Annotated in this window: 31 protein-coding genes (2 of these 31 cut by a window edge); 3 read left to right on the top strand and 28 right to left on the bottom strand. The window is 33.7% G+C overall.

What is annotated here, in order from left to right:
• The 11 genes from BMY96_RS12245 to BMY96_RS12200 form a co-directional block, all read right to left on the bottom strand.
• Window positions 1-1549 carry the 5' portion of an endo-acting ulvan lysase-like protein gene (locus BMY96_RS12245; RefSeq protein WP_092852579.1) on the bottom strand. Its footprint begins 935 nt before the window's first position, so only the first 1549 of its 2484 coding nucleotides appear in the window; its start codon is at window positions 1547-1549; the stop codon falls past the left edge of the window.
• A 258-nt stretch (window positions 1550-1807) separates the two neighbouring features.
• A complete protein-coding gene (locus tag BMY96_RS16165; RefSeq protein ID WP_262481147.1) occupies window positions 1808-1939 on the bottom strand; it encodes a hypothetical protein in 132 nt (43 codons plus the stop codon).
• Between the two features lie 209 nt (window positions 1940-2148).
• Window positions 2149-3555: a sulfatase gene (locus tag BMY96_RS12240; RefSeq protein WP_139205254.1), complete on the bottom strand. Its 1407-nt coding sequence runs from the start codon at window positions 3553-3555 to the stop codon at window positions 2149-2151.
• 14 nt (window positions 3556-3569) lie between these two features.
• On the bottom strand, window positions 3570-5066 hold the full coding sequence (locus tag BMY96_RS12235) for a sulfatase family protein (protein WP_092852574.1): 1497 nt from the start codon (window positions 5064-5066) through the stop codon (window positions 3570-3572).
• An 11-nt stretch (window positions 5067-5077) separates the two neighbouring features.
• Window positions 5078-6727, bottom strand: a complete 1650-nt coding sequence (locus BMY96_RS12230; protein ID WP_092852749.1) for a sulfatase — start codon at window positions 6725-6727, stop codon at window positions 5078-5080.
• Window positions 6728-6770: 43 nt separating this feature from the next.
• Window positions 6771-8294, bottom strand: coding sequence for a sulfatase (locus tag BMY96_RS12225; protein WP_092852572.1), 1524 nt, complete (start codon window positions 8292-8294; stop codon window positions 6771-6773).
• A 12-nt stretch (window positions 8295-8306) separates the two neighbouring features.
• Window positions 8307-9644: a sulfatase-like hydrolase/transferase gene (locus BMY96_RS12220; protein ID WP_092852570.1), complete on the bottom strand. Its 1338-nt coding sequence runs from the start codon at window positions 9642-9644 to the stop codon at window positions 8307-8309.
• A 23-nt stretch (window positions 9645-9667) separates the two neighbouring features.
• Window positions 9668-12514, bottom strand: coding sequence for a glycoside hydrolase family 2 protein (locus tag BMY96_RS12215; protein WP_092852568.1), 2847 nt, complete (start codon window positions 12512-12514; stop codon window positions 9668-9670).
• A gap of 134 nt (window positions 12515-12648) precedes the next feature.
• Entirely contained in the window at window positions 12649-14070 is a 1422-nt protein-coding gene (locus BMY96_RS12210; RefSeq protein ID WP_092852566.1) for a BNR-4 repeat-containing protein, read from the bottom strand.
• Between the two features lies 1 nt (window position 14071).
• Window positions 14072-17572, bottom strand: coding sequence for a glycosyl hydrolase (locus BMY96_RS12205; protein ID WP_092852564.1), 3501 nt, complete (start codon window positions 17570-17572; stop codon window positions 14072-14074).
• A 112-nt stretch (window positions 17573-17684) separates the two neighbouring features.
• Window positions 17685-20729, bottom strand: a complete 3045-nt coding sequence (locus tag BMY96_RS12200; protein ID WP_092852562.1) for a glycoside hydrolase family 2 TIM barrel-domain containing protein — start codon at window positions 20727-20729, stop codon at window positions 17685-17687.
• Window positions 20730-21054: 325 nt separating this feature from the next.
• Between BMY96_RS12200 and BMY96_RS12195 the strand changes: the two genes are divergently transcribed.
• Window positions 21055-24033: a glycoside hydrolase family 2 protein gene (locus tag BMY96_RS12195; protein WP_092852560.1), complete on the top strand. Its 2979-nt coding sequence runs from the start codon at window positions 21055-21057 to the stop codon at window positions 24031-24033.
• Window positions 24034-24168: 135 nt separating this feature from the next.
• On the opposite strand, the gene BMY96_RS12190 is transcribed toward BMY96_RS12195, so the two are convergent.
• The 14 genes from BMY96_RS12190 to BMY96_RS12120 all read right to left on the bottom strand — a co-directional run bounded on the left by BMY96_RS12190 (window position 24169) and on the right by BMY96_RS12120 (window position 52551).
• Window positions 24169-26298 carry a polysaccharide lyase 8 family protein gene (locus BMY96_RS12190; RefSeq protein ID WP_092852558.1) on the bottom strand — a complete coding sequence of 710 codons (2130 nt, stop codon included), beginning with the start codon at window positions 26296-26298 and terminating at the stop codon, window positions 24169-24171.
• Complete coding sequence (locus BMY96_RS12185; RefSeq protein WP_092852556.1) at window positions 26299-27978, bottom strand: sulfatase family protein; 1680 nt, start codon at window positions 27976-27978, stop codon at window positions 26299-26301.
• A 35-nt stretch (window positions 27979-28013) separates the two neighbouring features.
• Entirely contained in the window at window positions 28014-29507 is a 1494-nt protein-coding gene (locus BMY96_RS12180; protein WP_092852554.1) for a sulfatase family protein, read from the bottom strand.
• Window positions 29508-29517: 10 nt separating this feature from the next.
• The gene (locus BMY96_RS16090) at window positions 29518-31524 is read right to left on the bottom strand and encodes a hypothetical protein (protein WP_217639599.1); all 2007 of its coding nucleotides are present in this window, start codon (window positions 31522-31524) and stop codon (window positions 29518-29520) included.
• A 6-nt stretch (window positions 31525-31530) separates the two neighbouring features.
• Window positions 31531-34293, bottom strand: a complete 2763-nt coding sequence (locus tag BMY96_RS12165; RefSeq protein WP_092852745.1) for an alpha-L-rhamnosidase — start codon at window positions 34291-34293, stop codon at window positions 31531-31533.
• Between the two features lie 15 nt (window positions 34294-34308).
• The gene (locus BMY96_RS12160) at window positions 34309-37107 is read right to left on the bottom strand and encodes a family 78 glycoside hydrolase catalytic domain (protein ID WP_092852552.1); all 2799 of its coding nucleotides are present in this window, start codon (window positions 37105-37107) and stop codon (window positions 34309-34311) included.
• Window positions 37108-37320: 213 nt separating this feature from the next.
• Window positions 37321-39777 carry a BNR-4 repeat-containing protein gene (locus BMY96_RS16025; protein ID WP_175473567.1) on the bottom strand — a complete coding sequence of 819 codons (2457 nt, stop codon included), beginning with the start codon at window positions 39775-39777 and terminating at the stop codon, window positions 37321-37323.
• 50 nt (window positions 39778-39827) lie between these two features.
• Window positions 39828-40142, bottom strand: a complete 315-nt coding sequence (rhaM, locus tag BMY96_RS12150) for an L-rhamnose mutarotase (RefSeq protein ID WP_092852550.1) — start codon at window positions 40140-40142, stop codon at window positions 39828-39830.
• Window positions 40143-40204: 62 nt separating this feature from the next.
• Window positions 40205-41653: a sulfatase gene (locus tag BMY96_RS12145; RefSeq protein ID WP_092852743.1), complete on the bottom strand. Its 1449-nt coding sequence runs from the start codon at window positions 41651-41653 to the stop codon at window positions 40205-40207.
• A 680-nt stretch (window positions 41654-42333) separates the two neighbouring features.
• On the bottom strand, window positions 42334-44109 hold the full coding sequence (locus BMY96_RS12140; RefSeq protein WP_092852548.1) for a sulfatase family protein: 1776 nt from the start codon (window positions 44107-44109) through the stop codon (window positions 42334-42336).
• Window positions 44110-44157: 48 nt separating this feature from the next.
• Window positions 44158-46332, bottom strand: a complete 2175-nt coding sequence (locus BMY96_RS12135) for a beta-xylosidase (RefSeq protein WP_092852546.1) — start codon at window positions 46330-46332, stop codon at window positions 44158-44160.
• A gap of 23 nt (window positions 46333-46355) precedes the next feature.
• Window positions 46356-47750 carry a cellulase family glycosylhydrolase gene (locus tag BMY96_RS12130; protein WP_245750640.1) on the bottom strand — a complete coding sequence of 465 codons (1395 nt, stop codon included), beginning with the start codon at window positions 47748-47750 and terminating at the stop codon, window positions 46356-46358.
• Window positions 47751-47904: 154 nt separating this feature from the next.
• Window positions 47905-49497, bottom strand: coding sequence for a RagB/SusD family nutrient uptake outer membrane protein (locus tag BMY96_RS12125; protein ID WP_092852542.1), 1593 nt, complete (start codon window positions 49495-49497; stop codon window positions 47905-47907).
• A 12-nt stretch (window positions 49498-49509) separates the two neighbouring features.
• Window positions 49510-52551 (bottom strand): SusC/RagA family TonB-linked outer membrane protein, encoded by a 3042-nt coding sequence (locus tag BMY96_RS12120; protein WP_245750638.1) that lies wholly within the window; start codon window positions 52549-52551, stop codon window positions 49510-49512.
• 241 nt (window positions 52552-52792) lie between these two features.
• On the opposite strand from BMY96_RS12120, the gene BMY96_RS16085 reads away from it, so the two are divergent.
• Window positions 52793-53035: a transposase gene (locus BMY96_RS16085; RefSeq protein ID WP_217639598.1), complete on the top strand. Its 243-nt coding sequence runs from the start codon at window positions 52793-52795 to the stop codon at window positions 53033-53035.
• Between the two features lie 311 nt (window positions 53036-53346).
• Window positions 53347-53652 carry a hypothetical protein gene (locus BMY96_RS16080; RefSeq protein ID WP_217639597.1) on the top strand — a complete coding sequence of 102 codons (306 nt, stop codon included), beginning with the start codon at window positions 53347-53349 and terminating at the stop codon, window positions 53650-53652.
• Between the two features lie 475 nt (window positions 53653-54127).
• Here BMY96_RS16080 and BMY96_RS12110 read toward each other — a convergent pair whose 3' ends face one another.
• The 3 genes from BMY96_RS12110 to BMY96_RS12105 form a co-directional block, all read right to left on the bottom strand.
• The gene (locus tag BMY96_RS12110; protein WP_092852539.1) at window positions 54128-55804 is read right to left on the bottom strand and encodes a GH39 family glycosyl hydrolase; all 1677 of its coding nucleotides are present in this window, start codon (window positions 55802-55804) and stop codon (window positions 54128-54130) included.
• A 142-nt stretch (window positions 55805-55946) separates the two neighbouring features.
• Window positions 55947-56069 (bottom strand): hypothetical protein, encoded by a 123-nt coding sequence (locus BMY96_RS16160; RefSeq protein ID WP_262481146.1) that lies wholly within the window; start codon window positions 56067-56069, stop codon window positions 55947-55949.
• Window positions 56070-57070: 1001 nt separating this feature from the next.
• Window positions 57071-57671, bottom strand: partial view of a sulfatase gene (locus BMY96_RS12105; protein WP_092852537.1) — the end only. Its footprint extends 992 nt past the window's final position; the window shows 601 of its 1593 coding nt (coding positions 993-1593); its start codon lies beyond the right edge, outside the window; the stop codon is at window positions 57071-57073.

Genomic DNA, 57671 nt, shown 5'->3' with positions numbered 1-57671 from the left:
TCCAGCCACCTTCACCTTGCGAGCTGCCATTTACTATTACTGTGTTATGCGCCGCAAATATTCTTGAATAGTTTTCATGAATATCTTTGGCATATTTGCCTCTACCATTATCGACACCCAATACTTGACCTTCTCCATACAACTCAATATTCATACCTTCTGCATGCCCATGTACCATGTGGGCTCCACCAACAAAACACATGAGTCCGTCTTCCTGCTTATTTGTACTACTTGGGTTTCTTTGCATTACTATACCTGCATGATATACGCGATCTGTTCTAGGTAACTGGAAGTCATTAGGGTTTCCTTCAATTTCAGAACTGAGCCAAAAAACAGACTCCATATCACTTCTTTTGTAACTACCGTTTTCTAAAACACGATTTAAAATAGGCCCCATTTTATCTATAATTTCTGTAGAACCATCCATTTTAGCTAAAGCATAGGCATGATCGATAGCCTCGTAAGGTGCTTTACCATTTCGGTGGCCATCTCCCCACCTTACCAGCTCGTTATTAGGATACACAAAATAGTCTAATCTGGGTAAAGCATGTAAGATATTAGGATATTCTTGAGATAGTTTTAAAGATGGATTATACCTATTTACCACTAGCATAAGTTTTGTTAAAATGGCTGTAGAATGGTTTAGGTACTGCGATGTTTCTGGCCAAATATCGCCTTTTTCTTTATAGTTGTTAGCCATTACATTAAGCGCATCTTGGCTTTTGGTATTTTCAGTTAGAAAATAAGATAGTAATTTTTCTCGCTCCATTTTGTCGTCCATGGCAAGCGCGTTATACACCAAACTTGGTGCTTCTAACACAGAATGATTGGAACCTGTATGCCCATAGTTAATAGTTATATCTGCGTAAGTTCTAAATACATTTTGAGCTTCATTAAAAGGAAAGTTAACTTTATTACCCTTTATAATATCTAAACATTTACCACCGGTTTGAATATATGGATATACAAAATCGTAAATTAAAGGTAACTTATAGCCTATAACACGTACTTCTCTAAAACCATCATAAGGAAATAACCAACCACCTCTACTATGCCAATTAGATAGTTCTGCCTTTTGCACAGATTTTATAAAACTATATAAAATACTACTAGCTACAAAGGCGTATTTTTCGTCTTGTGTAACATAGTAAATCATGCTACAATCTAAGGCTACTTGCAGGTTTTCAATTAAAAGTTCGGCAGGCTTCCATTCTTCATCTGTAGCATTATCTAAATTTTTATGAACGCCATTTTCTATATGGTCTGTTTTATAAAATGGTGGGAACTGATTATTTTGAACTTCAGCCCAATTAAATGGTAATTGTTTAACGTAACTCACTGGATTTTTATAAAACAAATCGACTTCGTAATCTGTTTTTTTTAATAACTTATTATAAATATCTTGAGCCCAAGCCTGGGTTTTTATTTTTTGAAGTATTTGTGGGCGTTCACTTGACTTTACTAATATAAAAGGACGTTTGGCGTCTTGAGCATATACTTTAAACCCTACTAATACGAAAAGAAATATTATACTATTTTTAACTTTCATTTTTCTTTTTAAGCTATTATTGCTTTGTAATTTTAATACAGTACTTAATACAAAACGAGACTAGTTACTACCGACTAAACCATTATGTGTTATATAGGTTTTGCTATATTTCAAAATTGCTTATCATTACCTTGGCATTAGTAAAATGTGCAGTTTCAAAGGGATCTCGCTTTAAATCTAGCAGCTATTTATCAATACTAAATACATTATAACCCATGTATGTTAAACCATTTTTATCAACGACCACCTTTTCCTATTTCAACTTTCTACTCCTAGTGTTTCTCGACATGGTATATGTTTACCTTCAAAAAGTGGTTTTAAGCTTTTTCCACGCGAATCGTCAACGCCGTTTATATTAGCATAATCGCATACTGCAGGAAGCAAATCCATAACGTTTAAAACTACACTTGTTGTATTGATTTCACCTTCGGAAATATGTCCTTTTACATAGCCATAAATGGAATATTTACAGACTCTTCATACAATGTTGATTTGTACAATCTATGACTTGTGCTCATTTTACTATAGTCGCTTGAACAAATTACAAGCGTATTTTCTTCTTGCTCAATTTTTTATGGTATCTAATAATACTTAAACGTCTATTTGTAACTTGTTGCTAGTTCAATCTTCTTTTTAAGGTCACTTTGCATGTTTTTCAATACACTTTTATTCTCAAGATCCGCTACAATATTCTTATTTTCTTGAGGGTCTTGCTTAATATCAAATAACATTTCTTCTCCGTTTTCATATAAAGAATACGTAAATTTTTCAGTTACTATAGCATCGGCCTTTTTAAAACGCGCATAAACGCTTTCCCTAAACGACTGTTCAGGGTTATCGAGTACAGATGCAAAACTCTCGCCCATAATATAATCGGGTGCATCTAAATTAGCTAAATCACAAAGCGTAGGGTATATATCAACGCTCTCTATTAAAGCTTTAGTCTGCTGCCCTTTGGCTTTCCCTGGAACTTTTACAATTAAAGGTACTTGTAATGCATTGTGTAAGGTATTATGTTTACCCCAAAACTCGTGCTCTCCCAAATGCCAGCCATGGTCTCCCCACAATACAACAACGGTGTTTTCTGCCAAACCAAGGTTTTCAAGTTCGCTAAGCACCTCGCCCACCAACTGATCTACATAACTTACGCATGCATAATATCCATGACGCATCATTTTATGAAACTCTTCCGTACCAGGCTCGTATTCTCCAAAATTATAGGTTTTAAACTCTCCACTTCCACGCAAAGAACTAGGCGCATTTTCAGGTAAATAACGGTTATTTGCTATTGCTATAGAATCTCTATCATACAAATCCCAGTACTTTTTAGGGGCATAGAAGGGCATGTGAGGACGGAAAAATCCACAAGCCATAAAGAACGATTCTCCCGTTTCTTTAAAACGTCGTAAATCTTTAATAGTTTTTTGTGCTATTTTATAATCAGGATACACGCGCTCACTAACTTCAGGCGCTTCGTACACACGACCATTTCCCGATTTCATAATTACTTTTTTAGTCTCAGGATCGTAACTTACAGCGTGTCCACCTTCTGGCATCCATGGGTTTTCACTCCAACTGGACTCCTGAGCATCTTTGTTGTAGTGAAAAATCTTTCCGTTAGAAATACTAGTATAACCAGCATCTTTAAAAACACTTGGCAGTGTTTTGGCATTTGGCACATCTTCCTGTGCTTTTGCTCTAAAATCTACAAAGCGTGTTTTTGTAGGCAAAATACTTGTTAATAAACTAGCTCTGGAAGCACCACAAACAGGTACATTACAATAGGCCCGATTAAAAACAAGAGCTTCTTTTGCAAATTGATCTATGTTTGGCGATTTTACCTGTGGTGCACCATAGACGCCTAATTCGGTTCTTAAATCATCAATAGCAATAAACAAAACGTTCATTGGTTTTTGTGCTTGCGTTTCCGCTGTTTTATTTTTTTCATTTTTACATGACGTAAAAAGAAAAGTTAAACCTAATACAAATGTGACGTACTTATTCATTATAATATTTGTTTTTACCAATGTTCAATAATTGTTACATCGTTTACTGTAAGTGTGTTTTTAATTGAATCTGGGATTTTTCGTCTGGGCGTATCTTGATCTAGTTTAAACCCTTTGTTTCCTTTTGGGGTAATGATAGGCATATTCCCGATAGTTTCATCTAAAATATCTTCTTGAGATTTCATCCAACTGAATAAATCTTGTTTTAGTTTTGCTTTAACCGATTGCAATTCTGGGTTTTGAGCTAAATTGTTTTGCTCAAATGGGTCATTTTGCAAATCGTACAATTCTTCTAAAGGCTCATTTTTATGTGCGTTTGCTCCTCTTTTAATAAAGTAGTCTACATTAGCTTTTCCCGTTAAATTTTGATTAACAACCTCTATTGAATTAAAATTTCTGATGTATTTATAGCGCATATCGCGAATCATTCGAGAGGGAAACACTTCAGAATTTAAAATATTCTGATTGGTTCTAACACCATATACATACTTGTTTATTTCCACATCTTGACCTTGTAATAGCGGTAAAAAGCTATTGCCATCCATACTGCTTGGAGATTTCCCTTCTGCAATGGCCATAAAAGTTGGTAATACATCGGTATAATGAATGAGTTGATTGGAAATAGATCCTGGCTTAATTACTTTTGGCCAGCGTGCTACAAATGGTACTTTTAAACCTATATCTTTAACCGTAAATTTTCCTGAAACCCCATGATCTGCGCTGTAAATAAATAAAGTATTATCATCTAGATACGTATCAACTAAATCTAAAACCTTTTCTATTTGTGTGTTATCTTCTTCGATGCTTCTGTAGTAACCTGCCTTAGCTTTTACATAAGCTTTATCGTTTTTTTTGTGTTCATTGAAAGGATAAAACTTAATATCATCGGTATTTGGGTTTTCAACATCAAAATACTTCCCATGCGGGTATTTTGAGGTTATAAACATACAAAATGGCTTTTTGGATGTTTTAAAATATGCCTCAATACTATCTAACGGGATATAATCTCTAGGCACATCCTTTTTAGGAACGGGTTCCCATTCTCTATCCCATTGGTAAACACCTTCTGGTTTTACATGGCTTTTACCAGCTAAAACAACTTGGTATCCCAAATTTTTCATTTGAGTAGTTACACTTTTTATATCTGGTCTTGTGGCTGTATGATTTGCAAAACAACCATTCTTTAAAGGGTATTTACCTGTAAAAAGTTGAGAGCGACTTGGAGCACAAATGGCTTGAGCCGTAAAAGCATTATTAAACAACATGCCTTCTTTTGCTAAACGGTTTACTGCCGCCGTATTTACCTTTTCGTTTCCGTAACACCCATAATCGTATACATCTTGATCGTCGGCTAGATAGAAAATTAAATTGGGTTTTGAATTGGTTTGTGTACTACCCTTAACTATCGTTAAATCCTTTTGTTGTCTACTTATATCCTTATTACCTAAACACGATATTAAAGCTAAAACCGAAAACCCCAATACAGATAGTACCAGTTTTTTTTTATTCATTTCTTTTGTTATTAATTTTTGTATTTATTGATGCCATCTTTTAAAGGATACGGTACTATTTCTTGATGTTTTGTCCAAGTTCCGGTTGGGGCATTGTTTTTTATGAGCCATTCTCGCAACTTATTATTCATTATTAAAGCTACATCAAGTATCTCTTGATTTGGACTTCCACTTAAAAGATTAGTAGTTTCGCTTATGTCATTATTAATATTATAAAGCTCATAAGATTCGTCTTCGTAACGATAAAATAATTTATAATGTTGATTGTTAGAATGCCTGTAATGAATAACTGATTGAGGCATATTACGCACATCCATATAGCCTGGAAAATGCCAAAACAGCTCATTTTTATCATCAAGAGCGTCGGTTTCTTCTTTTAAAACAGGCATTACCGATTTACCATTTACCTCATGTATTTTAGGGTTTGGTAATTTAGCTCCTGCGATTTCTGCAAGTGTAGGGTAAAAATCGATTGCATGAACTTCTTGAGTTTTATTTACTGTATTTGGATGTATTACTCCTGGATATCTAAAGATTAAAGGGACACGAATACCACCCTCATAAAAGGTTCCTTTTCTTAAACGTAATGGTCTATTATCTGTAGGCCCCATGAAACCACCATTATCCGAGTAAAAAATGACCAAGGTATTTTTGGCAATTCCGTCTTTTGTATCACCATCACCATTTGGATCTTCTAGCGCATTTAGTATACGTCCTACTGTTTGATCTAAAAGTTCTACAAAAGCAGCGTAATCCGCTCGATTATGCCTTGGATCCTGAGGTATTTTAGATGTGTATTTAGCCTCTAAATCTGGACGCGGAAGTATGCTAACGTGGACAGCATGAAAAGGAATATATGCAAAAAACGGAGCGTCTTTTATTGATCTATCCTTTATGTAATCTATAACCGCATCTCCCAATGCATCGGTTAGGTGTTTGGGAGTGCCTTCCAATTGCCAAGGATCATTTCCGTTCTTTAGAGGTTCTAATACATTGTGTATATATGCTGAATCGTAGGGTTGTGCATAAGGTTTTAGCAGGTCGTGATTAAAAACCCAACCTTTATTATCATCGTTCTGTGCGAAAAACTCATGTTTTACTTTCACACCATTTACAGTAGCATTTGTTTCTTTTCGAAGTGCTAAGTTATAATCAACACCTAAATATGTAGATGCATGTTCCTCGGTTTTAATTGCATGAAGCTTTCCAAACCATGCGGTGTGATACCCAACGCTTTTTAAGGTTTTAAACATCGAGATACAATCTTCTTTCAAATAATTATTTTGAGTATGAGGCTTAATAGCTGTTATAACTCCTTTTGATGCTCTTTTTAGACTACCTACATTATACACACCATTTTGATTACCTGTAGCATATTGCCCAGTAATAAGCGACGCACGTGTAGGTTGACAATTTTGTTGGGCGTAGGCATAAGCAAATGACTTCCCTTGATCTGCCAATTTATCTATATTAGGAGTTTCATAATACTTGGAGCCATTGCCCAAACTTGTATTAGGTGAACTTAAATCTGTCCAACCTAAATCATCTGCCATAATAAAAATGATATTAGGTTTTTGGCTTGATTCTTTTTTTACTTGAGAGCAAGCCACCAAAGGCGAAGCTAACAAGCTGAATATTGCTATTTTTATAACTAAGTTCATACTAAGTTCCATTTTATTATTTTCCTGTTTTTTTTAAATAATCTTACTTATCTGCTCCAATAACTTTAACAGGTTTAACGCTTTCTCCGTTTACACGCTTCTTTTGATCCACAAAATAGGGTTGAAACGTGTAATTTGACTCGGCGTCCCACTTCGCATTTGTTTTAGGTAACAAAGCTTTTAATTCTTCAATCTTATTTTTAAACGTTGGGTTATAAGCTTTATTATGCCATTCATTAGGGTCGCTATTATGGTCATAAAACTCTTCATTTCCATCTTCGTAGCGAATATATCTATAGCCATCTGCTTTTATTGCATGGTTATTCATACCAAAGGTTGTTATAGCTCTTGCCGCTTCCAATCCTTCATCATTTTGCATCATGGCCACTAAACTATTCCCTTCATTTCTAGCATAAGCTGGCAATCCACTTAATTCTAGTAGTGTGGGATAAATAGATAACATCTCGACCGGAGCTTCAATTTTCTTGCCTTTTGGTACATTAGGTCCCGCAAACATTAAAGGTGCTTTGGTTGCCGTTTCCCATAAGGCATGTTTTGCAAAGGTGCCTTTTTCGCCTAAACGGTACCCATGGTCTGACCATAATACAATAATAGTATTATCTGCATATTTACTATCCTCGAAAGCATCCAGTACCCGGCCTAATTCATAGTCTACATAACTCATACAGGCTAAATAGGCTTGTACTATCTTTTTCCATTCGCCACTTTCCTTTGCCCATTCTGTAGATGGCATCATAGGCAAATCATTTATTTGCAAGCCTACAGGTGGTATATCGTTTAAATCGTCTGCTAAATATGGTGGTGTTTCAATGCTTTCCAAAGGATGTAAATCAAACCATTTTTGCGGTACATACAAAGGCACATGCACACGTAAAAAACCAAGTCCGAGAAAGAATGGTTTATCGTATTCTCTTTGCAACCGTTCTATAGTCCAATTTACAGATTGATGGTCTGGCATTAAAGTATCATGTTCTGGAAATGCACCCCAGTCTGTACTGGTTCTGCCGTGCGTTCCTTTAATGCCTTTTCCAAAACCATCCCAAACAAAACGCTTTTCAGGATAGGGACCAAAACCTTTAACACGACCTCCAGATTCAATAAATACACTATCTGGTGCATGAATATGGAACAGTTTCCCGATACCCATGGTATGATAGCCGTTATCCCGAAAATATTCTGGTAAAAATGTAATGTCTTTGGTTGCTGGATTGCCTGGTCTTCGGATTTTGTTATCTGGAGTCATGCCATAAATTCCAGTTGTAGAAGGACGCAATCCCGACATGATGGATGCTCTAGATGGTCCACACAAAGGTGCTTGAACATGGGCGTTTGTAAACGTAACTCCCATGGCTGCTAACCTATCAAAATTAGGCGTTTTCGCATTGGAAAATCCATCAATAGGAGATATCCAATTGTTTAAATCATCAACCGCAATGAATAAAACATTTGGCTTCGACACTTCATCTTTAACGACTTTCTTTTTTTCATTACTACATGAAAAGATGAATGTGAAAACTAGTACTAATAACAAAAATGTTTTTTTCATAATACGTACTTTTTATTCAGCTCTAAAACTAGCAATTTGTTGTTTTAATTTTTCAACTATTTCAGGATTGTCTTTTGCTATATTATTTTTTTCAAAAGGGTCTTTATTAATATTAAACAATTGAATATTTTCTTCAGCCTTTCTAACAGCATCTGGAACTATTACTTTATACGGCGGTGCAATAGCAATATTGTAAAACATGCTTGACTCTATTGTATCAAAATCGTGCGCATATATTTCTCCGAAAATAACTTCGCGATTGTTTAATTCCGTTTCATTTAAAACACTTATACCAGGTAAGTTTTTAGGCTTATTAATATCTAATATATCTAAAACGGTTGGCACCATATCAATACTACTTACCACGGTTGTAGTATCTTTTTTAGGTTTTATTTGTCCTGCCCATTTATACATAATTGGTGTGCGCATACCCAAATCGTAAGGGGAGCGTTTTGATATTTTATCGTAACTAGAATCGTTTAAGTTTTGTAACCAACCATTATCGCACACATAAACAAATACTGTATTATCAGTTAACCCTCTTTCTTCAATGGCATCAAAAAGTTCACCGCAGGTTTCATCAAACCATTCACACATGGCCCAATATTTAGCCACATGTTCCGTTGGCGCTTTTGGAAGATACTTATCTAGTAAACGTTGTGGCGGATTGTGCGGGGCATGTGGTAAAAATGGTGCATACCACAAAAAGAATGGTTTCTTCTGTTTTACAGCAACATCTATATAACTGTTTAACGTATCCATGCCTTTTCGTCCAATTTCTAATCCGTAATCACCATGACGACCGCCTCGGTTTGGATTGCCATGTGTCATCCCATAATCAAAACCACCATTTGTATGGTTTCCTATCCACCATTTGCCGGTTTGAAATGACAAATACCCTTTAGCTTTTAACATATCTGGCAACGTATTTAAGCCTTTAAAATTTTCGATAACAGGCTCATAATTTTTAGCGCGCCATTCCTTTTTGTTTTCTCTTGTGTTACCAGGAAGCACTCTGTCATTCCCTAAAACGCCATGATTTTTTGGATATACTCCTGTAATTATAGTTGCTAAAGAAGGCGAGCATAAGGATGTTGGCACATAGCCTCTAGTAAAGGTTAAACTCTCTGAAGCAAATTTATCTAAACGTGGTGTTTCAATTTGTTCATGCCCCATAAACCCATAGTCTGTCCAAGCTTGATCGTCGGAAAGTATGAAAACGATATTTGGTGGTGTTTGTACATCATCTGACACTTCATTTTTAATCGTCTCACTTTTAGTCTTATTACCGCAAGACAAAAGAGAACCTATCATAAAAAAAATAAGAAATAGTGGGTTAATTGTTTTCATTTTATGCGAATTAAATAATTATTTTATTCAATTGAAATTTTAAAGTTTTCACTATTTTTTTCAACATTATTCCAATTAATGAATAATGATACCGAGCCTTCTTGTGGTTCTTTGATAAACGTTGGTTGCGCGTCTGGTCCAAACTCGGTAGGTTTTTTCCATTTGGAACCAATTGCTGAAATGGTATTAAAAAAATAAAACCCTGCTTTATCAGGATATTTCCATGATGCAAATTTTGCGTTTTCACCATTTACAGGGTTCAGTACTCCTAAAATAACATCGCTATTATTTTGAAACCCTATTGAAACGTTATCTTCTAGATAAAACACAGCCCATTTCCAAGGTGCAAAATAGCCTTCGAACTCAGGTTGATTATAAACTTCTCCTGGTATGTTAATTAATTTATCCACTCCATACACATCATACAAACCGCCTTCCATTCGATTTTTCCAAATTCTTGCAGGCCCCTCACCTAGCCACCTTTTACTTTTTACTGCATCTGCGTTTACGCTCATACCTATTCCTGCATATTCGTAAATGCCCTCTTGTGGGGAAAATTTATAGTCTAGTTTTATTTCTCCCGATGGTTTTATAGTCCACTTTATAGCATCAAAACCATAACAATTGTGGCTTTCTACAACAAAATTTTCACTTTCTTTTTTTACTAAAGCCTTAACTTCAAGTTGATTTTTTTCTTCTACTTTCAACGAATCAGCCTGTTTTACATCAATAAAAGGAAAGTTTGTAATACTCGTTTGCTTTCCTTTTACTGCTACTTTTTTTAACACGGCGCTATGCGCATCAAATAGTATAGTAGTTGTACCCAAATAAAAAAGGAACGGATTATTTTCATCCTGTTTTACTTTATTTCTTTTTGACGTTTGAAAGAAAATCGATTCTTTTTCTAGCATTAACCGCTTTTCATAAACCAATAGCCCTTTATTGTCTCTTACTTCAATAACCAATGCGTCGAATTTAGGTTTGTTTTGTGGTAAATCTATCCTTATCTGTCCTGTATGATTAGGAAATATATTGGGTGTATTAACTTTACCTGAGACGATGGTTCTATATCCTGATGCCGATGTATTTGGTGTTTCAAAAGCTATGAGTTTCCATCGAAATTCACATTCCTTTAAATTGACAAAATCGAACTTATTTTTAATGGTTAATTCGCCATTAAAATTTGACGTAATTTTATCTTCTTCTATGCTAACTGGCGACCATATTTCTCTAACCGCATAAAAACTTCCGTCTTTTTCTGAATTTGGACCAACAATACCATCTGGTGCATTATTTCCTTGATGAAACGGTTTATTGTTCATATCTGTTCGCCTTAAACCTTCATCAAAAAGTGCCCAAATCATCAATCCACCACCAACTTTTGATGCTTCGATGGCGTCCCAAAAAGTTTTTAGGTTGGCACCGCCGCCGCCATCATATAGCGCATGCAAGGCTTCATTGGGTAAAACAATATGGTTTTCTTCAAATAAACGTTGCTTTAATAAATTGTAACCTGGATAAAAATTAGTTTTTACAATGTCAAAATCTGGAGCATACCCCTTATAAATATCACCAGTTTTGGTTTCGTTTTTTAAAGGACGCCGTTTTTGGATATCCCATTTAAAAAAATCTTCATCAAACTTAGGATTATGTGCTAAGTGATTTCCATTACTCCATAGTATAACCGATGGATGATTTACATCTCTTACCACTAATTCTTTTACGATTTTGCTCCCAATTTCATCTGGAAGTGCATGTCTCCAGCCTGGTAACTCATCCATTGCCATTAAGCCCAAAGAATCACATAAATCTAGAAACTCTGCATCTGGTGGGTAGTGACAAATACGCACCGTATTAAAGTTCATGTCTTGCATGAGTTTTATATTATCAAGCATATCTTGTTTGGCTAATGTGCGCCCCGTTTCTGGTCTAAAACTATGCATGTTTGCTCCTTTTAATAAAACTCGCTTGCCATTTAAGTAAAAACCATCGTGATCTCGAACTTCAAAGGTTCTAAAACCAAATTTTTGTCTATACGTATGTAATATTTTCTTTTTTTGTTTTAAAGTAACCTCAACACTATATAAGTTTGGGTACTCATGAGACCATAATGCAATATCTTTTAAAGTGGCTTCTAAATGACCTTTATTTTTTAAAACTTTTCCAGAAAATGATTTCCCTACTTTTTGATTATTGCTATCGTAAATTTGTGCTGTTAATGATACATTTTCTTTAGAAGCATCTGTAAACACATCCATTATAAAGTCACCATTCATTTGAGCATCAATAGCAACACGCTTTATATAATTTGTGGGTAACTCTTCAATATAAACAGGTCTAAAAATGCCTCCAAACAACCAATAATCGGCAATACGTTCGGCTTTTACAACTTGTGGATGCGTCGCTGGTTTCAATACCTCAACTTCTAAAATATTGTTTCCCGTTTTTAAAAAATTTGTAATTTCATATTTAAACTCTGTAAAACCACCAATGTGAGTCTCTCCAACTTGTTTACCATTTAAGGTAACAGTAGTTTCTGTCATAGCGCCTTGAAACACTATAAAATAACGTTTATCTGATTTTAAATTGAATTTAAAATTATGACGATAAAACCCAATTTCAGGTTTTGTTTTATAATCCTTATGATCTTTACCATAGGTGTAATAGCCAAATCCTTTGGTTTCCCAGTTTGATGGTACAGGAATGGTAGTCCAATAGCCACTATTGCGTCCTTGAGACATTTTAAATTCCCAGTCAACAGCAGTATCGGCATAGGTACCGGATAAGTAGGTTTTTGTTTGTGCAATTAAACTACTAAAAAAGAAAAAATTTATTAGAATAAAATAACAGGTATACTTACTAGTTTTCATTTTAAATCTTGTTTTTAGTGCTTCAAATTATAAGCGTTAATTCTCATAAGTGCACAATAGACTAGATAGTTTTAATATGGCATTGGCACCCCATAGTTACTAGATTCTAAAATGCATCTACCTACTCCTTGTTTCTAATCCTTTAGAATTTTAGCTTCATCTATATCACGCTTAATAGGTCCATTATCCCCCAACAAATACATTGTTCTATAATCTGATCCAGATATTTTTTCGCCTACAATAATTCTAGCATCTGGGTGTGGATTATCAATAAGAGAAGATATTACGAATGAGGCATTTTTTCTACTCAGAAAAACAGTTCCCTTTTTAAAGGATGCTCCGCCATTAAAGCTATCCCATCTACTAATTTCTCCAACACCTTCATTGGTTACACTTTCTAGATATATACTGACTTCATTAGAGGACTTAACTTCTAAATCACCATTACCTCTGGGAAGGTCTTTATTTTCGCTTTTTAGCCACATTTTCCCATCCCATCTAAAATGTTGTATACGTTTTGGTCCACTTCTATTTTCTCCTATATCTGGACCTACCAATACGCAGACTTGTGGGTTTCCGTTTGGATCTACATCTGCTATCCCTTGAAATGTCCAATCTTCAGCTATTTCCCTAACCAAGGTATGTTCGTCTGCCATTTCTTTGGTTAAAGGTATTTCTAACCGTTCGTTTTTAACATTTTTCCACACTCCTGTTTTGGTACTAAACACCATATAATACAAGTTATGTCGCTCTGGTATGTGACCTCGAGCATCTTGAGCATTTTTACTATCTCTACAGATATGGTAATCGAACGCCACAATAATGTCATCTCCATTACCCTTACTCACCCAAGGATACCAAGAATCTTCGGCTTCAATACTTTGCAAGCGTTTATGTTTTAAAAATGAAACAGGTGCGTCGAAAGTAATTCCATTGTCTATAGATTTTTGATACACCCAGTCGCTCCTATGTGCACCATGTCTATAAAATAAATAGATATTACCATTATCCATTTTTACAAACTGACTATAGGTTCCGAATACCGAAATATTATCTAGTGTTTGCCATGAAGAAATATCTAGCGGCTTCTTAGAAACCACATGTAAGTTTTTACCATAATGATGATTTCCTAGCGGATTTTTACCATCTGCTGGAGCTCCTCCATGCCCACCATAAGCAATGTGAATATACCCTGCATCATCAATAAGAATTGCAGGCTTACCATGGTTATCTATTTTCTTCTTCCGGTTTGGGTCTTTACCCATTTCACTTATTCCTGCTTTAAATGGCCCTTGCCATTCTTTAGTTTTATGGCTATATGAAGCAACATAAGGGTCTTCTAGCGTTCCTTGATACGCAACATAAGTAATGCCTTTGTGATACACACCAGATGGATGTTGTACAATGGCAACGGCATTACCAAAACCGTTGTCGGCAAAATAATCTACCATATGATTTTCCTCTATAGATGCTTTGGCTTCTTTAGTTTTTGATGCACATCCTAAAAAGCAAAAAGAAATGAATAGTATTTTGAAACAAAGTTTATTTAGTATCATCTTAAAGTTTTACTTTTTTATAAAATTGAATCTTTACAGGCCCTAAAAGACCAGACATTTTTAATTTATCAACTTTACTCCAATGTTTCCACGAAGAGAATGTTTGCCTTTTGGAATCTCGAGATTCTGGATTTGATAACCAAACAGGAAGCGCTTTGGTTTTATTACCTCTACGCTCGTAATCTAAAGGCTCTTTTTCATCGCCAATTAAACGATTCACCCATAAATTCGTGATTTTTAGTGTTATTGTATTACGGCCTTTTTTCACATAATCACCAATAGCAACTCTAAAAGGCGCTTTCCATAGTGTGCTTACTTTTTTATCATTTATAAAAACTTCGGCTACAATAGCTACACTTCCCAAATCGAGTTCAAAAGCATATTCTTTAGACAACTGTTTTTTAGATAAAGTAAATTCTTTTTCATAAATGGCAGTTCCTGAAAAATGTTGAATGTCTTCTTCTTTTGCTTCTGACCAAGATGTTAAGGTCTTGTATTTCTTTTTGATTGAAGCACCATTTTTTAAAGGAAATGTTACTTCCCAATTTTCAGATAGTTCTATTGGCTGTGGAACTGTTACTTTTATTTGATTTGATTTCCCTGATGCTTTTGTATACGATAAACTTCCGGAAAAAGGAGTTTTCCAAATGGTATAGCCTTTAACTTTATAAATTTCTGATGAAGGTACAGACCTATTTAAATTTAAAAATTCGCCTTCTGGAATTATACTTGTTCTTAAATTCCCATCGGTTTCAAACGTGATTTTTAGAAAATTAATAGCGTTTTTTAATACTTTACCATTTACGAAATCATCTGAAATTTTGATATTCAAGTTTCCAGAAGCCACTTGTTTTTCGATGCTTTCGGTAACATCAAAAGCTTCAAAGTTTTTAGGCACACCTTTAGTTTCTGCTTTAAATTTACCAAAAACCGCAGAAATTATTTTAAGAGGTTGATTGCCTGCATCAATAGTAACAAACTCTCTTTCTTCGGCGTGAATATGTTCTACTTTATCATCAATTTGATATGCCATTCGAAACTCTTTTACATAACCCATTGCAGGATCGCAATCGCAAAAAGCTCTTGACATCTGAAAATTTAGTTTTCCATCATGTACTTGGGCTGCTACCTTATCAGTAATATCTACCAAGCCTTCTTGTAGAAAATTACCGTATTCTGCTTTTATTATTTTTAGGTTAGATAATGATGTTGGTGTTGGTTTTTCTAATTTTATATCCGCTTCAACAATATGATTTTTATCTACTGAATTTTCTTTAAACACTACAAAAACAGCTTGTTCACTATCTAAAGCAATAGGAATACTTATTGTTCCATCATCATTATTTTTCCAGACTGCTAATTTTTTAATGTCTCCTGTTTCAGCATTCCAAATTTCAGGTAATTTGTTAGCCACTTTAAAACGCCCTGTAAATGCTACTTTTTCCTTTTTTGCATTGGCAACAAAATAGATATCGGCGTCTTTTGTTCTTCTGTGTATAAAACCAACGTCTTCCTTATTGGCTTCAATAATAGAAAAATCTGGGGTTATATGCGCGTTACTTAAGAACTCATCAATGGAAATAGCTTTTATTAAACCTTTGTCCCAAAGTGCATGGGCAGTTGTTCTTATATAAACATCACTTTCTAGGTAATTGCTTAAACTTGGCGAACGCTTTGGCTTGTTACCAATAATTTTTGCACCGTTTTTAACTAGTGCATCTATTATTTTTAGTGTTTTAGGCGTTATCCAATCGCTTTCTGGTAAGGTTAGTACTTCGTAGGCTACTCCAAATTTTGTAACAATTTTACCGTTTTCTACGGATAATTCTCCGAGTTTATTAGCACCTATTAAATCATAGTCGTAACCAGATTTCTTTAATTCTGGTAATAAAAAAGCCGTGTTTGGAGAAGAATCGCCAGTAAATACCAATACGTCTGCCACATTTGTACCTTGTTGTAATAAATATTGGGATTTGGCAATATAATCTAAATACGATTTGCTTTGTGTCCACCAGGTATTCAAACGGTTAAAATCGAAACCGTGATAACTTAGCGCCATTCCTGGGCCAACATCCCAAGGTTGATGCACATAAGTATGAAATATAAAACGAGTAATACCTTCTGCCCAAGCTTTATCGCCAATAGATTTTATGGTTGCAGGGTGTTTATCCCAACCGCCAATGCCAGTAAAGGATTCTGCGCCAACAATACTACTTCCATTTAAATGCGCAATTGAAGATACAAATTTTGAAGAATCAAAAAACGGATAACCACCACTCCAAAACTCGCACATTACAATATCGCCTTTGGCACCAACCTGCATATTATCAAAAGGTCCCCAATAGGGTTCTACAGAAAATTTAAGTTTGTTTTTATGGCACAATTTGGCAAAATGCCCATAGTAGTTCTCGGCGATTAAATCGCCAATGGTTCTTCTAAAATCCCATTGAAAACGTTCGGTAATTTCGCCACTTTGTACATAATAACCTGCTAAAGTTGGTAAATACGGTGTTAAATCGTATCCTCTTAATTTTTTAAATTGATGCTCAAAACCTGTAGTCCAATTTTGCGAACCTACCTCGTAACTATCAATTAAACAATTATTTACAGTTTCTCCGACTAAATCTCCTAGCTTATTCAAAATGGGTTGTACGCCTTTACTCCAATACTCATCTAAGGCAGCTGTAGACATTTTATCTACTTCCAAACCGTGACCACCATCAACAGCTGGTCTGTTTTTTGAACCATTCGGTGTATGCCCAATTCGTAAAATAACCCATTCACCTTTTGGAATGTCCCAATCTAAAACACCATTTTCAGAAAACTTAGACGTAATATTTATAATACTTTCTTTCTTTACTATGGCTGCTTTTGGAATTTCTTTGGTATCTGGCAATAAATGATTTCTGATTCTATCTGATAATATTTTATAATCTAATCCATCAATTTTTATAGCTTTTTCAGGTTTTGGAAATGCTAATACAGCAATGTCGTTATAGTACCTGAATTTAGTTTCTGGCTTTGGAAGTTCGCCTTTAAATTTTTGTTCTCCATTAACAACAATCTCGCTAAAAACTACGGTTTGCATTGCGTTTTCTTCTGTAACCCAAGGTCCTCCACTAGACGACCAACCCGCACTATTATGAAATGCTAATTCTAAATCCAACCGTTTTGCTTCAGAAGCTGCAAAATGAAATAAATCTAACCATTCTTCACTTAAATAGGTTATTCCGCCTTTTGGAAAACCCAAGTGCACATTAAACAACTGCGCTTCTTGAATGCCCACTTGTTTCATGGCTTCTAAATCTTTTGTAATTCCAGATTTAGAAACGTTTCCGCTAATCCAATGCCACCAAGTTCTGGCTTTGGCTTGGTTTGGTGGATTATAGAATCCCAATTCAAGTTTATCGAAAACATTAGTATTTGGAGTAACTTCATTTTGTGCTATCACTTCTAAAAAGGACACACAAAGAAGGTATATTAAAATAATAACCTTTTTCATAATACATTTTGAATAAAAACCATTTAATTAAAATCATTATTAAAACTAAACAACAAAACGTTTAACTCTAATAAAACCGCTTTAGGTATACCAACCTTATTTCAACTACAAATCAATCAATAAACAACTCGTCAATATAAGGACCGCTTTCTCCAGTTGTTTCAAGCTTAATACTATTAGCTCCTGATTTAAAATAGACTTTAGCATTTACAAATTTCCAATTTTGCACCCAACCACCTGTAGGGACAAATTCAAAAGTTTTAATGTATATATCGTTTACAAAGAGTTTCATTGGATAGGTTTTACCAGCATCATTATGCATATATCTAAATCTAATGGCATACTCTTTTCCTGCACCATCATTTTCCTTATAAAACGTAACGGCTCCTTCTTTACCATCAAATTTGACAAAACCTGAGCCTTTAAAGTGATGAGCGTCTTCACTTGCTTTTGCTTCTCCTGTAAGTATACCCTCTTCGGCAGCAATGTTTATTCCTCTACCAATCCACATATCTTTAGAGTGCTCGTTACCCCAAAATAAACCTTTGTTTTTACCAAAGGTTTCTTCCATATTTAAAACAACTTTACCATTTAGTTTAACTACAGCTTTTACTAGAGTACCATCGGTAACTTGAAAAGCGCCATTGTAAACTTTCCCGTTGGTTTCTGGATTTTCGCCATTGGTAGTATAAAGAATTTCTAAATCATTAAAATTTGAAGTTCCAAAAACTTGAATTTGTTTAGTTTCTATTGTTATTTTATTTGAAGTATATAATGCCTTATCACCTAAAATTGAAGCGGTTGTTATTGATGCTTTTTCTGCGTTAGGTAATGCTCTTAAAAACAATCTAGACTTACCAAAAAATAAGGTTCTAAAATCAGATTTTGTTCTACTGGTAGGGTCAATGGGATTTCCATTTTCCATTGAAATTTTCTTAACATCGCCTTGAATATTATAATAAACCTTATTTTCTCCGTAAGGATATAAATTATGATTTTCATCTAATGATTCTGAAGTGATGATATAACTTGCAGTAAAAGAATCCTCGGCATCTAATTTTTGAATACTTGTTTTTAATTTTGAAGGTTGCTTACTGGTTGAAAAAGAGGTGCGCTTTACTTCTTTACCATCAATGTATGCTACGGCTTCTAATTTACCCTCTTGGTAAGGCACCATCCACTCGCATTGCATTTCGTTCCAAACAGTTCCTGGTTTATCCTTACCTAAAGATTTTCCGTTTAAAAACAGTTCTACTTCCTCGGCATTAGAATATACCCAAACCGGAATTACCGTTCCTTTTCCCATTCTTGGATGCGTCCAATGCGGAAGTATGTGAATCATGGTTTCTTTGGTCCACTGGCTTTGATAGAAGTAAAATAAATCCTTTTTAAACCCTGCTACATCTAAAGCGCCTCCCATAAATAAATTAAAAGGTAAACCTCCGTGAGCTAAACCAGCCTCACCGTAATAATCGAAACCTGTCCATCGAAAATGACCACTATGCCATGGGTTATCTCGTGCTACTTCCCAATACTTTCTAGCCGAAACTCTTACAGTTGCATTATCGTAAGACGAATTGAAGCTTTGCTTTCTGTTTTTCCAATTTTTAGGATTAATCCCTTCGTAAAAGAAAATTTCTTTTTCGGTTAAATTTGGTAGCTCGTAAGTTCCTGGTAATTCATTATCTCTCCACCAAGTTTGTGTTCTATAATAGCCTCGTGTTTGCCATGTATGTGGTGCTTCGGTAGAAATAAATGGTTTATTTAAAATTTTACTTTCTATAAATGATTTTGTTTCGGAACCTCCGTTTACACCTTCAATATCCATATCTTCTGTATTTCCAGCTCCTGATGTAAATAATCGAGTTGAATCTAGACTTTTCCCGTATTTCACCAATTCTGGCGCAATATCGTCATGAGTTTCGTTTCCTAAACTCCAAACAAAAATACTAGGATGATTACGGTCTCGAGTAATCCATTCTTTTACATCGCGTTGCCACCAATCGCTAAAAGCCTGTTTACCATAGTCTTGTGGTGCTTTTTTGTGCCAACCATCAAAAATTTCATCCATGACTAACAAACCTATTTCATCACATATATCATAGAACATAGGTGGTGTAGGATTGTGCGATGGACGAATAGCATTAATGCCCATATCTTTTAACGATTGTAATTTCCAACGTAATAACGGTTTCGTCCATGCGCCTCCAACAGGTCCACCTTCCCAGTGCTCGCAAACTCCTTTTAACTTTATATTTTCGCCGTTTAACCAAAACCCTGTTTCAGTTTTCCATGCTACGGTTTTAAAGCCAAATGTTGTTTCTACCTCATCAATTACTTGTTTTCCTTTTAAAATTCGGGTAATAGCCTTATATAAAGTTGGTGTTTCCGGACTCCATAATTGTGGATTTTCAATTTCAAAATGATAAGATGGATTTTTAACTTTTAATTTGTTTGAGATAGTAGCCAATTCGTTTCCTTCTGGATAAAACAATTTCACTTCATATATTAGATTCTTTAAATCGCCATTAATTTCTGCATCGATAGAAACTGTTGCTTTACCTTCTTCAATTGAAGGCGTTTTTATAAAGATACTATTAGGTTTAAAATGTGTAGTATTAACCTCTACTAATTTTACTGGTGCATAAATTCCACAAGGATGATACCAACGTGCCGAAGGTTCTAAGCTATTATCTACTCTTACAACAATGGTATTTTCACCTTGTTTTAAATATTTGGAAATATCGTAACGAAAACTGATATAACCATAAGGTCGTTTGCCTAAATAATTGCCATTTATCCAAACTTCGCTATTCATGTAAACCCCATCAAAATTAATATATGTTATTTTTGAAAGACTTTCTTTTTTTACGTTAAAAACTTTTCTGTACCAACCTATACCACCATCATGATATCCACCACCTTGACCTTGATCTCCACCAGCACGGACACCTTTTTCGAAAGACCAATCGTGAGGAATGTTTAATGATTGCCAAGAGGAAGCATCATAAATTTCTGCAGAAAAGGCTGGATTATCTTCTAAAATAAAACGCCAATTGTTGTTGAAATTTATTTCGGTACGTTGAGAAAAACATTGCCAATTAAAAACCACTAAGGTAAAAATGATAAAGACCTTATTTTTAAAGCTAACTTTCATACTGTTTTAATTATTTGTTTAAAATATATACCAAATACTAAACTTTAAAAGAGCTTACTATATCTTATCATGCATAAGCGTTTTTCCTTTATTTTATAGTACCAAAACAAACTTAACTCTAAAAACAAATTCTTTTATCCTGTAGTGTCATGGCACAAAATACAACCTGAAATTAAAATATCGAATGTACTACATGATAGTACAGGGTAAATGTTTTAACCGTTATAATTAATTTAGATTTTTTATTTTTCAATTTTTATTTTTACAATTAGAATGTAATGTTAAATTTAATGCATTACACCTTTAATATTATTTCATAACACACATGCACTATATCAAATTTAGAATTATCCTAGTTTTAGGAATTGTAATTTTATCCAACTTTTTTTCTTGTGACACTCAAAAAGATGGACTAGCACAAAATATAGAAAACCCTAGAAGCAAATACAATTTTAATCCTGATTGGAAATTCACCAAAGAAAACCCAGAAAATGCGCAAGACATTAATTTTAGTGATGATTCATGGAGTACAGTAAGTTGCCCACATACCTTTAATGACATTGATACTTTTGATGATTTAAGTCATGGACATCATGATGGTGAAGACAATCAATGGCGAGGTACTGTTTGGTATCGCAAACATTTCAAACTACCAAATTCAGATTCAGGAAAAAAAGTATTTATTGAATTTGAGTCTGTTCGTCAAATAGCAGATGTTTATATTAACGGAAAACATTTGGGACAAAATCAAACCGGTTTTATTCCTTTCGGTTTTGATTTAACACCACATCTTAAATTTGGTGAAGATAATGTTATTGCCGTTAAAGTAAACAACGACAGAGGTGATCATTTTAGAAATAACTTTCCTTTAGTTTGGAACCATGAACACTGGCACCCAACTCATGGAGGCATATACAGAAATGTATATCTACATGTAATGGATCCTCTTCATATTACATTGCCCTTATTCGATAATTTAGAGACCGTAGGCACCTACGTTTATGCCGAAAATATTAGCGAAAAAAATGCCGATATAACTGTTACCGCTGAAGTTAAAAATGAATATAAAGAAGATACAGATGTAAAATTTGAAGCTAGAATTGTAGATAAAGAAGGGAAAACTGTAGCCACATCTAGTACAAACAGCAACATTAAAGCCGGAGAAAAGTTTACATTTACAATAACCACAAATTTAGCAAACCCTAAGCGCTGGTTTACACGCTACCCGTACATGTATAGCGTGGAAACCATTTTAAAAGTAAATAACAAAACCGTTGATGCTTACGCAACCCCGTTAGGTATTAGAAGTTTTGATTTTAATAAAGACTCTGGATTTTCTAATAACGGAGAACACGTAAAGTTACACGGATGGGGACAAAAACCAACCAACTCTTGGGCAGGGTTAGGTGCAGCACTACCAGATTGGTTACGAGATTACACTTTTAAACTAATGGACGAAGCTGGAGGGAATTTTATTAGATGGGGACATTGTGCTGGCTCTCCAGCAGAAATTGCAATGGGCGATAAATACGGTTTTGTAACCTTAATGCCTGGTGTTAGTGGAGAATCTCAAGACGAAGGTGAAACTTGGGATATTCGTATAAAAGCCTTTAAAGACATGATTGTTTACTACCGTAACCACCCTTCTATTTTTATTTGGGAAGGCGGTAATTGGGCGGAAACCGAAGCACATTATAAGGAAATACTAGAAGTAATTAACACCTTTGACCCTAAAGGTAAGCGCCTAATGGGAAATAGAAGAGCCGATGTGAAAAATGATTCTGAAGGATACGTTTCCATTGAAATTGGTACAGAAGGTTGGGAACGTGAATATGAGAATTTGCCAATTATTGAAAGTGAATATATGAGAGATGAAGCACCTAGACGTATTTGGGATAAGTTTTCTCCCGATGATAATTTTTGGAACCATAAAAATATTAACAAAAACACATATACTATTGGTTCTGAAAGATTTGCAATTAATCAAGCCGACCATTGGTGGAATAAAATGGGAAAAAAAGCCTACCACTCTGGCGGTGCCAATTGGATTTTTACTGATGGCCCACATGGTGGTCGTTGCCCTACCGAGGTAACGCGTGCAAGTGGTGAAGTAGATGCTGTAAGACTCCCTAAAGAAGCCTTTTATGCCTTAAAAGCTATGTGGAGACCAGAACCACAAGTACATATTATTGGCCATTGGAATTATGAAAACGGTATTAAGAAAGACATATATGTAATATCGAACTGTTCTAGTGTGAAATTATATAAAAATGGACAATTATTAGGTACCAATAACACTCCCGAAAACGGTTATGTGTATAAATTTGATATGGTTGAATGGCAAGCTGGAGAAATTAAGGCTGAAGGCTATATTAACGATAAGCTAAAAACATCTCAAATTAAAACAACCATTGGAAAACCTGTGTCACTTAAGTTAACACCAATTACGGGTCCTAAAGGTTGGCAGGCCAATGGCTCTGATATAGCCTTAATTGATATAGAAGTAGTTGACGCCAAAGGAAGACGTTGCCCTTTAGCTAAAGGACGCGTTGACTTTACAATTTCTGGACCGGGCATTTGGCGCGGTGGCTATAACAGTGGAAAAGCAAACTCTACTAATAACTTATTTTTAGATATTGAAGCAGGAATAAATCGTGTAGCCGTTAAATCGCTATTACGTTCTGGAAAAGTTATAATTACGGCTACAAAAACTGGTTTAAATTCGGCGCAAGTTGAATTAACATCTTTACCTGTAAACATTAAAAATGGCATAACTACTACTCTTCCGCAGGTTTATAACGATGATTTAAAAGAAGAACCACAACCAGCATATACTCCCGAAATGCCAGAGTATATTCCTGGAATTAAAAACCGAAGTGATTTATTTAAAAAATTTAGTTATACTGGCGATGGAAAAGCCATGTTAAGAACCACAATGAATTGGGGTAAAAAAGCCTACACAGACTTAGAGCATAATTATACTGTAATTCCAAATTACTTGAGAGGTGCAGAATACATAAGAACACCTAACTCCGATAATCGCTACTGGGCTAGGGATCAATTGCAATTTATAGCAGGTAAAAAAATGCATATATATGTCTTACATGATGATAACGTACCACGACCAGAGTTTCTTTTAAATGATTACAAGGATAATGGAGATAATATTAAAGTTGGAGATATAATCATGTCTGTTTTTCATAGAGTTGCAGAAGAAGGCGAAAGCATTATAATGGCAGGAAACAGTAATGGCGATGCCCCAAGAGACTGCAGAATGTATACGGTAGTAGGGAAAAAATTTTAAGTACCTTATTAAAGGTAAAATATAGCGTACCTAAAACCTCGGATTAGTTAAAATTAAGTTTGAGTTTTTTTTAGTTCTAATATTTATAATATTAAATAATAGTCCTGTTGTTTAAGTTTAACCCGCAACTACACATTACTTACTTAAGTGATAAAAAACGGTTTTACCAGCCTGTTCTCCTTGAGGCAAGTGGATAGTAAGTTGGGTTTGTCCATTGCTATAAGTGCTACCTTCAAATATATAATATCCTTTTAAATTCACTTTAATTTTATTCAAGCTATGAGAAGGATCACTAACCGACAACACCAATGCATTCTCCTTATGCTCAAGCATTAATACACATGGTTTATTTACGGTAATTCCTCCGTATACTTTTGATACGCCCTCTTTAAAAAAAGCAATACCCGCCCAAGTTCCGTCTATAGATTCTACAGACTGTATTTTTTGAGTGTTTACAATTTTAAAAGGTTTGTTTTTATTTAAATGAATCATAGTATCTTTTGAAGCATTAGGAACAAGGATGTATTCATATTTTTCATTCTTAGGTTGTTTACCGTGTGCTAAACCTAATTTAAAAATGTTTTCGGTAAGTATTACAGGCCTGTAACGCTTAGCTACATTGTTCCAACTTCCTTCTAAAATTTGAGTAGAGAGTTTTACCTGCCCTTTATTTGGAAATAGATACCCAATATGGTCGTGTAATACCCAATCTATTTCTTGAGATACTCCTACTCTTGATGTTCTTGTTACACTATTGTTTTCACTTACTAAAACACTTCCTTTTAAAAAGGACTGATTTAAGGTCGTCGTTACAGGAAAATCTGAATTTGTTGTAATACCACTGCCCAAGCAAATTACTTTATCATTAAACATAAACCACGATTTTTTAGCAGCTAACCCATCTCGATTATAGTCCATTACAGCAATACCATTTTTACCATTGCTAACTCCACCAACAAAAGTACCATTGGTTTTAAAGCCACTAAACTTAATAATGGGCAATGCTAATGTATCTTGAATTATAGTTGTACCAGGAAGCTTTTTCCAATCCCAAAAAGGAAATACATTTCTATATGCTTCATTATGGGTAGATAACAAAGCTACACCATCTCCCATATAATACCCTTGTATATTTTCTTGATTAACCGACTCTGTACCTATAACACGCTTAGAACTCATTTTAACCGAAAAATAAAAATCTTGCCTTCTGTGTACATGAAAATCCGATTTCCAAAAGTGTTTGTTTCCAGATAGGGTTTTAGTATTTAAGACATCCTCATAAGCCTTCGCATGTGCAGTATCAAGGAGTTTCATCTGCTCTAAACACCTTTTTAATCGTGCGGCTTTCTTTTCTTGCTCGTTTAAAAAAAGTTGTCTACCAGATGCATTTACATCGTAAGTATTATTCCAAATTACCCATTGCTGCCCCTTTAAAACATAATCTCGTAAAAACTCAATTTTAGAATCTTCAAATTGAAAAGGTGTATTATTTACAAACGTGTAACACTTAATCATATCTTCTAAATAAGATAAACCGTAATTTCCAAATTGCAGTTGCGCACCGTGTTCATGATACGACCAATCAGGCTTAACACCTACACCATTAGCTATTTTTAATTCATCTTGAATAGCTTTACTAGCTATGGAAACCGAATCTTGCTTACGAAGCAATAACGAACGCAACATAACATTTGTAGAAAGCCAAACTTTATTTTGGCCAGACATTTTTATTTTAGCACGATTGAGTAAAACGATTGCTTTATCTAGTTGCTGCTTACTTAATTCGTTTTCCATTAAAAAAAGCGTTGGCAGTAACAACTCAGGAACTCCAATATGTTGATCGTGCCAATTGGTACTTAAAAAATCATTATTCAACCAATAATTTAATGCCCTATGAATTTTATGTAAAACATCTTTATCCTTGTAAAACCTAGAGGTTTTATTTTTATAATGAATGGCTAAATTTTGAACATGTAGTAAATGATTTTTTACTGGCCACCCACCTCGAACCTTATTGGAATAATCTATAGTTGACCAAGATCCATCTTCCTGTAAATTTTCTATTAATATATTCGTAGCCCTATCGTCAATTTCAGAATTCAGATAATAATTAATAACATTTTCATGAAATTTTGCTAATACTACTGGATATTTAACATTATAGTTTCTATCAGAATTAGTTGTATTGCAAGCTATAGAAAACATTATGATAGTAGTGTATACTACTATTAATCTAAAGATATGCTTAATAATTACAAACTTCATTTAAATTTCTTGAAATGAGGTATAGCTTCCTGTTCTATTAAGTTCGTCATAAATTCGCATTTTCCAATAATAGGTTTTGCTTTGTTCTAATTTAAGATTACTAGGTTTTTTGGCTTCTTTTAAAGTGCTTTGTATTTTAGTACTATTCCAAACGTCTCCTATATTGTTATTGATGTTTTCTTTGGACGATGCGACTAGAATTTGATATGCGGTTTGTTTTTGAGAACCTTCGGGTACATGCCATCTAAAAGTGTTGCCATTAAATTTATTATTATTAATGGTTAAGGCATAAGGATCTTTATACTTTTCTATTAAATCTTCACACTTTGTCCTTAAATTATTTAAAATATCTTGATACTGTTCATTATTTACAAGGTTATTTGTTTCCCTTGGGTCATCTTTTAAATTGTATAATTCTTCAATAGATTTATTATCAACATATCTAAAATATTTCCAGTCTTTAGTTCGTACCCCTTCACTTGGTGCTATATTTTTAAAGTCCCATAAATGCTCTATTAAAATAGTATCACGATCTAAACTTACACTCTCTTTATCTACTAAAGGTTTTAAACTTTTTCCGTGCCAAGTACTAGGAGCTTGAATATTAGCATAATCCAATATAGTAGAAGGTACATCAATATTTAAAGCCATAGCTTCAACATCTTTATGCTCTTTATTTCTAGGGTCGTAGATAATTAGTGGCACTTTTAGTGAGTTATCGTACATTAACCATTTACCAGAAATTTGTCTTTCGCCTAAGAAAAAACCATTATCTCCCATTAAAACAATAATAGTATTATCTGCTATTCCTTTTTCCTCTAGTTTCGATCTTATTTTAGCAATCTCATTATCAATACCGGCTAACATTCTATAATAGCCTTTAACACTATGTTGGTATTTCTCTAGAGTGTCATAACGCCAATACCAACGTAACCGATTAAAGCCATCTTTAACTAGTTGTGGCAGTTTATTATAGTCTTCATCCGAAGAAATATTTGCATCTGGTACAGTTACATTTTCTAAAACATGATTGTTTTCTTCTTGCCAAAAATACTGTTCAAGAGTGTTGTCACTTGCATGAGGTGCACTAAAACTAAGCTGTAAACAAAACGGTTTATCTGTTGGTGCCTTTTCTAAAAATTGCAGTGCCTTTTCTCCGGTATAACGTGTTAAGTGAACGGTATCGTTACCTAAAGTTTTATAATAGTAACTAGTTCTATCTTTAAGATCGTATCTTAAATCGTAATTTTCATGAATATTATAAAGTGAATCTAATTTTTTATATTTTACACCAAATTTACCATACAAACCTGTGTAATATCCAGATTTTTTTAAAACTCTAGGGAAAGCATATTCCATGTACTCATCTTTCATAGCTTTACTAGAAAAACTATAGTTATGTGTTCGCTCTTGTAAGCCACTAAATATACTAGCTCTACTTGCTGCGCAAATAGGGGTTGTAGCAATGGTGTTTTTAAAAAACACACCACTTTTTGCTAATTTATCCATTTCTGGAGTGTGGGCTAAATCATTTCCTGCATAGCCTAAAGCATCCCATCGTTGGTCGTCTGTTAGGATAAAAATAATATTAGGTTTTTCTTCTTTTGTTTTAGAAGATGTGCTTTTATTACAAGCTAGAAACGACAATCCTATTATTGATAATGTTAGTAATTTATTCATTTTAATAATATTGATTAAATAAATATATAGAAGTTTTACTTTACTGGTTTTGGTGATTGTACAACTCCCTTGCCTACTTCAAATTCCCAATGTGGAACAGCTGGCTTTTTCTTATCAAATGTGTAGTTGTATTTTTTGAGATAATAATCTCTTGATTTAAACTCATCTCCAATTTGAGCTAATTTCCCATTCAATTTATTATCTAATTCTAATTGAATTGCTTTAAACTCAGGTTTACCTAACAAATTATTCATTTGGTAAGGATCTGCCGCATTATCAAAAAACATACTTGGGCCATTAGGTGTTCTTGCATAGGTGTATTGTTTGGTTCTAATGGCTCTATAAGGTAAACTATTATAATTGCCTGCAAAAGGGGCAACACTCATTACTAATGCTACTCTATCTGCACTCGAATCAGGATTCTTTATTAGTGCTGTTAAATTTTCTCCTTCTATATTTTGGGGGATTTTTATGTTAGACAACCCTAACAAGGAGGGTAAAATATCTGGCGTGTTTATAGGTGCATTTATAATTGCACCTTTTTGCTTATCTATTCCTGGATAGCTTATTAAAAATGGGACTTTTATAGATTCATCCCATGCACGCTGTTTCTGGAAAGGTCTAACGTCATGTGCCCCCATCATTTCGCCATGGTCGGCAGAAAAAACTATAATAGTATTATTTAATATATCAAGTTCTTTTAGTTTAGCTAAAACGGTTCCAATGGCTTCATCGGTTGCGGTTGCATGTGCATAGTACCCTTGCAATTCTTCACGACTTTTATTTTTAAACTTTTCAGTAACATTTGGGTTTAAGGTTAAAGATTCTGGCGGGTACAAATCCTTATACTTTTTTTGCGCATTATCGTGCGGAAAATGCGGTGTTGCAATTGAAATGAATGCTAAAAACGGTTTGTCGTCCTTGGCATGCTCTGTTATATATTGATTGGCATCTTTAACAATTGCAAATGGCGAATACTCTTTCCAGTATTTTATCTCAGGATTATTATTATCATAATACGGCATTTTGGTGTAATTATGCGAGCACTCTAGAGCCTTCCAATAGTCAAAACCTTGGCGTCTTTCTTTTGGAATGTAATTTAACCGCCCATGTCCATCTAAATGCCATTTACCCCAATAGGCTGTGTTGTACCCTTCTGCTTTGTAAATTTCTGCCATTGTTAATTCTTCAGATGGCAAATACAAATCATTAACAAACATACCTGTTGTTGTTGGAAACTTACCTGTTAACAATGCTGCTCTGTGCGGTGTACACACTGGCATTACAGATACGGCATTTGTAAAATTCACCGACTCTTTGGCAAACGCATCTAAATTAGGCGTTTTTACATCTGGATTACCAGCGTAACCTAGAGCTGTACTTCTCCATTGATCTGTTAGAATATAAACTACATTAGGTTTTTTGACAGCAACTCTATCACCGATATTTCCCTTTATTTCTTTTCTTTTACAACCTCCTAAAACTAGGAAAACCACTAATAAACTAACACTTTTTTTTATAATTTTCATCCTTAATGGGTTAATTTTTAGCAATATAATTTAGTAAGATATTTTTAACATCATCTACTGTACCTTGTTTAAGTCCATTATTTAAGTTGGCACCTGTTATCCAATACAAAATCATACCCGCATCAGAGCAATCCCATTTTCCTTTTTGAAACTTAACTACATCATCCACCTCTGCCATTTTACCAAATAACCATACTTGTTGTAACCTTGGGTCTTTATGGTCTCTAGCCCAATCCCACTCAGCAATATTTACTTTAAGTTTTATGTTCTGGTCTGGAATTCGAACTTCTTCAACTCCAAAATCTAATATTTGTTGCCAAGTATAAAAATCTCCGGCGTCGTCATTTGCAGGGTGGTGTGTTATTACTTTTACATGTTTATGTTTGTCTTTAGAACTCGCATCAAGTGCAAAACCAATTATATCAGGTTCGCCTGCTTCTATAATCCATAATGGGTCTTCAGCTGTAGATGCGTTAATGGCTTTAGCTAAATCTTTAATAGTTTCATCTATATTCCATTTTGCATCTAAAAATTTTAGCCCATCAAAACCACCCCATCGTCTTGCTGTTACATCACAAACACTTTGCATAAGCGCGTGTCTCTCGATTTCGGCTTTTTCAGAAATTCTATTGACACGAACAATATCACAACTATGAGAATAGTGTACCAAAGTGTTTTCTAAACCTGTGGCTCTTAATAAAGCTAGGGAAATAGCAGTGCCACCTAAATCGTCAGGATCGGGTGAGTTACCATCGGCAACAACAGCAATACGACCTTTAGGCGCTTTAATTACAGGTGCTGTGTTTTGCGCAACCTTTATTGCTCCATTATAAGGTGTTTTTATGACCTCCTTACCTTTACCAACTGGGGCAAAAATAATACCAGACCAACGTGCTCTTGCCCATTCTTTTCCGTCTGCACTTCCAATTTTGGCAATTACTGTTATTTTATCACCTTTTTTAAATTTTACATTTTCCCAAAGGGCGTTATTACTTTCTCCTTCTTCAAATAGGTCTTTAGTTAATGGCGGTTTAAACGTGCCTAATTTTTTATTATTGATTCTTATAGTAAATTCTGATTGTCCATCATTTTCGCCAACAGCAACAAATACCAAATCATAATTTCCGTTTTTAAACGTAAAAGGCGTTGTTGTTTGCGCTTCCTGTTGCTTGTTTGGGTTAATACCTAGCCATTTACCTTCAGCATGTTTATAAAACCCTGTGCCTTTTATTGGAAAATCATCAATAGGTAGGGTTTTATTTTCAATATTAGAAGCTGCTATTTGTTTGTAATACGATTGCATAGGCCAAAGCGTGGTTACTTTTAAACCTTCGCCTTTTGGCGTGTACGTACTGTCTTTGGTTAAAATGAATTTATCAAACTCAAAACCATCTTCACGCATACTAAATTGTATATCATGAACACCTGCTTTTTCTATATCTAAATAGATTTCTTTAGCTATACCACAATGCTCTTCTTTTGTTCTTTGCTTACTCTCCCAGGTCCATTTATTTTTGCCTTCACACCATTGCATGCGCTGCCCATTTTTAGGCCATGCTCCATTTAATCCAACATGTAAACCATTATCCTCACTTCCTGTGCTAAATGCTCGTACCCAAACGTAATAGCGTCCTGGATTACTAATTCTAACTTTATAATGCAAGATTCCTATTTCTCCCGCCTTATTGGAAAAGTTTTCGCCTTGAACTAGCTTATCAGAATGTGTTATTCTTGTATCTGGTAATATTTCAATATAAGTATCATTACTTGCATTTATGTGATGTGGAGCGTCTTCATCACTACCTACATTAGATACAGCATTCTTTGAAGTGATATACCATTGTCTGTGTTCGAACTTGCTTTGTTTATTAAAGTATTCTGCTTCAACAGCAACCATACCGTTATTTTCTTGAAATATAACTTCGTTATCAATAATGGGCGTAGTAAATTTTGTGGACTGCGCGTTCAATAATAAACTTGATACGAAAAGCAAAAACGATACTAAATTTATTTTCATTTTTAATTATTTAAGTTTTGATTGAAATGAGTACGTTCCAGGTTGTACTTCTAATACAAATGCATCCTTGTCTGTATTAGTTAATTTTACGTTTGAATTATCTTTAAAGTTAGTATCATTTAATAAGAGTGCTTGTTTCGTATTAGCTAGAATAACAACTTTTGCTGTGGTATTTGGCGGGACCACTACTTCTAATTTAAAATCACTACCTTTTATTTCCCAAGATGAAGATACGTTACCATAAGGTGTATTTAAACTGGCTGATGATGATGTTAATGGCTCTTTTGGTACTGGTGCTATTCTAATGGTTTTGTAACCCGCTTCTAAGGGTGCAATACCAGCAATACGTTCGTACATCCATTCGCCTATGGCACCATAAGCATAATGGTTTAAACTATTCATTTTTTGCGCATTAAAACCATCTTTTTTACTATAACTGTTCCAACGTTCCCAAATAGTGGTTGCTCCTTGATTGATGGAATAAAACCATGACGGATAAGTTTCGTTAAATAATAACTTGTACATCAAGTCTATTTCACCAGTTGCATCTAAAACTTCGTATAATAAGGGCGTACCTAAAAATCCGGTTCTTAAATGATTATCGGCTTCTGCTATTTTTCTTAATAAGTGTTTTTTAGCATTTGCTTTATGCTCTTCAGAAAGTAAACCAAAGGCTAAAGCTAGTAAATAAGAGGTTTGTGTTTCTGCAACATCTTTTACTTTTCCATTCTCAAAAAATTTGTTTTCAAAAGCATTTGCAACCGTTTTATATATAGCATTATATTTTTTAAATTCTTCGGTTTTACCTAAAGCTTTCGCTGTTTTTGCTGTTAAGTTTGCAGAATGTGCAAAAAACGCAGTTCCTATTAAGCTTTTAGATGTATCACCTTTATTATCGCCATTTTCTGGAAGTGGCTGCAACCAATCTGCAAAAAAGCCCATAGAAGAAATGTTATTTTTAGTAACACTTTCGTGGTATTTTACCCAACCTTTCATGGTTTCAAAATTCTCTTCTAGGATTTCTTTGTCTCCAGTTTTTAGGTAAATTTTCCAAGGAATAATAGTACAAGCATCTCCCCAACCTGCACTTACTTTATTATTAAACAGCACATCTGGCACAACCCAAGGGATGGCTCCATTATCACTTTGTGATTCTCGAACACTTTGCATCCAACTTGCCCAAAATTTATATACATCTGCATTAAACATAGATGCTGGTGCAAATACTTGTGCATCTGCTGTCCACCCCATGCGTTCGTCACGTTGCGGGCAATCGGTTGGTATATCAAAAAAATTACCTCTTAACCCCCAAACAATATTACTTTGTAACTGATTTAATTTTTCGTGAGACGATGTAAAGGTTCCGTTTTCTTCAAAATCTGAATATTGAACTAATCCCGTTACCCAATCTTTTGATGGTTTTTTTGAAGTATCAAATCCGCTTAATTCTACATATTGAAATCCGTGAAATGTAAATTTTGGCATCCATTCAATAACACCGTCCTTTGAAGCTGTATAATAATTAGTTGACTCCGCACTTCTATAATTTTCAGTATAAAACGAACCATCTGGAGATAACTTTTCAGCAAAACGAACTTTTAATGTTTGCCCTTTTTTCATTGGCACTTTTAGCAAAGGCACACCTACCATATTCTGTTGAAAATCAAAAATAGCAGTTCCATCTTTTTCAATAATAGCTTTTGTTGCTAATTCAATTTTAGATTTAACAGTGGTATGTCTTTTAGGTTCTAGCCTTATGTCTTCCGTAACAGGAAATGTTTTTACAGACTCCCATGTTTTATCATCAAATTTAGTAGTGGTCCAATTTGGCATTTCTAAATTGGCGTCATAGGTTTCTCCATCGTAAATTTCAGAAACTCGAATCGGTCCAGATGTTGTTCCTTTCCATGTGTCATCAGATAAAATCATTTCTTTAGAACCATCTTTCATAATTAATTCTAATTGAAACAACATTTTAGGAGTTTCTGTATCGCTCCAATATGATTCCATCCAACCTAAACGTCCTGAATGCCAGCCTGCAGCAACCTCAACACCTACGGTATTTTCTCCAGGTTCTATTAAATTGGTAACATCGTAAGTAATCGTTTCAATACGTTCTTTATAAGGCGTATATCCAGGAGGCATTACATCATCACTAACATCTTTTCCATTTATAGCCACATCAAAAACCCCTTTTGCAGTAATGTATAGTCTTGCCGAAGCAACATCATTAGACAATTTGAAACCTTTTCTTAAGTATTGCGGTCTATGAATAATATTATTTTGACTTCCTAAAACCTTTTCTTTTTTTGTATCTAAACCAATCCATTTGGCTTTCCAATCATTATTATTCAATAGACCCAACTCAAAATGATTAATTTCACTCCATTTTGAAGCTTGCTTATCTTGATTCCAATACTTAACTTGCCAATATACTTTTTGACGTGATTGTAAAGCTGCTCCTTCATACTTGATCCAAGTAGATTGTGCTGTTTGTTGTTTTTTAGAGTTCCATAAATCTGCATGATCAGGTAACAAATCTGGACTACTAGCCACTACTATTTGATATGCTGATTGACTTAAAACACCTTCTGAAACTGGCAACTGCCATGAAAAAGTTGGCATTTTATCATAAAACCCTAATGGATTTTCAAACCCTTCTGAAATGGTTAATTTTTTTGCTTCTGCTATAGTTGCTTGTTCTTTACATGACGTAAAGCTCAAACAAACAGTAGCATATAACGCGTATATAAAATGTTTAAAGTTCATTTTTTTTAACATGATTTAAAGTTTAGTTTGAAAGTTATAAGTTCCTGGTTCTGCTAAAATCTTTACCGAATTTGTATCAGAACTCATTAATTTTAAATTTGAATTTTCTGTAAAAATACTTCCATTTACAAATAAATGATCTTTATTACCATAAGGAATATGTACCTCTGCAGAAGTATTAGGTGGAATTACAATATCAAGTTTAAAAGAATCATTCTCAATTTTCCAAGATGATAACGCTTTTCCATAAGATGTTTTTACACTGGCCGAAGCTGATGTTAAAAACTCGGTATTTGGTAAAGGTGCTATTCTAATTTTTTTGTATCCCGGTGCTAACGATGCTAAACCAGCGATACGCTCGTACATCCATTGACCAATAGCTCCGTATGCATAATGATTTAGACTATTCATACTTTGAGAATTGTAACCACCTTCTTTACTAAAACTATTCCAACGCTCCCACATAGTGGTTGCTCCTTGATTGATAGAATAAAACCAAGATGGATAGGTTTCTTTAAACAAAATTTTATACATCAAATCTATTTCTCCCATATCATCTAAAACCTTTGGTAGAATTGGTGTTCCTAAAAATCCTGTTCCTAAATGATAATCGGCATTCTTAATTTCTTCAAGCAAGTAATTCTGTGCTTTTAGTTTGGTTTCTGGTTTAAATAAATTAAAATAGATACCTAGCAAATAACTTGTTTGTGTTTGTTTTTTACCTGTAAACTTTCCTTCTTCAAAAAAAGCATTTTCAAAAGCATTAGCAATATTTTTATATAAAGCTGCATATTTTTTAGCATCCTCTGTTTTGCCTAAAACATTAGCAATTTTAGAGACTAAATGTGCAGAGTGCGCAAAAAAAGCTGCGTGAATTAAATCTTTTGGAGTGTCTCCTCTATTTGCTTTTTTAAGCATTTTAGAAGGATAAGGCTGTAGCCAATCTCCGAATGAATGCATTTTTGGTAAATAAGGTTGCTTTTTTACTTTAGATTGATAGTACCCAACCCATTTTTTGGCTGACTCGTAACTTTCCTCAAGCACCGTAATATCACCTGTTGTATTGTATATGTCCCAAGGAATAATTACAGCTGCATCACCCCAACCAGAACTTCCATTTTTATTTTGAAGAACATCTGGCACAATGTAAGGTACTAAACCGTTTTTATGTTCAGACTGATTTTCTCTTAAACTTTGCAACCAAGCTGTCCAAAAAGCGTGAGTATTATAATTAAACAATGCTGTTGGCGCAATTACCTGTGCATCTCCTGTCCAACCTAAACGTTCATCACGTTGCGGACAATCTGTGGGAATATCGAAAAAATTATCTCGTAAACCCCATGTAATATTACTTTGTAATTGATTTAACTTATCGTGAGATGATGTAAACGTTCCGTTTTTCTCAAAATCTGAATGTTGTGCTATACCTTGCACCCAAGAAGCGTCTGGTTTCGCATTTTTATCGTAACCACTTAATTCTAAAAATTGAAATCCGTGAAACGTAAATTTAGGCATATATTCAATCATACCATCTTTACCTGCTACGTAATAATCGGTTGACTTTGCAGAACGGTAATTTTTGGTGTAAAAGGTATCATCTTTTAGTAACATTTCAGAAAAACGTATTTTTAAGGTATCGCCTTTTTTCATAGGTACTTTTACTCTTGGCACGCCTACCATATTTTGTTTCATATTAAAAACCGATGTATTTTCTTTAACCGAAACAATTTCTACATCGTTTAAAACGATTTGATTTTTTACAGTGTGATGTCTTTTTGGAGCTAATTTAACATCCTTGGCAATCGCCTCAACTTCAACCGATTTCCAGTTAGAGTCGTCAAAAGCAGCAGTGTTCCAATTTGGTATTTCAAAATTTGCATCATACACTTCGCCATCGTAAACACTCGCTAAACGTATTGGCCCGTTGGTTGTTCCTCTCCAAGATTCATCAGAAATAATGGTTTGTTTTGATCCATCTTTCAGTACAACTTCTAACTGACATAGAATTTTTGGTGATGCAAAATTTTCATATAACGCTCTACCTCTACTAATTCTTCCAGAATGCCATCCTGAAGCTAACTCAACCGCTAAAGCGTTTTTACCAGCTTGTAAAAGTTTAGTAACATCATAAGTCAATGTTTCTATACGATGATTATATGGTGTCCAACCTGGCGTCATAACATCGTCACTAACATCATTCCCATTTAAATGCACATCAAAAACACCTTTTGCTGTAATATAAAGTCTTGCAGAAGCTACATTCGAAGCTAACTCAAAACCTTTTCTTAAATATTGTGGCCTGTGCATTAAAAATTCACGAACGCCTTTAATGCTATCTTTTGCGGTGTCTAATCCTGTCCATTTTGCTGTCCAATCAGAATTATTTAATAGTCCTAACTCAAAAGAATTGGTTTCGCTCCAATCTGAAGCCTTTTTATCTTGATTCCAATACCTTACTTGCCAATATACTTTTTGTCTAGATTTTAGTTCTTTTCCTTGATACTTTACAAAAGTAGATTGTGTACTTTTTTGTTTTTTAGAATCCCATAAATCGGCATTATCGGGTAATAATTCTTTTGTCGATGCTACAACTATATGGTAAGCAGATTGCGATTTAATTTGTTCTGATACAGTTAATTTCCAAGAAAATGTTGGATTGGGATTATAAAACCCTATTGGATTTTTAAAACCTTCGGAAATCATTAAAGATTTTACCGCTCCTATTTCTTTTTCTTTACAACCAAACAAAACAAGCGATAATAAAACAAAACTATAAATTATAATATACGGCTTGTTTATATTAAATAATTTCATTTCAATTATGCTTTTCGATGTTATTTTCAAGAAGTTAAGTGCTTATAAAAATTAATGACTAATATGCATTTTTTTACAAAACAAACTATCCTGTACTGTCTCGATTTTTTTTGTGTTATACCACATATAATTATACTTTAATTTTTACATAAAAAAGAGCTAGAAACATTAAAATTCCCTAGCTCTTTTAACTCTAAATTATTTGCTTACTATTTAGTTAACAATAAGTTTCGAATAGAAAACTCTTTTCTTATCATCAATTACTTTTATTAGGTAAAGTCCTGTTTTAAATCGGCCATTATTTTCAATATAAATTCTATTGGAATTATTTACCTTATTTTGAAAAATCACCTTTCCTAGCATATCATTTATAACAACAGTGGCTTTATTTACTCCATTTAATAAAATGGTAAATTGATTCTTTGCTGGATTAGGAAAAACCCTTGCAGAAAACATATTAGATTCTGATTTTGTTGTACTTAATGTTGTTGATTCCACAATCCATTTAGACCTGTCATTAGAATTTCCAATATGCTCTATTATACCACTAGTATTTTGAAATAAGTAATTAGAATTATTTCGAGTTAAAAATTGATATGTGCCGTCACTACTATTATAAGCGACACTAAATTGTTTATCACTATCCTCTCTGGGAGCACTAAAACCAGTATTAATAATGTCGTTTGGTGGGTTTCCGGCTGCTCTTAAAATACCACGATCGGACCTTTTACTTTCAATATTATAATAGTCTCCAGCTTTAACAAATTCCCATTCCTTGTCACCAGAAGCTACGTTGGTGGCATTATCACTTTCAACCACATCCGAACCTACCGAATGTAAATACTTTCCGGTAACAAAATTCTTAATTCGGTAAATGTCACCTGTTAAATCGGTTGGATCAAACTCACTAACGTTAACGGTATTTTCTATAGAAGAAACCGTTTGATTATTTGTGTTATAAGCTATAGCTTGAAGCGTATAGTCTCCTTCTACCGTAGGTGACCAATCAAGAGTATAAGGTATACTATTGTCCTCACCAAAATAAGAACCATTTATCCAAAATTCCACCTTAGATATATGGCTATTTTCATCGACCGCATTCGCTGAAATCTGAATTGTTTCTCCTATACTAAAAGATGCACCATTAGATGGCGAGCTTAAGGATACTCTAAAAGGATCTTTCACTATTCCTAAATCTATTATTTGTAAATAAAGTGGTTGTGCACTACCGGAAGCATTCTCCATTAAATAATAGTACAGTTTTCCATTATCAACATAGACCCTCCCGTGGTCAAAAGTTCTTCCTGAAGTGGCTTGATACACTCTTGTAAAATTATTAGTGCCACCTTCAGTCTTTTCTACAAATACTCTGCCACCAGACAAACCTATAATAAACACATCATTTCCAGAAGTATATATAGATGAAGCGCCAGAAAAATCTTCTGATGTTATAAAATCTGTTGCTCCTGATGGTTTGTAGGTATGTAAATTTTTAGTAACCCCAAATTGATTATCTCGTACTCTACTTATAATATGCACATCATCGTTTTCAGTAACTGTCCAATCAAAACCGGCAACAATATTTAATGCGTTTGTATTAGTACCTTGAACATAGTCACCAGGCTCCATAACTTTAATAAAATCGGCATCATAAAGCGGTGTGCTAAAATTTTGACCTTGGTGGTTTTTCCAATCCGTAGCTCCACTTTGATCATCAGAATACGCATAATATACCCCATTTTGGTACTCGAACTTATCATTATTATTTTGTGAACGTCTTTGAAAACCAATGCGCATCTTACCGTTTACGTATTTAATATCTCCGTATAATCCCCAATTATAGGTTATATCTGGTTGGCTCCTAGCATTTAAAGCATTAAAATCTATAAAATTGGACCACGTGGCTGTTGTAGCATCATAACGAGAAAATTTGTACATTCCATTATTATTTCCGCCTTCACGCATCCACATAAATAAATCACCTGCATCATTTAAGAAGAAATTAGGGTAAGTTAATGCAATAAATTCATTTTGAGGAGCACTACCTGTTAACCTTAAGTGCTTATAACCACCACTACTATTTTGTACAAACTTATCTAGTGTAAATTCTTCATCTGGCAAAGACGCCGCATTTTCAATAGAGTAAGAATATCTAAAATAATCATTAGCTAAACTACCGTTTGACGGCCTTGAACTACTGTAAGCGTGCATGTCATACAATAAATGTATGGTCCCATTTAAAGGACTAACTCCTATTGCAATAGCATTGTGCGATTCCCCAAGCCACCATCTGTTTTGAAAACCAGTATGCCTATGTGGGAATTCTATTGTAACTATAGTTTGTGTAACTGTGTTATACCTCGTTAACATAACATGCCTATCTGTTTTACCACCTCGATACCAAGTCATAAACACATAGTCACCATATGTTTTTATACAGTCTCCATGTGCCGAAATATTACGACCAAAAACATAATCGTATTCTGTATTTGATCCATTATCAGCCGAAGAATTACCTACTTTACTACCATTAAAGTGCAAACCTAAATCCGTAATTTTTATTTCATTTTCTAAAACAACTTGTGCACTGCCTAGAAATGAAAAAAGTAAAACAAGATGCAGAATAAAAATGTTTTTAAAATATTGTTTCTTTAAGTATTTGTTTTTCATAGTTTTTATTTTTTTTAGTATTCTGCAAAAAAGTTTAGAATACTCTTACGTTACTCCATATAAAAAAGCTCTTGTAAAGGTATTGAAACCGGCGAATTATCGGGGTTAACTTCCATTACGTCTGCCATAAAATCCCACCATTTTTTAACAATTTGGTTGCTTGCTAAATCTTGAGAACTATTATTTCCAGAAACTTTTTGAAAAGCAAATAATGTATTTGTTTCTTCGTCAAAAAAAATAGAATATTCGCTTACTCCATTATCCTTTAATAATGCTTTAAGTTCTGGCCAAATCTCATTATGGCGCTTTTTATAAATTTCTTTTTGTCCTTTATTTAATTTCATTTTAAAGGCTAATCTTTGCATAATTATATCTTGTCTATTAATTTATAAAACACAGTATTTATCCAACATTTAGATAATTAATATCATTTATCTAATTGAGGGTATAACGATCTTTGATCCTTAGGAAATTGTCTATCTAATAGCTTTTCCATTTTAATTAATTCTTTTTGATAGATTGGATTATTTTTCAAATTCACATTTTCTTTCATGTAATCTTGACTACAAAAATAAAGCTCTTTTTCTAAAAGCTTATTCTCTTTATTATTCCACCACTCGGTATACCTAAACTCACCATTGGTACAAGTAAAACCCATAATTCTTTTACCTCTAGGGTATAAACTATAAGCTGCTTCCTCCCATTTTAAATTAGGATTATTAATTACAGGTAAAATACTATTTCCATCCAAAACTTGTTTTTGTAAACCACAAAATTCTACCAGTGTAGGAAAAAGATCTACGTTTTCTACAAATGCTTGAGATATGGCATTAGTTACCCGATTTTCGTAACCAGTTTCTCTACTAACAATAAGAGGTACATTTACATCAATTTCAAAATTACTGTGTTTACACCAAGCACCATACTCGCCAATTTTATAACCATGATCACTCATAAGTACCACCATAGTGTTTTTACGTAAATCAAGCTCATTTAGAGTTTTCATAACTTTACCAATTTGGGCATCTATATAACTAATGGATGCATAATAACCATGAATAAGATTTTTAGCTAGATTATCTTCTAAAGGGCCTTCTTTAGGTATACCATGATAGTTTCTTAATTCTCCCCAATTTGTTAATGCTAGGTTATACATATCTTTTGGCACCACCTTAGCTGGCACGACAAATTGAGATTTATTGTACATATCCCAATACTTTTTAGGGGCATTAAAAGGAAGATGAGGTTTCGTTAAGCCAACGAACATTAAAAATTTTTCGTCTTTAATTTTATGAAGTGTTTCTATTGCATCATTGGCTGCACGTCCATCTTTATAAGCTTCATCTTCAACATTTGCAAATTCAAAAGCTGGCCCGTTAGATTTAATTCCAGCCTTTTTAAGACTATCAACTATCTTTAAACTTCTTGGTAACACCCAAGAGTTTACTTCCTTAGGAAAATGAGTACTCCAACTTTCTTTATCATCATTGGTATGATGGTACACCTTACCTACACTAACCGTAGTATAGCCTTGATTCTTAAAAAATTGAGGCATCGTTAACATATCTTTATGTCTGGAACGCAATGGTGTGAAAATGGAATAAATACCAATACGCTCTGGACGCAATCCTGTTAATATACTCATACGCGAAGGTGCACAGATAGCTTCTTGTGCATAGGCCTTATTAAAAAGGACACCATCTTTAGCTAATGCATCAATATTAGGACTTTTTACTATTTCATTACCATAACATCCTAATTCTGGTCTTAAATCATCTACTAAAAAAACAACAACATTAGGCTGTTGTTGGGCATATAAATTACAGCCAAAGCTTAGGCTAAATATTAAAATTAAAATTGTTTTTGTTAAAGTCATAATTTTAAAAATTCTCTTTTTCATTAAGATTAAAAACTTTTTATTGTATTGCATTATTTTTTAATTAGGTTATTATTGCAAACCTTAAATAATAAATTGATAATTTTAGATTAATATGTAGTAACAACTTAAACGTTAATATTTATATATTTTTATTAGTAAAACGTTTTGATATATTTAAAAATATTTAGTTCTATCAAAAAGTACAATAATATTAAGTGAGCCATATCACTACATGTATCTCTATTAAATTTAGAAACATTAGTTCGTTCTGTCATGTTAAAATTATACAAAAGCATTTAATCCAATTACTGCCTTTTATGTTGTAACCTTTTCCTTTAATTTATCTATAAAATTTATAACTAAAAAAAACATACTACACTAAGGAATCCTCAAAAACCCTGCCATGTACACAAATTATCATTTTGTTTTCAAAAGATTTATAGACAATTACATTTATGTATTATTAATACTTCATTAACAATATTTATAAGACAAAATCAATAAAACATTAAACATTTATTTGCCTTCAAAATGCATAATGGGTGGGGCATATAAATAAGCATCTTCCTAAAACATAAAGATGGTTTGTATATTTTTTATTTTGTTCATATTTATAACAGCATTTCTCCTACTTAAGTAAGTTAAACTATGTGATATATTTAAGATGTTTTCTAAAATCACATCTTGATATTTAGTTTAGACGTGTTTATATACAACTCCTTACTAGCTTTAAAACCAATACGGTGGGCTTTAACTAACAGTTCATCTCCTATTTTAACACGGATTGGTTCTGTATAAATACTCCACGATTTAGAAAACCCTCCTTTTTTATTTTTAATCTTATAACCTATTGAAGACCCCTCTGTACCACAATTTATTGTTAATATGTTGTTAGATAATTTTACAGTTGGATTAATTGTTACAGGCTGTTTCTCCTGGCCATTCCACAGTTTATCTATTAATTCAATTTCTGGTAAATTAGGATAATCCCCAATACTCGGTAACCAATTATCCATTTCGTTTCGTAGCTCTTGCAATTTTTCTTTATACTCTGGATTAGCGGCAAGGTTATTCAGCTCGAAAGGATCGGCAATACAATCAAACAATTCTTCTTCAGGCTTATTTTCTCTAAACCATTGTTTTTGAACATCGTTTAATTTACCCTCAGTTTTTAACCTTAAAAGTTCCTGCATACTCGGAATTTTTTCTCGGTATGCTAAAGGTAAATAATAACCTTGTTCTGGTCTATAATTTCTAATGTACTTAAATTGATTATCTCTTACTGCACGTATTACATCGGTAACTTCATCAAAACGATCGGCTGCTGCATGAATATATTTCCTTGCTTTTTTAGCTTTATAGTTTCCTAAAAAAGCTTGACCTTGCATATATTTTGGTGGTTCCACATCTATTAACGATAACAATGTGGGAGCAAAATCTATAAAACTGATAAGCTGATTGTCTTTTGTATTAGCCTTTTGTTTTTTTGGAAAACGAATTATCATTGGTGTATTTAAACCCGAGTCATAAATTAATCGTTTCTCTCTTGGTAAAGGGCCACCATGATCGCCATAGAAAAACACAATAGTATTATCTAACAAGCCATCGTCTTCTAATTGTTTTAAAACAGCTCCAACCTGTTTATCCATCTCAGCTATATTGTTATATAGTTTCCACATGTCATTGCGAACTTTTGGAGTATCAGGTAAATACGGCGGAATATTAAATTTTGTGTCTTTAGGTAAGTGTTTCGTTATTTCCGATTCTGGAATCCTATTTTTAGAATCGGGCAATCCATTTTGCTTCCATACATACGTGGTATCCCCTTCGTGGTAATGCCTGGTTTCAACATTTCTATATCCATAAGGCTCAAATAAACCAGACTCATGGGTTTCGGTAAAATTAATTACAGAGAAAAAAGGCTGATTTTCCGCTCTATTCCTCCAATGTGCAAAATAACTACTTTCATCCCAAGCGGTTACTGGTGCTTTAAATTGGTAATCTTCCTTGTAATTGTTTGAGCAATAATACCCGTTCATTCTAAGTAACTCACTTACCATTTTAACACTTGGCGGTGGCACTGCTTCGTAAGCTGGTAATCCTGTGGCCTTTGTATTTGAATTAGTACGCATATGATTTGCTCCAATACTAGAAGGATACATACCTGTTGCAATGGCAGCTCGACTAGGCGCACAAACTCCAGATGTGGAATACAGGTTTGGATAAACAACACCTTCGTTTGCTAAACGCGTTAAATTTGGAGTTTCAACTGTTAAATCCCCAAATGGAGGTATATAAGCGCCCATATCCTCAGTAACCAACCACAAAATATTGGGACGTTTTGGCAAGGACAAATTATCCGATTCTTGCTTGTTACTTTCGCTATTAGCCTTTTTATTTTGACAACCAAATAAACAGATACAAATTAAAAAGGCCAAGGTTAAAATTCTCATGATAAAAATAGGTTTACTCTAATTCGCTTTAAATTTTAGCGTTTAGACTTATTTAGCCATTAAAGATACTGTTTGCAAATCTTTGGCCATAGATGACGCCCCAACAGAAATTGTAAAAGTACCAGGTTCTACTACTTTTTTCATTTCTTGATTTAAAACATTAAGCTCGTTAAAACCTAGATTAAAAGTAACAGTTTTAGTTTCGCCTGGTTTTAAAGTAATGCGCTTAAATCCTTTTAGCATTTTAAGATAACGTCCTACAGAAGCATAGTCATCTCGAACATACATTTGTACTACCTCATCACCTAAAACATCTCCTGTATTAGTTACTTCAACAGATACTGTTGTTGATCCATCAATACTAATAGTTGGGTTTTCAAGTTTTGGTGCACCGTACTTAAATGTGGTATAACTTAGCCCATAGCCAAAAGGAAATAAAGGCGATTTATCGGCATCTTTATATAATCCTTTACCAGAACCAATAAAATCTGGACGCTCTAAATACGTTACCGGAACTTGACCTACAGATCTTGGAAAAGAAACGGTAAGTTTCCCTCCTGGATTAACATCGCCAAAAATAGCATCGGCAATAGCATCACCAGATCGCATTCCTAAATACCAAGTCTCTAAAATAGAAGGTACATTTTCTGCTATATAATTTATAGTTAATGGACGTCCATTAATTAAAACAACAATTACTGGTTTTCCTGTTTTATGTATAGCCTCTACTAATTCATTTTGAACCCCGTATAAATCTAAATCGGCACGATCTACACCTTCGCCACCCGTTTTACGAGAGCCACCAACCACAAGTACAACCGCGTCTGATTTATTTGCTGCTGCAATAGCTTCTGAAAATCCTTCTTTGGAATTGCTTAACAAATCGCAACCTTTGGCATAATTTATCTTTACTTTCCCTTTAGTTTTACTTGTTAACCCTTCTAATACAGACGTATAATATGGTGGCAATCCAGAATAACCACCTAGTAAAGTATATGTTCCTTTTTCAGGTTGCTCTTCATGTGCGTTAGGACCAATTACCGCTAAGGATTTTATACCGTTAATGTCTAAAGGCAAAAGATTGTTATCATTCTTTAATAAAATGATTGCTTTTTTTGCCATTTCATAAGAAAACTCTTGATGCTCTTTTCTTCCCGCATTTACAGTTTTAGTATCAATCTCTTTTGGTTCCTCATCAAATAAACCTAATTTATATTTTGCGGTTAAAATACGAGATGTGGCCTTATCAATATATTTTACTAATTCCGGATTCTTCGTAATTGTATCTTTTAATACGTTTGAATGATATGAAGATAGGTCTACGCTTTTTCCAATAACTAAATCCATATCCACACCAGCTTTTAAACCTAATATTGCTGACTCTGTTCTAGATTCTGAAATAAAATGCATGGTCTCCAATCGTGCAACATCATTATTATCGGAAACAATAAAACCATCAAACCCTAATTCATCTCTTAAAATATCCTTTAGTAACCAAGTATTCATATGGTTTGGAACTCCATTATAATCTTGATGCCCAGGCATTATAGATCCTACCTTTGCTTCTTTTATAGCAGCTTCAAAAGGAGGCAGATAAATTTCTCGTAATCGACGTTCGGACATATCGCTAAAACCACCATTAATACCGCGTCTATTTTCCGGATAACCTATAAAATGCTTAGCCGTTGCAATAACATGATTCTCATCATACTGCTCCTCGCCTGTACCTTGTAACCCCTCAATAAATGCAACACCCATTCTAGACACTAAATATGGGTCTTCGCCATAAGATTCTTCTACCCTACCATACCTTGGGTCACCAGAAATCACATCTAAATTAGGGGAATAGCAATGTGTAACACCTAAAGCACGTGCTTCCATCGCTGTTTGAGAGGCCATTTTTTTTACTAACTCGGGTTGCCAAGTAGAAGCTGCGGCTATAGCTTGAGGATACGCAGTTGTATTTCCATAATAATCTAAAACTAGCCACAAACCATGTAGTGCTTCTCCATACTTCATGAACGGAATTCCTAATCTGTTATTTGCAGGAGCATCTTGCGTCATTTCTGCTATTTTTTCGTCTAAGGTCATTTGACTTATAAGACCCTCTACTTTTTTAGCAATTTCAGAATCCGACTGTCCTTTATTTTGTGCAGTTGCTTTATATGAATTACAACTTAAAAATGAGACAACAAAACATCCTACTAATAATAACTTCTTCATAAATTCACTTTTATTTTAATTAACTATTCAAAATTTCTTATGCCTGGAACAATTTTCATTTCTATTTCATCCTTGTTTTCGGGCCATTTTAATATGATTAACTTTTGGGTATTAGAATCCCAAATAAAATTTGTTGGATCGACACCTTTCGCTAATTTATAAATTTCAAGACCAACATTTTTTAAAGGGTTATAATATAAAACTGACTGATTGCCTATTAAAACAGAAAACCCATCTGGATAATGCCTATTGGCACCAATAAATATTTTGGATGCGCCTTTACTATTATCTGGCCTTAATTTAACATCTAAACTTCTTGTAGCATGATTGAATAGAAACGATTGAATATCTCCTGCAATAACTTGTGGAAAAGGTCGTGATATTACATCTGTAATATACTTACGTTCAACGGTACCTGCATCGGTACTATCGCTAAAAATAGACCATGTTGAAGGACCACCCGGCAAAAAATGTTGCATGGTACGATTACCTAAAAACCAAGCTTTAATTGAGCCTACCCCCATCTTATCGAATACCTCTGCTGTTCGTATGTAAAGCTCTCTATACTTTAACTGCCCAAGTTTGCCATCTATAATAGTATCGGTTGTTGCAAAGGTAGGAAAACCCCATTCTCCTATAAGAATTGGAGCGTTTAGCATGTCTGATTCTTTATCAAAACGATCCATATTACGCTTTAAATAGTTAATATCATTTTGATATATATGTGGCGCAAAAATAATATTCTTTCTTTTTATGGGCGCCGTAATTTCAGAATATTGATTGTTGTCTACTTTCTCTCCTTTATTCATGAAGATAGACTGAAACAATGTCATTTTATCTGCGTTTATTTTTTGACTTTCATCTATAATTTTTTGATATAGCGGAATGAGATATTTATTAGTTAGTTTTTCATAAGAAATATCCATGGTTAACTTCCTAGGTTCGTTTACCACATCGTAACCTAACACCGAAGATTCCTCTGAATATCGATTCCATATCACTTTCCATGCATCAATATAGGTTTCATATTCATCCTTTTTGTTTTGCCAAAACTCTTCCCAAATAAATTTATCAACTCCATAAACTGTCATTTTAAAAATGGTTTTAATCCCATGGTTTTTACCAAGTTCTACCAGATTATCAAGCTTATTCAAATAAGTTGGATCTAATTTACCTCCCGGAAAATGACTTAGCTTACCTAATTCTAATCGTATTACTTGAAAGTTAGCTCCCATTCTAACCATTCTTGCATAGTCATCGCTATTAAAAAACACTTCCCCTTTGTGATCATTTGTATTAACCACGAAACCTCTAGGTATAATATGACGTCCGTCTTCATCTCTTAAACCATGCTTTATTTGGGCAAAAGTTGTAAAATAGGTTAATAAAAATACTCCTAGAAATAATTGGAATTTCATAAAAATTTAATAATTAAAATATAATGCAAGATAAATTTTGAATACTTAAATAGTACCCTGTACTATGCTGTATTTATAGAAAGTAACAGGTACTAAAAAAGGTCAGAATAAAACTATATTCTGACCTTAAAAAAATAAAATAACACACTAACTTCTACCTATATCCGTTATTTGTTGGATCAGACTCCAATAAATTCGGGTTGGTTTGTAATTCTTGTAAAGGAATTGGCAGTTTAACATGCCAAGCTTTAATATTGCCGGCAGGGTCCCAAAATCTATACTCTAAATCCTGCACAACATCGAATAAAATACCCCATCTAATTAAGTCGTATCTTCTATTCGCTTCACCGGCTAGCTCCCACTTACGTTCATCGTATATGGCTTCTCTAAATTCTTGCTGGCTAAGTCCTTTAATAGCCTCGGCTTCCGCTACTGTTGCATAAGCACGTTCTCTTATTTCTTTTATGTAATTGTACGCCGATGTAGGATTTCCTCCTGGACGTTCATTTTCGCACTCGGCAGCCATTAAATATACATCTGCCAAACGAAATACCATTCTATTATCAGAGTGATTAAAACGAGGTGAATCGTTAACATCCAAATTCCAAAATTTAGGCATGTAAGGAAAGTTTAATTCAAATCCTAAATAGGTATCCATTATATTTAGTGGTCGTCTTAAATCGTTTAATGGAAACTTCTCTGCAAAATCTCTAGATGCTACTTGTAATCCTGTACCATTAAAAGCTTCGTCCCTTTCTGATAATGCCTCCCGTAATGCCCCTCTTTCTGCTGAGTTTTTAGGTTCATCTCGTAAACGAGGACTAAACATACTTGGTCTCCAGTTACCATTACCAAAAACTGCTGGTAAAGTACCATCATCTCTCACTGTCCCTTCTTCAAACTGTCCTCTAATATCTTTTGCAAAATCCAAAGACCAAATAATTTCTGAATTAAATTCGTTTTTTGGATCAAAAACATCGGCATAATTAGATAATAAACTGTGCGGCGATTGATTAATAATTTCTAAACATTTATCTAACCCTAATTGCCACTCTTTTTGTTGCATTAAAATTTTGGCCTCAATTATTGCTGCTGCCCATTTTGAAGCGCGACCTCTTTCGTCTTCTACATATGTTGATTGTAAATTGGCTTGAGCAAACTGCAAATCGTCTAAAATACCACTAATAATAGTTGCTTCATCTGTTCTGCCTAAAACTTTAATTTCGTCTATTTCTAAGGCTTCTGTATAATACGGTGCATCGCCCCAAAGGTTCGTTATATGCCAATAGCTTAATGCTCTTACAAATCTGGCGTCGGCAATAATATCAGCTTGTGAAGCAGGTGAAATAGATTCATTATCTGTAACTCGATCAATAACAATATTTGCGTTATTAATTACTCTATACAAATCTTTCCAGGTATCTGAAACACTCATTTTTTGAACGGATACATCTGCTATAGCCTCGTTTAAGGAATAATTACCCATAGGTTCGAAAATATTTGCCGCACGATTGGGCTCTATAATATCGCATCCATTATCGTAAAAAACATCTAGTCCAACTTGCCCATAAAGAGAATTGTTTTTTAAAATTGCATAAACACCTGTCATAGCTTGTCTTGCATCATTTTCTGAAGCAAAAAATGTTTCGGGAGCAATTACTGCTCTTGGGTCTTCCTCTAAAAAGCTCTCACAACCAAAAAAAGCAAAAGTTATTAGGATGTATAAAAATATATGTTTTGTTTTCATTTGTGTTTGTTTTTAAAATGTTACATTTAGTCCAAGTGTTAACACTCGAGGATTAGGATAAGAACCGTCATTATAGCCTTGTGCAATATTCCCTAGACCACTTCTTCCAAAATTACTAGCTTCCGGATCAATTAATCTAAAATTAGAGAATAATAACAAATTACTACCAGAAAAATAAATGGTTGCGTTTTTAAAACTATTTAGTCCCATTTTCTCTACTGGAAGATTATAAGCCAATCTTAACGTTTTTAAACGTAGGTGCGACCCATCTTCAACATATTCGGAGTTTGGAGGCGTTCCTGTAACAGAGTCTGCTCCTGCTCTTGGTATATTAGATGTTGGATTTTCTGGTGTCCATCTATTGGCTAATTCGGCAAATTTTGTAGTTTCTCCTCTATTAAAATAATGGTTACGTGTTCTTAAATTATATACCTCGTTACCAACTGTTCCTTGAAAATAGAATGAAAAATCCCAATTTTTATATGAAAATGAGTTTTCAAACCCAAAAATTAAATCTGGTAATGGGCTTCCTAGTACAACGGCATCTTCATTTGATATAATGTTATCGCCATTAACGTCTTGAAATTTAGAACCTCCAACCACTTGAGGGTCTGTTAATCCTGATGCATCTATCTCTTCTTGACTTTTCCATGTTCCTAAAAATGGTACTCCTGTATATACAGGTACAGACTCACCTACTATTAATCGTGTATTACCAGAGCCCAAAATAGCATCTACTGTAACATCAATAAAATCGACACCACCTAGGTCTAATATTTTATTTTTATTAGACGACAATGTTAGAGTAGAATTCCAATTAAAATCCTGATTGCTAATATTTGTTGAATTTACTAAAAACTCCCAACCTTTATTTTCTAAAGAACCAACATTTTGTAATTGACTTGTAAATCCTGTTTGTCTTGGTATTGTTACATCCAATAGCAAATCATTAGTTTTTTTGTAGTAGTAGTTCAATTCTGTAAATACTCTACCCCCAAAAAGTGAGGCTTCTAATGCAATATCTAAAGAATTGGTGGTTTCCCATTTTAATTTAGGGTTTGAAGGTCGTCCTAGTGTTAACCCTGGTTGTTCCACTCCATTTAGCGTTGTGTTTGCCTCTACTAAAACACCTTTAGTTCTATAAGGCTCTATGGCTTGATTACCTGATTTACCAAAACTTGCTCTTAATTTTAAGTCTTGAAAAATTGATTGGTCTTGCATGAAAGCCTCTTCGGATATTTTCCAAGCTCCCGCAATAGATGGGTAAAATTCATATTTATTACCTTCTGCAAAAACCGAACTACCGTCTGTTCTTCCAACTAAAGTTAAAAGATATTTATCTTTGAATGAATAGTTTAGCCTTCCAAAAAAAGAAGCGATTTGAAATCCTGTAAAATCACTAGACACAACGCTTCTTGTAGGATCGGAAAACCCTAGGTTGTTAAACCCTGTAGCATCACTAGTTATGCCAAAAGCTTCGGCCTCTGCAATTTCTGTAGATACTTTTTGAAAAGAAGCCCCTGCAAGTGCCGTTACACTATGATTCTCACCAAAATCTGATTGATATTGAATAGTGTTTTCATTATTCCAGCCAGAACTCGCTACTGTTCTTACACTTGCGTTACCCAAATCATTTACAATAAGTAAATTAGGACTTTGACTAGACGTAAATCTATTTTGTTTGGTATTATTAAACTCTGGACTAAATGTAGATCTAATAATCCAGTTTTCTGCCGGCTTATACTCAAAATATAACGATGCTAATAAATTATTAGTAAAAGTTTCGTTTGTGTTTAAAGCTATATTTGCTATTGGATTAGACCATGGAGAACCTACAACGTCATCAAAACCATTAAAGGTACCATCCTCATTATAGATTGGTTGCGTACGAAGCGTTGCAAAGGCATTACCAAAACTGGCATTACCATTATCTTGTTCTATTCTAGAATAATTAACTCTAAACCCTGTTTTTACCTTATCGCTTAATTTATAATCTAAATTAGATCTAAATATATATTTTTCAATACCTGTACTTTTCACCAATCCGTCTTGGTTAAAATAGTTTAAAGACGTGTAGTAATTTAAGTTATCTGTTGCTCCAGAAATAGACACATCGGCATTATAAATTGGAGATGGGTCTAAAAGTAAGTCGAACCAATCATTATCTGGATATGTTGAAGGGTCGTTTGGAAAAGGTTCTGCTGCCGACCTAAATCTTGCACTCTCATTTGTAAACTCAATTTGTTCTGCTTGCGAAAGTAAATCTGGTAATTCTGGAACTAACTGCATACTAGTGTATAAATTTACACTTACTTCTGGTTTACCAGAACCTGCTCCTGATCCGTTCTTAGTACTTACTAACACAACACCATTTGCACCTCTTGAACCATATATGGCTATAGACGATGCGTCTTTTAAAATCTCTATAGATTTAATATCATTACTGTTAATATTATTTAAGTTAAAATTAGTACCAACAACTATACCATCAATAACCCAAAGTGGCTCATTACTACCAGTAATAGAGTTACCACCTCTTACTCTAATTACAGTACCAGCACCAGGCGCTCCACTTGTTTGCGTTACCTGAACACCAGAAGCACGACCTTGTAAAGCTTGATCGACCCTAGATACAGGAACTGCAGTTAGGTCTTCTGAACTTACAGAAGAAACAGACCCGGTTAAATCCGATTTCCTCTGTGTTCCATAACCAATAACAACAACTTCGTCTAGCGCGTTATCTTGCTGTAATGTTATATTAAAATTAGTTTGATTTCCTACTAGGATTTCTTTTGTTAGGTAACCAACATAAGAAATAACAAGAGTACTTTGGGCATCTGCGTTAATTGTAAAGTTACCATCAAAATCTGTACTAGTCCCTTTTGATGTTCCTTTTAATAAAACAGTTGCTCCAGGAAGGGGTTGTCCATCTGCAGAAACTGTGCCTGTTACAGTTTGAGCATTTAACATAGCCATACTGGACCATGCCAAAATAAGATACATAAAAGTTCTTTTTAAACTTAAACGTATACTTGATTTAATTTTTAAATTCATAAAGTTTTAGTTAATTTGTTATACAGAGTACAAAGTATTATGAATTAAGGCAAGAACCATCCTGTTGCATCCTTTAGTATCCTGCAGTGTCCTGTAAAGAGAGAGTATTATTTTTTCTTAATTACTCATGCTATTTATAATATAATGCATCGAAAATAAAAAAACTGAGGTAAGTATTAAACCTGAGTTTTTAAAATTAAAATTGTCTCGTCCTGAAATAGTGTTACACTTAACATTATTTATGAAACCATTCTATTCAAATTACAAAAAGCGCACAAAAAAAGATTACAGTTTAAGTCTAAAATTACAAATTGTTCAAGAAATAGAACAAGGTCTATTAACCACCACAGGAGCTTTAAATAAATATGGCATTCAAGCTGCTTCTACCGTTCGAACTTGGTTAAAAAAATATGGTAACTTTGATTATCAATACTCAATCCAACAAGGTATGTTTAAAACTCCAGAACAACGTATATTAGAATAAGAACAACAAGTAAAACTACTTGAAAAGCAAAAGAACAGAGCGGAGTATTTAGCAGATATAGCTAACAAAAAAGGGATACTGATTGATATGATGATTGATATTGCTGAAAAAGAGTTTAATATTCCTATCAGAAAAAAGCAAGAACCCAAGTAATAAAACACTTCTCAAATAAGCACAAACAAAGCATAACAGCTACCTGTGATTTACTTGGGGTTCATAGACAGGTTTATTATCGAGATATTCAATCCACCAAACAAAAGTATCAGCTCAGTCTTAGAGTAATAGCTTTGGTAAAGTCAAAACGACTTTTAATGCCAAAAATAGGAGCTGGAAAACTCTATTATTTGTTGGAAGATGAATTAAAACAAATCCGTGTCGGAAGAGATAAGTTATTTAAAATACTCAAAGCTAACGGACTTTTAATAAAGCCTAAAAAGAAATATCATATCACAACAAACTCCCATCATCGCTTTAGAAAGCATAAAAACAAGATTAAGGATATGGAATTTATAAGACCAGAACAAGTTTGGGTAAGCGATATTACTTTTATTGGAAATAGAATATTTAGCTTTAATTACAGATGCGTATTCAAAAAAAATTGTGGGTTACAATGTTAGTGATAGTTTAAATATAAAAGGATCTTTAGCAGCTTTAGAAATGGCTCTAAAAAATAGAACTTATCAATACTAAACTATTAAAAATCATTCTGATAGAGGACTACAATACTGGTCTAATGACTATCAAAATCTATTAAATAAAAATGATATTATACCAAGTATGATAGAGCATTATGCCCCTTATAAAAATGCTATTGCAGAACGGATTAATGGCGTGTTAAAACAAGAATTGCGATTGATAAATACAATACCTATTTGGAAATTAAAACTAAATTAGTTCAAAATACTATAAAAACATATAATAATTTTAGACCACATTTAGCTAATATATGTTGACTCCACAAGAAATGCACAATCAAAATAAGGTTAAAAGAAAACAATATAAAAACAAAAAAGGTAGTGATTTTAAATCACTACCTTAACATTATTAATTCTGTAACGCTATTTCTTAGGACGTCACATTTTATTATTTTTTTTATTGCGGAATTAATTCTATTAACTTAACACTATGTGATTCCAAATCAACTTTTAAAGTAAGCTTATCTTCAGTTTTTTGTACAATTGAGTCGGTAATAGTTTGCGCTAATTCTGCCATTGATTCATATTTGGTTAAATTAGCATTTAAAACATCTTTCCATCCATCTTCAAAACGGTCTGATGGTCTATTTCCATAAATACGTCCATTATTTTTCTCACTTACACCCGCTGCTCTAACATCTTTATACAACTCGTGCATAAAAACGCTATGAGTTTTATCAACCGTCCATTCATTCATTTTCCAACTATTACCTCCCGAAATTTGCCCTCCATTAAGTTCTGGATATAGAGTTCTTTTTCCTGATGTACTTCTAGAAGTATTATGATTATAAACTAGTAAATATATATTACCTTCCTTAGCCACAGGAATTATTCCTGCATAAGCGTTTAAATTATGTATAGATTCAAGTCTGTTACCATCTTCCATTTTTTGAAATAAGCGCATTACATTTTTTCGTCCCGCAGGCAAGTTACTTTCTTCAATTTCTTGACCCCAATCGTAAATCTCTGTTATCCTATATTTATATGCGAGATCCGCAATAGTAGCGTACCAACTTGCTCCTAATTCTGTACCATCACTTAAACTTACACCTCTTACACCATTCTCATCTCTAAGCATACCAAATTCTTGTATATCAAATGGTATGTTAGAAAATTGAGAATAACTATTAAGCTTAGCTCTATACAGCGAAGCTATTTCTGGTAAGTTAACAGTATTTTGGTCTATTTTTTCGTAATATGAAATACAGAAGAAATCCATTTTCGTTCCCTTTTCGCCTGTTGCATAGTTTGTACCAGTTGCACAATGATCTATAAGCTCGGTGGTATAAGTTGCCACATTTTCTGTAAGCAAATTCCCTGGACCGATAATGGCGTCTGGAATAACTTTTAGTACCTCATCAACAGTAATATCATAATGCTTAAAATAGTCTTCTTTTGTACCTCTCCAATGATTTGGTGTGTAATTTGGTTCAGTAGCAACTCTAAAACGCCAAGTTTTAACTTCGTTTATACCAAATTCATTAATAAGCGTTTGCAAAAAAGCATTAATATATTGCCTCCAAAGATCATAATCTATAGGTGGTTTAGAATTTCCATAGGTATCAACTATACGTTCTCCACTCATTTCCCAAGGTACATTATCCAGTACAATTCTAGGTTTAAAACCAGTTTGCATAAACCCGCGCATATCTCTAAGTAAAAGACTAAAGTCTGTGATGATTTTACCAGATGCATCTACCCCCTTATAAAAACTATTACGATTATCGGTTCTACCTCCTAAAACCCTAACCATATTATAGCTTTTTACATAGTCCTTAATAGATTCTACTGAGGCTCTAAAATTAGCGCTATTAAATCTGGTTTGATTAACCATTGGTCGTGTTGACCAAAAATTGTATAACTGACCCACAGTAGCTCCTGTATTAATAGTAACCACTTTATTAGGATCTATAACTGGTATTTCTTCCTCTTCTGTTTCTTCGATTTCTTCTACCTCAGAATTTTCCATCATTTCCTTTTCGATTTCTTCTGAGTTTGAACATGTAAAGAAAACAGAAAAAGTTAATAAGAAAACTAAAAAAAATAGTTTTCTAAATAAATTCATTGATTTCATAAGTGTACTGTTTTTTATCAAAAATAGACATTACAGTTCAAATTACTATCCTGTTCTATTAGGGTCTTGGTTTAGTAATATAAGCATATATTAAGGTTACAATGGTTAAAACACAACTTATACATGCATTAATTGTATATTTTTACATGGTTTTCGTTGGCAGATCTATATAAACTTGCGCACCTAAATAGCCGTATTTTGCCTTATTAACAGTATCTAAATTGACCACCTCACTTATTAAAATACCATTAAAATAATGCTTCATATAATAATCTTTTACTATAATATAAACTTTGTTAGAAGTGTTAGTTTTAACATTGGATTTAAGGGTTTTCACTCCAACTATAGAGTCTAACTAAAGTCTAGATTGCCAATAATTTTCCTTTACATTGTTTCTAATATTTTTTAATGTTATATTATTTGGCGATTCCTAAACTACCAGTTTTTCGTCTAAATAGGCTAATGTAGTGCGCTATTTCTCTTCGTAAGTTTTTTAACCAGTACAGCTATTCCTTATATTAATATCGCATTGATATTCTCTTAAAGTAAACGGCATATTTTCTATAAGTGTATTTCTGTAATTTATAACAATGTTTCCCGGAGCTAGTAATATTGTGTCCTAGTTTTAACTAAAACTTTTAGGGTTCTTCTTATATATAATATAAGAATTTCGTTTAAAAATGGTTTCTGGTACTACTCCTCATGTTAAAACACCATTCTTTACGGTTTTATGTATGAGTAGTGACGGATTACTTCTTACAAACCTTTCAGTTTTGTGTTGAACTTTATATTTTGCTTATACTTTGGTTTTATACCCTAAGGCACTATTACTAATACACCTTATTACACTTAAGTTATTCACTTTTTTTCGCAATGTTATTAAAAAAAGATTTGTATTAATTTGGTTTGTTTTTATAAGTTTCTCCCTTGTTTTTTAAATTCATACTTAAATATGCCATCTAATAAGTGGATTACGTTGCATGGGGCTTCCAAACTTATCTTTTTTTTGCAAATTTCGCCTATAAATCAAATCCCTTAATTCTAGTAGGGTCTATAGCATTGTAAAACGCCATTATAAGTGCGTTTTTAAAAGCTCCCTTTTACTTAACGTTTATAACACACCAATATTCCTCCATTCTAAATCCTTTCCATTAAAAATGAATTTAAATTTTGTATTATTTACAATGGTGATACAAGAAAAACTTAAGGCTAATAGTATTAGTATTACGAATTGGTATTTTATAGCACTTAATCTCATACTATAATTTAATCTATAGTTACTTTACTTTTCCACCAGTTTTCATTGGGTTGAAAATCCTTTGACAATACCTCCAAACGTTTTTTTTCTAGCGAAGGCCACTTTTTATTTATAGTATTTAAATATCTTATTTTAGCTTTTTCAGCATCATAAACTGAGTCTTTTACAGGATATTTAGCATCTACATTATTTAACCAAGACATTAAATTACGACTTAAGCTTTTAGCAATTTTAGGGTGTTTTAAAAGTAAATTTTGTTGGTCATTTTCTTCTGAAGGTAATTTAAATAATTCTTCTCGACCATCTTCCCAATAATGAATTAACTTCCAGCCATCCTGTTGTATTATTGAAGCTGGCTCACCGCCCTGATTGCCATAATGCGGATAATGCCAATATAAAGGTCTAGATAATTCTAATTGCTTTCCTTCTAACAATGGTTTAAGACTGATACCGTCTATATGTTGTTCTGGATGTAGCGGTATATTTGCAACATCTAAAAGTGTTGGATAAAAATCGGTGTTTATTGCTGGAAATTCCGTTGTAGAGCCATCATTTTTTAACCATGGCACTTTAATAAAATAGGGCTCGCGAATACCACCTTCCCATTGG

Origin of the sequence: Algibacter pectinivorans, assembly GCF_900112595.1 — a bacterium.
Taxonomy (GTDB): domain Bacteria; phylum Bacteroidota; class Bacteroidia; order Flavobacteriales; family Flavobacteriaceae; genus Algibacter_B; species Algibacter_B pectinivorans.
The sequence above is the reverse complement of the archived record's forward strand: the minus strand, read 5'-3'. Positions and strand labels throughout refer to the sequence as shown.

Coding starts and splice junctions, on each gene's coding strand:
- BMY96_RS16165 (WP_262481147.1), bottom strand. CDS start 1,939: ATGGATTTGCTTCCTGCAGTATGCGATTATGCTAATATAAACGGCGTT.
- BMY96_RS12240 (WP_139205254.1), bottom strand. CDS start 3,555: ATGAATAAGTACGTCACATTTGTATTAGGTTTAACTTTTCTTTTTACG.
- BMY96_RS12235 (WP_092852574.1), bottom strand. CDS start 5,066: ATGAATAAAAAAAAACTGGTACTATCTGTATTGGGGTTTTCGGTTTTA.
- BMY96_RS12230 (WP_092852749.1), bottom strand. CDS start 6,727: ATGAACTTAGTTATAAAAATAGCAATATTCAGCTTGTTAGCTTCGCCT.
- BMY96_RS12225 (WP_092852572.1), bottom strand. CDS start 8,294: ATGAAAAAAACATTTTTGTTATTAGTACTAGTTTTCACATTCATCTTT.
- BMY96_RS12220 (WP_092852570.1), bottom strand. CDS start 9,644: ATGAAAACAATTAACCCACTATTTCTTATTTTTTTTATGATAGGTTCT.
- BMY96_RS12215 (WP_092852568.1), bottom strand. CDS start 12,514: ATGAAAACTAGTAAGTATACCTGTTATTTTATTCTAATAAATTTTTTC.
- BMY96_RS12210 (WP_092852566.1), bottom strand. CDS start 14,070: ATGATACTAAATAAACTTTGTTTCAAAATACTATTCATTTCTTTTTGC.
- BMY96_RS12205 (WP_092852564.1), bottom strand. CDS start 17,572: ATGAAAAAGGTTATTATTTTAATATACCTTCTTTGTGTGTCCTTTTTA.
- BMY96_RS12200 (WP_092852562.1), bottom strand. CDS start 20,729: ATGAAAGTTAGCTTTAAAAATAAGGTCTTTATCATTTTTACCTTAGTG.
- BMY96_RS12195 (WP_092852560.1), top strand. CDS start 21,055: ATGCACTATATCAAATTTAGAATTATCCTAGTTTTAGGAATTGTAATT.
- BMY96_RS12190 (WP_092852558.1), bottom strand. CDS start 26,298: ATGAAGTTTGTAATTATTAAGCATATCTTTAGATTAATAGTAGTATAC.
- BMY96_RS12185 (WP_092852556.1), bottom strand. CDS start 27,978: ATGAATAAATTACTAACATTATCAATAATAGGATTGTCGTTTCTAGCT.
- BMY96_RS12180 (WP_092852554.1), bottom strand. CDS start 29,507: ATGAAAATTATAAAAAAAAGTGTTAGTTTATTAGTGGTTTTCCTAGTT.
- BMY96_RS16090 (WP_217639599.1), bottom strand. CDS start 31,524: ATGAAAATAAATTTAGTATCGTTTTTGCTTTTCGTATCAAGTTTATTA.
- BMY96_RS12165 (WP_092852745.1), bottom strand. CDS start 34,293: ATGAACTTTAAACATTTTATATACGCGTTATATGCTACTGTTTGTTTG.
- BMY96_RS12160 (WP_092852552.1), bottom strand. CDS start 37,107: ATGAAATTATTTAATATAAACAAGCCGTATATTATAATTTATAGTTTT.
- BMY96_RS16025 (WP_175473567.1), bottom strand. CDS start 39,777: ATGAAAAACAAATACTTAAAGAAACAATATTTTAAAAACATTTTTATT.
- rhaM (WP_092852550.1), bottom strand. CDS start 40,142: ATGCAAAGATTAGCCTTTAAAATGAAATTAAATAAAGGACAAAAAGAA.
- BMY96_RS12145 (WP_092852743.1), bottom strand. CDS start 41,653: ATGACTTTAACAAAAACAATTTTAATTTTAATATTTAGCCTAAGCTTT.
- BMY96_RS12140 (WP_092852548.1), bottom strand. CDS start 44,109: ATGAGAATTTTAACCTTGGCCTTTTTAATTTGTATCTGTTTATTTGGT.
- BMY96_RS12135 (WP_092852546.1), bottom strand. CDS start 46,332: ATGAAGAAGTTATTATTAGTAGGATGTTTTGTTGTCTCATTTTTAAGT.
- BMY96_RS12130 (WP_245750640.1), bottom strand. CDS start 47,750: ATGAAATTCCAATTATTTCTAGGAGTATTTTTATTAACCTATTTTACA.
- BMY96_RS12125 (WP_092852542.1), bottom strand. CDS start 49,497: ATGAAAACAAAACATATATTTTTATACATCCTAATAACTTTTGCTTTT.
- BMY96_RS12120 (WP_245750638.1), bottom strand. CDS start 52,551: ATGAATTTAAAAATTAAATCAAGTATACGTTTAAGTTTAAAAAGAACT.
- BMY96_RS16085 (WP_217639598.1), top strand. CDS start 52,793: ATGAAACCATTCTATTCAAATTACAAAAAGCGCACAAAAAAAGATTAC.
- BMY96_RS16080 (WP_217639597.1), top strand. CDS start 53,347: ATGCCAAAAATAGGAGCTGGAAAACTCTATTATTTGTTGGAAGATGAA.
- BMY96_RS12110 (WP_092852539.1), bottom strand. CDS start 55,804: ATGAAATCAATGAATTTATTTAGAAAACTATTTTTTTTAGTTTTCTTA.
- BMY96_RS16160 (WP_262481146.1), bottom strand. CDS start 56,069: ATGAAGCATTATTTTAATGGTATTTTAATAAGTGAGGTGGTCAATTTA.